The organism is Paenibacillus provencensis, assembly GCF_042678545.1.
GTDB classification, from domain to species: domain Bacteria; phylum Bacillota; class Bacilli; order Paenibacillales; family Paenibacillaceae; genus Paenibacillus; species Paenibacillus provencensis.
The window spans coordinates 1-57,671 of sequence record NZ_JBHTKX010000010.1 but is presented as its reverse complement, the minus strand read 5'-3'; the positions used below and the strand labels follow the sequence as shown (position 1 = coordinate 57,671).

Genomic DNA, 57,671 nt, shown 5'->3' with positions numbered 1-57,671 from the left:
AAATTCTAAAGTTGTCTAACGAGTGTATTGCAGATCGGCTTGTATTGTACAGGACCTATCTTAGACATGATGCGAATAAGCTCAGTCATCATATCTATACACTCGTTCAAAATTGGATGATTCGAAAGAGGTGAGACCCTTGTCGTTTGCGGCACAGACCAAAAAAGAACTAACCATGATCGAAAGTGAGCCCTGCTGTGAAAAAGCGGAACTGTCAGCACTCATCCGTATGCTTGGAGCGGTTCAGCTCTCGAACAAAAAGGTTATTTTGGATGTTTCTACGGAGAATGCCGCGATAGCAAGGCGAATTTATTCTTTGCTCAAAAAACACTTTCAAGTGCATACCGAGCTGTTGGTTCGTAAAAAAATGCGGCTCAAAAAGAATAATGTATATATCGTCCGAATTCCGGCAAGAGTTCAGGAAATTTTGAAGGAGCTTCACATCGTTTCGGAAGGCTTTATGTTCACACCAGGCATAGAGGAAGAGGTTATCCGTAAGAACTGCTGTAAGCGGGCTTACTTGCGGGGTGCCTTCATGGCTGGTGGATCGGTGAACAATCCCGAAGGATCTTCCTATCATCTGGAGATTGCATCCATGTATGAAGAGCATTGCCAGGCCCTCGTTGATCTTGCGAATGAGTTCAATCTGAATGCACGCTGCATCGAAAGAAAAAAAGGCTTTATTTTTTACATCAAAGAAGGCGAAAAGATCATTGAAATGCTGAGCATTATCGGTGCTCATCAGGCGCTGTTCAAATTTGAGGACGTTCGAATTATGCGGGACATGAGGAATTCAGTGAACCGGATTGTGAACTGTGAGACGGCCAACTTGAATAAGACGATTGGTGCGGCAGTCCGCCAGATTGAGAACATCAAGTTCCTGGATAAGGAAGTGGGACTTGATACTCTGCCCGATAAGCTTCGTGAAGTCGCTGAAGTAAGGCTTGCCCATCCGGATATTAATTTGAAGGAAGTTGGGGAATTACTAAAAGGGACAGTGAGCAAATCGGGTGTGAATCATCGCCTGCGCAAAATTGATGAAATGGCCGAAAAAATTAGAACAGAGAAGGGTTTATTTACGAACTCAAAGTTATAAGCAATAACTCTTTTTTTTTCTAGTTTCATTCATGCTATAATGGTATAATGTTTATAATTATGAAGTATTGATTGTTGTATAGATTTTGAAGAGGGGGTAAGTTTCCATGACAAAGCACCCGGTAGTAGTCCGTTTGAAGACGGGTCTTCATGCCAGACCAGCCGCACTATTCGTACAAGAAGCGAATAAGTATTCGTCTGAGATTTTTGTGGAAAAAGATGATAAAAAAGTAAATGCAAAGAGCATCATGGGAATTATGAGCCTTGCAATCAGCACAGGGACTGAAGTAGTCATTAGTGCAGAGGGTGCGGATTCAGAACAGGCTGTAAACGCTTTAGTAAGTCTCGTAAGCAAAGAAGAGCTGGAGAACCAATAATTCACCATCTTTTTTATAACGCCAAAATACAGAGAGAAAGCTCCGAGAAATCGCAATATCATTAAGCTAGAGCCTAGCCTTAATGACATTACGAAAAATCGGGGCTTTTTTGTATTTTGGACATGCTTGTACATATTGAAACTTTTTTTTAAGGGACTGCGTCCAATGGTATAGATTGCAAATTGAAGGAGGTTAGATGAAGTGGGGAACAAGAAATGGATTAAACCTTTCGCTGCCGCAGCCATCGCTGGAGCACTATTAATTGGAGGATGGAGCTGGTCTGCAGGGGGAACAGCATTAGCCCAGGAGGCAGCAGCGATGCAGAACTTCATTTCGGTCACAGGGAAAGGTGAAATAGCAGTTAAGCCGGATATTGCCTATTTGTCGATTGGAGCATCATCAGAAGCGGATACCGCTGCAGCAGCGCAAAAAGCGAACGCAGCCAAAATTCAAAAGATTAATACACTGCTGAAGAATACCTGGAAAGTGGACAGCAAGGATATTCAGACCAATCAATTCTATGTACAGCCCAATTATACTTACAGCGAGAAGGATGGACAGAAAATTAAAGGCTACACTGCTTATCATACGCTCAAAGTGTCTTACCGTAATCTTGAGAAAGTCGGCGAGCTGCTGGATGCTGCAACAAATGCGGGTGCGAATCAGATCGATAATGTTGTGTTCTCGATAGAGGATACCGAAGCGTTTGAAACACAAGTTATTGATAAGGCCATGGCGAATGCGAAGCTTAAAGCTGGAGCGATAGCGAATGCGGCTCAGCGTCAGCTGGGTATCGTGCTCAGCGTCAGCCAGGGAAGTCTGGACGAACCCATTACTTATCACAGAGAGTCGCTGGAATTGCAGTCAACTAGTAAAGCCGAAGACAGTGCAAACACAGCAATTGAGAGTGGAGAAATTAAGTTGTCTACTCAGCTGACAGTACGGTATGAGCTGAAGTAGCAATGTCAGAGCTTTACACAATGGTGTTAAATAAACTGAAAAATGGTATTCAAAAAAACATAAAATCCTCGTCCCTTCAAATCAGGAACGAGGATTTTGGTGTTATTACAGCTTATAGACCTTGCGCAGATGTGGAAGACTCAAGAACTTGGTCAACCAATCCGTATGCCTTCGCTTCTTCAGCGGACATGAAGTTATCGCGGTCTGTGTCGCGTTCAATGCGTTCGAGAGGCTGACCTGTACGTTCAGCTAGGATGTGGTTCAGCTTATCGCGCATTTTGAGAATACGGCGTGCACGAATTTCAATATCAGAGGCTTGGCCTTGCGCTCCACCAAGCGGCTGATGGATCATCACTTCACTGTTAGGGAGAGCAAAACGCTTGCCCTTCGCACCTGCGTTAAGCAGGAAGGCACCCATTGAAGCAGCCATACCCATACAGATCGTGGAAACATCGGGTTTAATAAATTGCATTGTATCATATATTGCCATACCCGCCGTGATGGAACCGCCAGGGCTGTTAATGTATAAATGAATGTCTTTCTCTGGATCTTCCGCAGCTAGAAACAGCATTTGAGCAATGATGGAATTAGCGACGACATCGTTGACATCACTGCCAAGGAAAATGATACGATCTTTCAGCAGTCTGGAATAAATGTCATAAGCGCGTTCACCGCGATTGCTTTGTTCTACGACCATAGGAATATAACTCATGCGAAAAACCTCCTCAAAAAAATTTAGAGTCTTAAGTTCACGAGACACGAGAACAGGAACTTCATCTACATATACTTACTGTTTCCGTATTAACCACATCATAAACAATTTCAAACAAAAAGTCAAAGAAAGTCAAACTAATTTGATAAAAAAAGAAACCTGTTCGGTTTCATCGGTTAAATGTATATGAAGCCACTATATAGTAATGGCGCGCCCGCGAGGAATCGAACCTCGATCTCAGGCTCCGGAGGCCTACGTCATATCCGTTGGACCACGGGCGCACATTCAAGTAACTGTCTATGACAGTAATATTGATTATATCTGAATGCGAAAAAATTTGCAAGAGAGTTCCATGATAGAGTTTGATGTTGAACATATTTGTACAACCTATAGATGAAGGGATGAAAACCGATGGTATCGCTTTTTTAATTGTGATATTTTACACAAGCGAATAAAGGGAAACGGCTTTGTAAAATATACTTTTGGACCCCTTGCATCCCACGTTAGATTTGGTTAAAATAAACGTGGGACTTAAAAAGTTAACCCGGGACATTTTTAGTCCACCTCAGAGACCGGAATGAAGGAGCTTGCGGAAGTGGATAGCATGCGAACGATATTAGAAGTGCAGAAGCAGCTTCTACCTGATCTCATGGACGTAATGAAGAAGAGATATACGATTCTACGCCAGATCATGATTTCGGAATTGATTGGCAGAAGAACACTTGCGAACGCCATGGATATGACGGAGCGTGTACTCAGAGCAGAGACGGATCTGCTGAAATCGCAAGGACTCATTGAGATTGAAACGGTGGGAATGAGAATAAGTCAGGCTGGAGAAGAGCTGCTTGAAATGCTTGAACCTGTAGCCAAGGAATTGTTTGGACTATCAGAGATGGAAGAGCAGATCAGAAGAACTTATGGACTTCAGAAGGTCATTGTCGTTCCAGGGGATTCTGAGCATTCGGAATATGCTAAGCGAGAGCTGGGGCGCGCCGGAGCGAAAGCACTGCTGAGTGTCATGCATGATGAGGATGTGGTAGCTGTAACGGGCGGTTCCACAACAGCAGCGATTGCAGAGCATCTAACCCCATCATCATCCAAGCGAGATGTATGGCTCGTGCCTGCACGAGGTGGTCTTGGAGAGAGCTTGGAGCTTCAGGCGAATACGATTGCTTCCATGATGGCGAAGAAGCTTGGAGCACAATATCGGCTCTTGCATGTACCGGATCTATTAAGCAATCATGCCTATGATTCACTGATACAAGACTCCAACATACAGGAAATTCTGGATATGATCCGTAATGCGCGCATCGTGATTCACGGAATAGGCGGTGCGATGGAAATGGCCAAACGGCGCAAGCTGGCACCACAGACGGTCACTGAAATACGTGATGAGGGTGCCGTGGCAGAATCCTTCGGCTATTATTTCAATAGCGAGGGCGAGATTGTTCATACGATGCTGACCCTGGGTATGCGCTTAGAGGATATCAGACGTACCGAGGTTGTTATCGCTATTGCAGGCGGTAAGAGCAAGGCAGCTTCGATACAGGCGGTGCTTCGCTTCGGACAAGAAGATATTCTAGTCATAGATGAAGCGGCAGCAGCTGAAATTGTTAAAGATTTATAGAGTTATGGATTCGTTGTCTTGATGGGCCTTAACAGGCTTGTCTTGAATATATAAAAATTTAAAGCAAAACTTGGGAGGAACTTACTCATGGTAAAAGTAGGTATTAACGGTTTTGGACGTATTGGACGTAACGTATTCCGCGCAGCGCTGAACAACAGCGATGTAGAAATCGTAGCAATCAATGATTTGACAGACGTGAGCACTTTGGCTCACTTGCTTAAATACGACACAACTCATGGTCGTCTGAACGCAACTGTAGAAGCTAAAGAAGGTGCGCTGATCGTTAACGGCAAAGAAGTTAAAGTATTTGCTGAGCGTAACCCTGAGAACCTGCCTTGGGCAGCTAACGGCGTTGAAATCGTTGTTGAGTCCACAGGTATCTTCACAGCAAAAGAAAAAGCAGAAGCTCACCTTAAAGGCGGAGCTAAAAAAGTAATCATCTCTGCTCCAGCTACAAACGAAGATATTACAGTTGTTATGGGCGTAAACGAAGACAAATACGACCCAGCTAACCATACAGTAATCTCTAACGCTTCTTGTACGACGAACTGCTTGGCACCATTTGCTAAAGTTCTTGACGAGTCCTTTGGTATCGTTAAAGGTATGATGACAACTGTTCACTCTTACACTAACGACCAGCAAGTACTTGACCTGCCGCACAAAGACCTTCGTCGTGCTCGTGCAGCAGCTGAGAACATCATTCCTTCTACAACAGGTGCAGCTAAGGCTGTTAGCCTTGTATTGCCACAGCTGAAAGGTAAACTGAACGGTATGGCAATGCGCGTTCCTACTAAGAACGTATCCGTAACTGACCTGGTTGTTGAGCTTGGCAAAAACGTAACTGTAGACGAAGTAAACGCAGCTCTTAAAGAAGCAGCTAACGGACCACTGAAAGGGATCCTTAACTACTCCGACGAGCCGCTTGTATCCAGCGACTACAACAGCGACCCAGCTTCTTCCACAATTGACGCTCTCTCCACTATGGTAGTAGGCGACAACATGGTTAAAGTTGTTTCTTGGTATGACAACGAGTGGGGCTACTCCAACCGTGTCGTAGACCTCGCTGCTTACATTGCAAGCAAAGGTCTGTAAGACAAACGATAGGAATTCAAAATAAGGTGAAGAGGAGAACAAGGTTTTTGGTCTCCTCTTCACCATGATTTTATCTTTAATGCCAGAGAACCGGGGATACCGGATATAGAAGATTACATTATATAGAGATTATTATTTATATCATGCTGCTGTTTAATAAAAATGAGCTGTCCACCTTAAGGCCGGATGGCAACTGCACACAAGATGCCGGTGATTGGCTGTGGTAGATAGCGCTTAGGAGGAACGTGGAGATGAACAAGAAAAGTGTACGTGATGTAGAAGTAACAGGAAAGCGCGTATTTGTTCGCGTCGATTTTAATGTACCGCTCGAAGATGGAAAGATTACGGATGATACTCGTATTCGTGAAACACTGCCAACAATTAAGTTTCTGATTGAGAATGGTGCAAAAGTGATTCTTGCAAGCCATATGGGTCGTCCAAAAGGTGAGTTCGTTGATTCTCTTCGTTTGACACCTGCTGCAAACCGTTTGTCCGAGCTGCTTGGCAAACCGGTTGCAAAAGCGGACGAGGCTGTTGGCGAAGCAGTTAAAGCAGAAATCGAGAAGTTGAACAACGGTGACGTGCTTGTGCTTGAAAACGTCCGTTTCTATCCTGGAGAAGAGAAAAACGATCCAGAACTGGCAAAACAATTTGCAGAACTGGCTGACCTGTTCGTGAATGATGCATTCGGTGCAGCACACCGTGCTCATGCTTCCACAGAAGGTATCGCGCATCATCTTCCAGCTGTATCCGGCCTATTGATGGAGAAAGAATTGTCTGTACTTGGTAAAGCATTGTCCAACCCAGAGCGTCCTTTCACAGCCATTATCGGCGGATCAAAAGTAAAAGACAAAATTGATGTGATCGACAACCTGTTGAATCTTGCAGACAACGTATTGATCGGCGGAGGTCTCACATACACATTCTTCAAAGCTCAAGGTCATGAAATTGGACTGTCCCTTCTGGATGAATCCAAAATGGACGTTGCTCTAAGCTTCATCGAAAAAGCGAAAAAGCTTGGTAAAAACTTCCTTCTTCCTGAAGATATCGTGATTACGAAAGAATTCAGTGCAGATGCAGAAACGAAGATCGTAAACATCGATGAAATTCCTGCAGATTGGGAAGGTATTGATATCGGGCCGAAGACTCGTGCGAAATATGCTGAAGTGATTAAGAACTCCAAGCTGGTTGTTTGGAACGGACCAATGGGCGTATTCGAGATTGAGCCATTCTCCCATGGTACTCGTCAAGTTGCAGAAGCTTGTGCAGCAACAGAAGGCTACACTGTAATCGGTGGCGGCGATTCTGCAGCAGCAGCAGAGAAATTTAATCTTGCTGACAAAATGGACCACATCTCTACAGGCGGTGGTGCTTCCCTGGAATTCATGGAAGGTAAAGCACTCCCAGGTGTTGTGGCATTGAACGATAAATAAATTTGAATCCCATTTGAGGAGGCGATAAACGGTGAGCAGAACAAAAGTCATCGCAGGTAACTGGAAAATGTTTAAAACTGTACCGGAAGCCACTTCGTTTATCGAAGCGGTAAAAGGCAAAGTCGAAGCAGAAGGCGTGGAGAGCGTGATTTGTGCTCCTTTCACGAACCTGCCGGCTCTGGTAGAAGCAGTTAAAGGCACGAATATCAAAATTGGTGCACAAAACCTTCATTTTGAAGACAATGGCGCATTCACAGGTGAAATCAGCGGTGGGATGCTGAAGGATCTGGGTGTGGATTACGTTGTAATCGGACATTCTGAGCGTCGTCAGTACTTCAATGAAACCGACGAAACCGTGAACAAGAAAGTCCACGCAGCATTCCGTCATGGTCTTACACCGATCGTATGTGTAGGCGAGAAATTGGAAGAGCGTGAAGCAGATCAAACGAAGGATGTTTGCAAAGTGCAAACAGAAGCGGCTTTTGCAGGACTTGCTGCTGACCAAGCAGCTCAAGTCATCGTAGCTTATGAGCCAATCTGGGCGATCGGAACAGGCAAATCTTCAACTGCACAAGATGCGAACGAAGTCATTGCTTACATCCGCAGCATCATTAAAGGTCTGTACAACGAAGATGTAGCGAATGCTGTTGTTATTCAATACGGCGGAAGCGTGAAGCCAGCTAATGTAGCTGAATATCTTGGACAAAGCGATATTGACGGTGCATTGGTAGGCGGAGCAAGCCTGGAGCCTGAATCCTACATCGCGCTCGTTCAGGGGGCGAAGTAAGATGACTGCACCAAAACCTGTAGCTCTGATTATTATGGACGGCTTTGGACTGCGCAACACAGAAGTGGGTAACGCAGTAGCTCAAGCGAAGAAGCCGAATTATGATCGTTATATGGCGAAATATCCGCATACAACACTTACTGCTTGCGGTGAAGCGGTTGGACTGCCGGAAGGACAAATGGGGAACTCTGAAGTAGGTCACTTGAATATTGGCGCAGGCCGTATTGTATATCAGGATCTTACCCGGATCTCCAAGTCAATTCGCGAAGGCGAGTTCTTCGATAACGAAACACTCCTAGGTGCAGTGCGTGCTGCTAAGTCCACGGGTAAAAAGCTTCACCTGTACGGACTATTGTCCGACGGTGGGGTTCACAGCCATATTAATCACCTGTTCGCAATGCTTGACCTTGCCAAAAAAGAAGATATGCACGATGTTTACATCCATGCATTCCTCGATGGGCGCGACGTATCCCCGGACAGCGGTATCAAGTTCCTTGGGGAGCTGAATGCCAAAATTGCTGAAGTGGGCATTGGTAAGATCGCAACTGTTCAAGGACGTTACTACGCGATGGACCGCGACAAACGCTGGGAACGTGTAGAGAAGTCCTACCGTGCAATCGTGTATGGAGACGGACCGGTATATACCGACCCGATGGTGGCGGTCAAAGAATCCTACGAGAAATCCGTATTCGATGAATTCGTTGAACCAACGGTAATCGTTAAGGAAGATGGACAACCTGTTGGACTCGTGGAAAGCGGCGATTCTGTCATATTCCTGAACTTCCGTCCTGACCGTGCAATCCAGCTGTCTCAAGTGTTTACCAACCAGGATTTCCGCGGCTTCGATCGTGGAGATAAATTCCCTGAGGGACTTCACTTTGTATGTCTCACACTCTTTAGTGAAACGGTTGAAGGGTATGTGGCTTACTCGCCGAAGAACCTGGATAATACACTTGGCGAAGTGCTTGTACAGAACAACAAGAAACAGCTTCGTATTGCGGAGACGGAGAAATATCCGCACGTTACTTTCTTCTTCAGCGGCGGCCGCGATGTTGAGCTTCCTGGCGAGACTCGCATTCTCATCAATTCACCGAAGGTGGCAACTTATGACCTGAAGCCTGAGATGAGCGCTTATGAAGTAGCGGATGCTTGTGTGAAGGAGATCGAGGCAGACAAACATGACGCGATCATTCTGAATTTTGCAAACCCGGACATGGTAGGTCACTCCGGTAAGCTTGAGCCGACGATCAAAGCGGTAGAAGCAACCGATGAATGTATGGGCCGTGTGGTAGAGGCTGTTCTTGCAAAAGGCGGCGTTGTACTGATTACAGCGGACCATGGTAATGCGGATATGGTATTTGACGAGAATGGCAAACCGTTCACAGCGCATACAACGAACCCGGTTCCGTTCATCGTGACGTCTGAGAACGTAGAGCTCCGTGATGGCGGAATTCTCGCAGATATCGCTCCAACGATCCTAGATCTGATGGAACTTCCGCAGCCTGCGGAGATGACCGGACATTCTGTTATTTCAGGACGCAAGTAAGCTGTAAAATGAACCGATTTGCAATCCTATGCGCGTATAGGGTTTAATGATAGAAGGTATGCTGGCAAGATAGAATGAACTAAAGAAACGAACAGTTATCTACTGATCTATTCTACAGCAGGACTGATTTAGACTTTAGCTCAATCTATATAGCAAAAAAAGAAACGAAGAATAAAGGAGAGTAATTACTCATGACAATTATTTCTGACGTATACGCACGCGAAGTCCTTGACTCCCGCGGTAATCCTACAGTAGAAGTTGAAGTATATACAGAGTCCGGTGCAATCGGACGCGCAATCGTTCCATCCGGTGCTTCCACTGGTGCACACGAAGCAGTTGAGCTTCGCGATGGTGACAAAGACCGTTACCTTGGTAAAGGTGTTCTGAACGCAGTTAAGAACGTAAACGAAAAAATCGCTCCAGAAATTATCGGTATGGACGCGCTTGATCAGCTTGGTATCGACAAACTGATGATCTCTTTAGATGGTACGCCAAACAAAGGTAAATTCGGTGCGAACGCAATTCTTGCTGTATCTATGGCAGTTGCTCGCGCAGCTGCAGACGCTCTTGATCTTCCACTGTATGTATACCTTGGCGGATTCAACGCGAAACAGCTTCCAGTTCCAATGATGAACATCGTTAACGGCGGTGAGCATGCGGACAACAACGTTGACGTACAAGAGTTCATGATCCTGCCTGTAGGTGCTCCTTCCTTCAAGGAAGCTCTTCGTACAGGTGCTGAAATCTTCCACAGCCTGAAATCCGTTCTGAAAGCAAAAGGACTGAATACAGCTGTTGGTGACGAGGGCGGTTTCGCTCCTAACTTCACTTCCAATGAAGACGCTCTTGGCGCGATCATGGAAGCTATTGAAAAAGCAGGCTACAAACCAGGTGAAGACGTTCTTCTTGGTATGGACGTAGCTTCTACTGAATTCTACAAAGATGGTAAATACACGCTGGCTGGTGAAGGCAAATCCTTTACTTCCGCTGAGTTCGTAGACCTTCTTGCTTCTTGGGTTGATAAATACCCGATCGTTACAATCGAAGATGGCTGCTCCGAGGATGACTGGGAAGGTTGGAAACTCCTTACTGAGAAGCTGGGAGACAAAATCCAACTCGTTGGTGACGACTTGTTCGTTACAAACACGGAGCGTCTGTCTAAAGGTATCGACGAGAAGATCGGTAACTCGATCCTTATCAAAGTTAACCAAATCGGTACACTTACTGAAACATTCGATGCAATCGAAATGGCGAAACGCGCTGGCTACACAGCAGTTATCTCCCACCGTTCCGGTGAATCCGAAGACAGCACTATTGCTGACATTGCGGTTGCAACAAACGCTGGCCAAATCAAAACGGGTGCACCTTCCCGTACGGACCGTATCGCGAAATACAACCAACTTCTTCGCATCGAAGATCAATTGGGTGAACTCGCTCAATACAACGGCCTGACTTCCTTCTACAACTTGAAAAAATAATAAGCGCTAAGCTTATTACAGGAGTCGCCCATCCGGGCGGCTCTTTTTTTGCTTAAACGCAGTGTATGCTGATGATTGCAGTTTAATGTCCATGATGCCGATATAGAGGAGAGAAAGGAGGTGCGTAATGGATATCGCAGCAATGTCTACAGTCATGTCAATGACAGCAGTTAAGCAGGCAGCATCCATTCAGGTGCTGAATATGGCGAAGAGTCAAGCGGAAGTGATGGGTACACAGATGGCACAAATGCTCTCTGAGAGTGCTCCGCATCCGACCTCAGGCCATTCGATTGATGTAAAAGCTTAAGGACTTTCGGATTGTATAAGTGCAGAGCGTATGGTACAATAAAAATATTGTTTACTGCGTGGAGTTACGCACATTTCGTATAGGAGGTGGAAGTTATGGATATCGTTTTGAAATTGCTTCTCGTTATTTTCGCCATCGGTTTAATCGTCGTCGTTCTTCTTCAACAAGGTAAAAGTGCGGGTCTTTCCGGTGCCATCTCCGGCGGTGCGGAACATCTATTTGGCAAAACCAAAGCACGCGGATTGGAACTTGTATTGCAACGGGTTACCGTTGGTCTCGCAGCAGGGTTTATGATCCTTGCGATTCTCGTAGCTGTATTTGAATAATTCAATCTTTGACGCATAGAACCTTCGTTCCTCAGAGGAACGAAGGTTTTCTTTGTAACTAGGGCTATTCGCCTGATTTGAGAGCTTTATCGACGGAAGATCCCTATTTGGATATATACAAAATCCATTCTTGGATTAAATTCGTGTATACTAGGGTAAGATTTTACTAACGATATCAAGGCGTATGTTATGACGGAGAAATAGATCGACCGTCAATAACAATGAATAACAAAGTACATAAAGGCCTACTCTTATGTTTCCTAGAGGTGAACTAAATGATAACTGAACAACAATTACTTGATTTTATGCTGGAAACGGCCTATAAACCGATGACTTATCAAGAGCTGGAGCAGCATTTCGGTATTGAAGATGCCGCTGAATTCAAAGCGTTCTTGAAGCTTCTCAATCAGCTTGAGGATGAGGGAAGGATCGTCCTGACCCGTACGAACCGTTATGGCGTGCCTGGACGCATGCAGATGGTGAAGGGAAGATTGCAGGCTCATGCGAAGGGATTTGCTTTTCTTATCCCCGAGGATCGTGAGCATCCGGATGTCTATATTCATGCAAACGATTTGAAGAGTGCGATGAATGGGGATACGGTGCTGGTTCGTGTAACCTCAAAAGGCCCGGAAGGCGGAAGGCTTGAAGGTGAAGTCATTCGTATCGTCAAGCGTGCCGTAGTACAAGTCGTTGGCGTTTTCCAGAGCCAAGAAGTATACGGATTTGTGATTCCTGATGACAAGCGGATCAACCGCGATATTTTTATCCCGCGTACGAGCTTCAATAACGCGGTAGATGGCCAGAAGGTTGTCGTCAATATTGTAAGCTATCCGGAAGGACGCGCCGCTGCAGAAGGAGAAATCATCGAGATTCTGGGACATAAAGATGACCCGGGTATCGATATTCTGTCTGTTATTCGGAAGCATCAGCTGCCTGAAGCATTCCCGGAGGAAGTAATCGAAGAGGCAGAACAGGCGCCTGACTCCATTACGGAGGATGAAATTATTAAGCAGGGCCGCAGAGATCTGCGCGGACTGAATATTGTGACCATCGACGGTGAAGATGCGAAGGACCTGGATGATGCGGTCAACGTGGAGCGTCTGCCTAACGGTAATTATCGTCTAGGCGTTCATATCGCTGATGTCGGTTACTATGTACGTGAGAATTCCAAGCTAGATCAAGAAGCGTATAACCGGGGCTGCAGTGTGTATTTGGTGGACCGGGTTATCCCGATGCTGCCGCACCGTCTCTCCAACGGCATATGCAGCTTGAATCCCCAAGTGGATCGGCTGACGATGTCCTGTGTGATGGAATTCAATGAACAGATGAAGGTCGTGAACCACGAAGTCTTCACCAGTGTTATCAAAACCAAAGAACGTATGACATATAAGAATGTGTACAAAATTTTGGAGGAAGAAGACCCTGAGCTGATCGAACGGTACAGTGAGCTGGTAGATGACTTCAAGCTGATGAAGGAAATCGCCATGAAGCTGCGTGAGATGCGTATGCGACGGGGCGCGGTGGACTTTGATTTTGAAGAAAGCAAGATTCTCGTGGATGAGGAAGGCAAGCCGGTTGATATCGTCAAGAGAGAGCGCACGGTGGCGGAGCAGATCATTGAGGAATTTATGCTGGCAGCAAATGAAACCGTAGCAGAGCATTTTCACTGGCTGAAGGTGCCGTTCATCTACCGTGTGCATGAGGACCCAGATCAGGAGAAGCTGCAGAACTTCCTGGGCTTCGCTGCAAACTTTGGATTTCACGTCAAGGGGCGCGGGAACTCCATTCATCCAAGAGCGCTTCAATCTCTGCTTGAGGAGATCCAAGGCACGAAGGAACAGACGGTCATCAGCACGATGATGCTTCGTTCCATGAAGCAGGCAAAGTACGATTCGGAGATGTCCGGTCACTTTGGCTTAGCAGCAGAATTCTACAGCCACTTTACGTCACCGATTCGTCGTTATCCTGATCTTGTGATTCACCGTGTCATGCGAGAAGTGTTCGAGAATGGCGGTGCGCTTCCAGAGAATAGACAGGAGTACCTGGCCAGCCGGATGCCTGACATTGCTCAGCAATCCTCGGAGCGGGAACGTGTAGCCGTTGAGGCCGAGCGTGACACAGAGAAGATGAAGAAGGCACAGTACATGATGGATAAGGTTGGAGAAGAGTTTGACGGCATGATCAGCAGTGTTACCAGCTTCGGTATGTTCATTGAGCTTGAGAATACGGTAGAAGGTCTCATTCGCCTCAGCATGCTGACAGATGACTATTATCATTTTGATGATCAGCATATGATCCTTGTTGGCGAGCGGACCTCGAAAATATTCCGTATCGGAGATGAAGTGAAGATCCGTGTTGCACGGGTGAATATGGATGAATACACCATTGATTTTGAAATGGTAGACATGAAGCCCCGGCAGGAGCGCGGTCCTGGTGCCGGCTTCGGTGGTGGCTCCCGACGTGAAGGCCGTGAGGGCCGCGGAGGCAGAGACAACCGAGGCGGTAATCAAGGCGGACGAGACAGCAGGGGCAAGGGCGGCGGTGGAAACCGCGGCAAAAATGGCGGCCGAGGCGGACAGCAGGGAGTATCCGGTACAGAATCACGCGGAGGGCAGAGCTTCGGCTTTGGCTCCGGCAAAGGTGGATACAGCTCGACAGGCGGATCAACTAACGGCTTGGCAGAAGGCGGACGGGATGGACATTCAAGCCAGGGTAAAGGCCGTAAGAAAAAAACATCGAAGAGCGGCGTGTTCATTGGTGAACAAGCAGCTCAGACACCAAGTGGCAGCCCGTCAAAAGGCGGCGAGGGCTCTGGCAAGCGCAAGCGTAAAGGGAATGGCAAAAACGGCGGAAACGGCATGGCCGCATTTGTCCGTAAGAAAAAGAAATAGCATATTTGTATAAGCAACGTCGTTGGATTGCTCTCTATATTAGGAGAGCCTCCGACGGCTTTTGTATGATTAGGTCGACCAGAGCTTCTGGTTGGCCTATTTCTGTAGGTTCGCATCATGCAAGAGCCATTCCTCTCTGCCGGTTATAAACTGCGGTGATGCTTCATATAATCGGCTGGGGCGACGCCATAATGCCGTTTGAACGTCTTGCTGAAATGGGGGTAATCTATATAGCCTGTTCGTTCGCACGCTTCGGATGCGCTGCAGGCTTGCTGCTCAAGCAGTGATCTGGCTTCCTCCATTCGCAGCTTAATGAGATACTGTACATAGCTCACACCCGTTTCCTCCTTAAACAGCCTGCTGAAATAGGTCACGGACATGCCTGCAATATCAGCAGCCTGCTGTACGGAGAGGTCGCTTGCATGAAGATGCTTCCGCGTATGAGCAATGGCTTTTAAAATCTGATTTCGTGAGCTGAAATTGCGATGTTGCTTAACCTGGTCTAAGAGAAGTGTAACGTAATGAAGAAAAGCGGCTTCGGGTTCGGCAGAATTCGGCTGAATCGCCGCTTCTTTGTTTGAATGAGGATAAGATACATCGATTCCCCGCGTCTTAAGCATCTCGTTGAGGTCTGATTTGATCTGATCGATGACCATGTTCGGCGGTGCAGCAGGTGCATCCCGCAGCAAGCCTTGATCTAGAAGGCGGACTGCCGCTTGATGTGCAGTCGTCTCATCAAGTCTCCATATGCTGCTCTCAAGCTCCCTCAGCAGCTCCAGCTGATGAACGACCCATTGCTTCTGGTGAAGGAGCTGCTGCTTGCGGGATTCGATTTTACGAAGGATCGATTCGAGTGCAGCTTTGAATTTGTCGGGGCTTACCGGCTTTACTAGGTAATCTTCCACACCGAGCTGCAGCGCAGTCCGGGCATATTCGAAATCACTGTAACCGGAAATAATCAGGAACACAACATGGGGGTTCGCTGCTCTTGCCTGCTCGATGAACGTAAGTCCATCCATCGCTGGCATGCAGATGTCGGTTACAATAAGATCAGGCTGCTCGGATAACAGCAGGAGTGCTTCCTGTCCATCCTCAGCCTCACCGACAACTTGATAGGGGAGCCCGGAGGACTCCACCTGCTTCGCAAGACTGGCATGAATCATGTACTCATCATCCGCAATAATGACTTTATACATATAGATCCCTCCTCATTTTATGGACGGGCTGGCTGTAGATGGAGTGGAAGCTTAATATCAATCACGGTACCGGCAGGACCGGAGGAATGAATGCTTAATCCGTAATCACATCCAAAGGACAGCCTAAGCCGATCATGAACACTAGTGAGCCCAATTCCGCTGGATTGAATAAGTGGTTCCCATTCTACTCTGGATTCTTCAGCATCACTGAAGAACTGATTCAGCAGTTCCATTCGCTTCTCTTCCATTCCTTTACCATGATCCATAATTCGCAATATATAATTGCCGTCCGTATCCGCTGTCCCGGTCAGACCGATATAGGTAGGCGGCAGACGATGGTGCTGATAGCCGTGGATAAATGCATTCTCAACGAGCGGCTGCAGTGTCAGCCGCACTAGTGGAATCTGATCCATTACAGACTCCTCAATGCAGATATCGACTGTTAATTTTCGGTATCTCGCCTTTTGGATATCCAAATACGCCTTTAAATGCCCGATCTCCTCCCGAAGCGTAACGATTTGATGCGCATTCTTCAGATTGTAGCGGAACAGATCTGCGAGGGAAGTTGTCATCCGGCTGATCACCATTTGGTTGTCGAGGATGGCATGAGCATTAATCACTTCAAGTGTATTGTACAGAAAATGGGGATTGATCTGAGATTGCATCGCGTGAAGTGCCGATTCCTTCTGCTTCAGGCTCAGCTCGCGCTCTTTGAGCTTGACGGATTGAACCTCGTCGATGAGTCGTTTCAGCTCCCCAACCATATGGGAATAGCTGCGGAACAGCCCGCCAATCTCATCCTTGCGTCTGGTCATACGGGTAATAGGGGGAGTAAAATCACCGGATTGTACACGTCTCATGAAATGCTGGAGCAGCGACAGGGCGCGGCTGATCTGTAAGGAGAATCCCCCCATAACAAGTAGCGTCACCAGCATAATGATGACAAACAAATACACGGTTGTTGATCTTAAATTAAGGAGCTCGAACACGACGGCATTCTTAGGCTGCTCCAGTGCCACAGCCCATTTGGAGAGAGTGGCCTCCTCATATAATAAAATATTTTCGGTGTTGCCTTCGTATTCATGTATTAGGCCGGCGGGCTCTGCTGAGAATTTCTTCGCAAGGGACGCAGGTAAGAGATCGCCAATTCGCTCCTTGTCCGGATGATACAGGATACGGTTATTTTGCATATCGGCAATCCACAGATGAAGGTCCTCCCTGGATACATTGCTGCAAATGCCGGCAATCTGGTCCAGATTCAGATCAACCACGAGCAGTCCCTCGTAGAGATAGCTTTTGCTGCTCGAAATTTTTCGGATTAATGTCAGCACTGGCTCTGAACCGAGGTAGCGGATGCCCGTCATATGAAAATCGTCCATCTGGTCCATGTCCGCTAGCAGCAGCTGATTACGCTGCCTGATGCTCCGCATATCGAGCATTTCTTCAGAGCGGCTGTAGTCGCTGACCTGCATACCGTTCTTGGCAAGAACAGACAGCCCGACAAGATCATCACGTCCATAGAGCATTTGGGCGAATAGTCCTTTTTCGATGGCATCAGATAGCTTCAAGTATTCATAAGGGGTCATGCTGGTACGATTGATTAGTGTTTGGATATGCGAATTGGAGAGAAAGGGGTAGGTTGAAGTTTCAAGATTGGATACATATAAATTCAGGTATTCACTGGTCTGAGTAACGATACGTTCGTTGGATGCGATGGCGGACTCTTCAATTGTGCGGGTCGATGCATTGTACCAATAGGAGCCGAGAATGATCACAGGCAGACAGACAAAGATCAGGCTGATTGCAATCAGTTTCTTATTAATAGACAGGCTGGACAAGATATGAACCACCTCTTTTTACGATGAAAATAAGGTGAGTGCAGGAAAAGACAACTAGAGTAGGAATAACCATTCCACCTTTACTTACAATATTTACAATATAGATAGGATTGGAACTAATATAGCGGGGGGCGGTTAAATGGTCAAGCATAAGAAGGTGTCCATACTCGTATGTATGCTGCTTGTGTTCTCTGTATTCGCGGCAGCTTGCAGTGGAGGGGGAACAACGGGAAGCAGTGAGGTAGCTGGAACTGATCCCGAGAACAATGGGGGAGCTGCTCAGGAAGAAGTAGAAATCACTCTCGGATATTACTCCGATGGAAAGAGTGACGCCAAGATGAAGGAGCTGATCGAGAAGTTTACCGCCAAGTTTCCACATATCAAAGTAGATACGCAAAGTGCGCCGTATGGACAGTTCTATCAGAAGCTTGATACACAAATTGCCGCAGGCAAAGCGCCGGATGTTTGGCTCTCAGACGGAGCGCTCGTCATGAAGTATGCGGAGAGAGGCACGCTGAAGGACGTCACGGAGTGGATTGATCGTGATCTGAACAAGGATGACTATTACGGATTGGAATTTAACAAGGATGCAGATGGGCGTTACTGGGGTATTCCGCAAGGCATCCAGATCGGAGTTCTGTATTATAACAAGGACCTATTTGATAAAGCAGGAGTCGAATATCCGACAGAGGCATGGAGCTGGGAAGATCTGAAGACAGCTGCGACGAAGCTCACGGTAGACGGCAGCGGCAAGGTGGCGGCAGAGGAAGGATTCGATACGAATAACGTCAGTCAATTTGGACTTACTTTCTTCAGCATTACAGAAGGCTGGTTTACGGTACTGAAGTCATTTGGTGGCGGCATTCTTGACGAGACGGGTACACAGTCCATTGTGGATTCCGATGGCAATAAGGAAGCGATGAACTGGATCGTGGACGGTATGCAAAAAGGCATCTTCACTGATCCCGTGGATCTGAAGAGCTTCCAGAGTGCCATGGCCGTGTTCCCAAGCGGATCGGCCGCAATGCGGATCGGTATTTACGCCAGGGTGCAGGCTGCGAATGAAGCAGGACTGAATTACGATGTGACCGTGCTGCCGACAGGTCCGGATGGCAAGCGGTTTGCCCCGGTTATAGCAAACTCCTGGGTAATCAGCGCAAAAGCCGATGAAGCCAAAGCAGCTGCAGCGTGGGAATGGATGAAGTTCTGGGCTACCGAGGATGAGGTGCAGAAGGAATGGGCAGCGCTGGGTGAAGCCGTTCCGGTCAAGAAGTCAGTGGCCAACTCCGACGTATTCCTTATGGCAGGGGAGAAGCCTGCGAATCGTCAGGCGTTCCTCGACAGCTTTGAATTTGCCGGGACACTGGATACCAATGCCGTATGGGAAGAGTGGGTATCCAAATTCAATGAGAATGCAGAGCGCGCCTTCCTTGGTGATGCTACGGTGGATGATTCACTAACGAAGGCAAATGGAGAAATCCAGGATGTGCTGGATGCATTTTATGAGAAATAACGAAGCCAAAGGAGCTGCCGCGGATGACACTAAGCAAACCGACTAGGGCCGTGCCCAAGAGAGGGCAGAAGCTCAAGTCCGCGGGCCGCAGCCGATACTTGCGATCTGAAGGAAGATGGGGACTCCTGATGGTGTCCCCGTATCTTGTTCACTTTATCGTGTTCGTCGCCGGCCCGCTACTTGTCTCCCTGTATTTCAGCTTTTCCGATTATGACATGCTGACCCCGCCGCAGTGGATCGGAACAGAGAACTATAACAAGCTGTTTAACGAGCCGCTGTTCTGGAAGTCACTGTGGAACACGATCTATTTTGCCATTCTGTTTGTGCCGCTCCAGACGATTCTCGCTCTGGTCCTGGCTGTGATGCTGAATCAGAAGCTGAAGGGACTCAAGTGGTTTCGGATGGCGCATTTTATACCGGTGATCTCCTCGTGGACCGTTATTCTGTACGTAGCGGATGCGATATTCAATCCCCGGTTCGGGTTCGCGAACTCCCTGCTGGTCAAGTGGGGATTGGAGCCGCAGCAATGGCTGAACAGTGAAAACTGGGTTATTCCCCTGCTTGTGATCATTGCCGTCTGGAAAGGCATTGGGTACATCATGGTGTTGTTCTTGGCGGGTCTGCAAAATGTCCCGAATGAGCTGTACGAGGCAGCGGAGATGGATGGTGCAGGTACGCTTCGTAAGTTCCGGAGCATCACCGTACCGCTCATCTCGCCGACTACATTTCTCGTCATCATTCTCAGCACGATTTCTACGTTTCAGGCGTTTGAGCAGATTTATGTCATGACAGGCGGGGGAGATATTGCTGCTGCAGGAGGTCCGCGCGATTCCAGTCTCGTTCTTATGCTGTATCTGTACCGTGAAGGGTTCTCGTTCCTCCACATGGGCTATGCATCGGCCATTGCCTGGGTGCTGTTCGTGATTTTGTTCAGCCTAACTCTCGTGCAGATGAAGCTGCAAAATCGGTGGGTGCATTATAACTAGAAGGTCTCATTAATGAGAAGAAGTGTCTTCCTAAGGAAGGAGGTCAATCCATGCAATCCTCTCGTAAAAAGTCGGGTGAAATCCTGGCTTATATCGCCATCATTCTCAGCTCGCTCATTATGCTGGTCCCTTTTGCCAAAGCGATTCTGAATTCATTAAAAACGTATGCGGAATACACCGCTGTACCGCCGACCTGGTTCCCTAAAGATTTTCAGTGGTCCAACTATGCGGAGGTCTTGAAGCTCGGTGATTTCGGCACACAGACGATGAACAGCTTCATTGTTGCGATTCTGTCTGTCGTCGGCACACTGCTGTCCTGTTCTCTGGTCGGGTATGCCTTTGCCAGGCTCCGTTTCCCCTTTAAAAATATCCTGTTCATGTTTGTACTCGGCACGATGATGATCCCTCCGGTCGTCATCATCATTCCGCATTTCATTATCTTTAACTCGTTGAACATGCTGGACACCCTCACACCATTGTGGGTGATTGAGTGGCTGGCACAGCCGTTCGGCATCTTCCTGATGCGGCAGGCTTTTCTCAGTATACCGGCAGATTATGAGGAGTCAGCCAAGATGGAAGGAGCCAATCCGCTGCGAATCTACTGGCGCATCTATATGCCGCTCAGTCTGCCGTCTCTCGCCACCCTTTCTATTTTTACGTTCATGACCAAATGGAATGAGATCTTGGCACCGTCGATCTACTTGAGCTCCAGTGAGAAGTTTACCCTTCCGATCGGCATCCTGGGTCTGAAGGGTCAATGGGTTGGCAATGAGCAGCTGATGGTGGCTGCGGCACTGATGAGTTTGCTCCCGATTCTGATCGTATTCTTGTTTGCGGAGAAGTACTTTGTGCAGAACCATACGGCATCAGGTATTAAGTGATAAGGAGGGAGAGTAAGGATGGATCATAATGAGGCAAGCCGAGATGGTCGGGACAAGACAACGTTATCTAATCATTGGCTATCACCGCAGGCTCACTGGCAGTCACGTACTGACGGGCAGGAGGATGGGTTGGAGCCTCACGATCGTTTATTTCCCATCGCGGCTTTCAGTGGGTCCCTGAGCGAGTACAGCCTTCCGGAAGCAATGAGGATTACGGCTGAGCTTGGTTTTGATGGTATTGAGATTGCCTGCCGCGCTCCTCATCTTCCGCTTGATATATCACTTGAGGAAGTGGGGGCGTTGAGAGAGCGGGCACAGGGTCTGGATCTTGCCATTCCGGCATTAGCGGGATATGTCGGGCACTTTTCCAACTTAACTGAGGAGGAGTGTAAGGCTGCTTTAGAAGATGTTCGACAGCTCATTCAGATCGCAAGTGTAATGGGTGTCCCATATGTACGTGTGTTCCCGGGTGGACCGAATGCGTTTAAGGCAGGGGATCATCATTATGAACAGGCAGCCCGGCATTTGCGAGCCTGCGTAGAAGAGGCGTCCGAATCGGGTGTTCAGATCCTTATTGAGATTCATAACCAGACGCTGACAGAGGACGCCGCAAGTGCTATGAAGCTGCTGGAATCAACAGGTGATGACAGGCTGGGATTCATCCATGATGCGGGCAATATGTACATTTCCGATGTCCACTATGGGGCTGAGTCTGTTCAGGAGCTGGGGGCTGCTCTCCGTCATGTTCATGTAAAGGATGAGAAGAGAATAGTCAGTGCAGGCGAAGAGGGATCGTTCGTGAACTTGACACGTCATGGCAATGAGGCATTTATGCAGTGCCGGCTGGGAGAAGGTGAAGTAGATCATGCTCCACTGCTGGCCGCTCTCTATAAGAGCGGATATAGCGGGTGGATTACGCTGGAATGTGCAGCTCCTTATCCTGCAGTCGAACGACTCGCTTATGATTTGAAGGAGATTCAAAGATTGATGGCAGAGGTGAAAGGTAAGTGCAATTGAAGGTAGAGAATGAAGATGAGATGTGGAGTCATTCAAGTAGAGTTAGGAGTATTTGAGCATGACATTTTGCGAAGATCTCTTCATGGAAGGAGCGGGATTGATGTCATCCTTAAGGGGCTTGCGTGGATCGGGAAGGACAGAGAAGTTTGCGGTGATTGGCTGTCAGCATCCGCATATCTCGATTTTTATTGAGGAGATGCTGGAGCTGGGTTATGCGTGTGCGGGCATATTTGAACCAGGCGATCTGGCGCTGGCAGCTCAACTGGCAGAGAGGTACCAGCTGGAGCTTGCAGGCAGCAGCAAGGAACTCCTTGAAGAGGAGCAGGTTCAGATGATTGGGAGCTCTGCCGTCAACAACCAGAAGCTCCAGATCGCGCTGGATTGCGAAAAATACGGCAAGCACTTGATGCTGGATAAGCCAGCAGTTGTTAACTCGAATGGGTATAGCGAGCTTGAGGAGCTAATTAATAGAGGGAATATTCAAATTGGGATGCTGTTAACAGAGCGTTATCGACCTTCGTTATATACGCTGCGGGAATTCGTGCTGGATGGCGAGCTGGGAGAGTTGATTAGTATCACGATGCGGAAGCCGCATCGGCTTCGGCCGGAGACCCGCCCAGCCTGGCATTTCAACAAGCAGGAGTCGGGAGGCATTATTGTCGACTTGCTGGTGCATGACTTTGATCTGCTGCGCTGGCTGACCGGACAAGAGATTCAAAGCGTTCAGGCAACGATGGGAAAAAGAATACTGCCACAATATCCAGATTTCTACGATACAGCAGCGGTCCAAACCGTGCTGGATGGCGGGGTGAGCGCTCAGCTGTATGCGGATTGGCATGCTCCGGAGAAATGCTGGACTTGGGGAGATGGGCGGATCTTCGTGATGGGCACCTTGGGCAGCGCCGAAATTCGGCTGGCAGGTGATCCTGCAGCGAAGCTGGATGGTGAAGAGGAGCTGTTACTCGTGATGACGCATGAGGAGCCTTTGCGGCAAGTACCACTGCGTACGCCTTCGGTTCGCATCGTGGAGGATTTTTTAAACCGGATTGAGGGGAAGCCGCATGAATTTACGCATCAGGATCTCTTGGCAGCTACAGGAGCAACACTGCTGGCAGATGAGCAGGCAGAGCGGGTCCTTGTTTACTCAGGGAAAGAACATATAAGGAGAGGGTGAGCGGTTATGTCAGCAGGAATGATGCCTGTGAGATATGGGATTGTGGGCTGTGGAATTATTGCAGAGGTGCATGCCAGTGAAATCGCAAAGCTACCGGAGGCAGAGCTTGTCGCGATATGTGATGTGAATCCGGATCAGGCCGCGCGATTCGCTGCACAATATGGAGCGGCGGCATACTCGGATCTGGATGAGATATTGGCCAGGCAGGATATTGAAGTGGTATCCATCTGCACACCAAGCGGGCTGCATGAGGAGCAGGTCGTTCGAGCGGCTAGAGCGGGCAAGCACATCCTCGTCGAGAAGCCGATGGCGATCCAGATGGAAGGCGTAGAGCGCATGATTAAAGCCTGTGAGAAGGCGGGCGTTCTGCTTGCCACCGTATTTCCCCGCCGCATGTCTCCGCAAGCGCAATATGCGAAACAGCTCATTGCTTCCGGTGCTCTTGGCAAGCTCAGTCTCTGTTCCGCCTACGTGAAGATCTATCGGAGCCAGGCTTATTATGACAGTGCCGGATGGCGTGGAACGTGGGCAATGGACGGAGGAGGAGCCATGATGAATCAGGGCATACATACCGTGGATATGCTCCAGTGGCTGGCGGGTCCAGTTGCTTCCATCGAGGGCAGAGCGAGAAACGTGCTGCGTGATATCGAGGTGGAGGACACCGTAACCTCCCTGCTCCAATATGAGAGCGGTGCGATGGGTGTGCTGGAGATTACAACCACCGCCTATAAAGGCAAGGGGCAGCGGCTTGAGCTGTATGGTGAGAAAGGAACACTGATTATTGAAGAGGATGATATTGTGATGCTTGAACTGGATGGAGCGGAGAGCAAGCTGCCGGAGTTCGCCCCTTTTGCCGTCATTCCAGATGGGCATCGGGAGCAAATTCGGGATTTGGCATATGCGGTACGTGAAGGTCGTGCGCCCGTTGTTCCGGGAACAGAGGGAAGGCACTCGTTGGAGATTATTCTGGGAACCTATGCTTCCTCGCGTCTGAAGCAGGAGATTAAGCTCAAGGAACATTTTTCGTTGGTGTAGGGGCATCAGCGAATTTGGATCAGGATTATGCTCTTTGAAGAGGAAGGTGGGGACGAAGGTGAGTGAGCTCATGATTACACCGATATTCCAAACGCATGCAGATCAGCTGCAGGTTCGTGTATTTGCAACACGTGAAGAGATGGGTAAGGCGGCTGCCGCAGAGGCAGTTCGCTCTTTACAGCAGCGGCTTCGCATACAGGAACGAGTAAGAGTTATTTTTGCCGCAGCTCCTTCACAAAATGAATTTTTGCATGCGCTTATGGAAGCAGCCGATGTGGAGTGGGATAGAGTAGAGGCTTTTCATATGGATGAGTATATCGGGTTGTCCCGCACGGCAGACCAAAGCTTTGCCAGGTTTGTAGAGGAGCGTGTTATACGTCTAGCAGAGCCTGGGCTAAATGCATGGCACCCACTAAACGGGACGGCAGAACCGGCAGAGGAGTGCCGCAGATATGAAGTGCTCTTGAGGGAGAGACCGATTGACTTTGTATTCATGGGGATTGGTGAGAATGGTCATATTGCCTTTAACGATCCCCCGGTGGCTGATTTTGCAGATAAAGCTTGGGTGAAGCCGGTGGAGCTCGATGAGGCGTGCAGACAGCAGCAGGTGAATGATGGATGCTTTCCGAGCTTCGAGGAAGTACCTACCCATGCGCTTACATTGACGGTGCCCGCACTCATGTCCGGAACAGAGCTGTTCTGCATGGTGCCGGGACCGACAAAGAAGCAGGCGGTATACTGCACTGTGAACGGTAAGATTAGCGAGGCTTGCCCGGCCAGCATTTTGCGTACGCACCAGAGGTGTACTTTGTATGTGGATGTGGAAGCTTGGGGAGAAGTGGCGAGTGAGCATGGCTAGAATAAATGTGTTCGTTCAAACATCCACATAAACCTTTACTGCTAGGCTCAAACAACTGTTTTTCTGACACAAGCGCCGTACAGATACACAATACAGACTTCAAAGAAGCATACCAAAGCCACGGAAGCTGCTACAGTAAAGCATTCATGCATATAACCAAATTAAACACAAACCTCAGTATGCCATTCCCTTAGCATATTTCGTTAACTGCTTTAAGTATCTTACTGATACCCAGCGTCGTTAAGACGCTTTTTTATATGAGAAGGAGGCCTTTACAGATGGATAACGGACGTTATGTGGAAGCTGTGCATTATGCCACGGGGAATCGAATTGAGGTGGAGATGACCGATGACTGTTTCGCGGAGATAGCTGACGTAGCGGGTGGAACGGTCTATTTCGCACCAGGCCTAGTGGACTTGCAAGTTAATGGGTATATGGGGATTGATTTTAACAGCCCGGCGCTTACTGTAGAGCAGGTTCATCAAGTAACTCGACTGTTACAAGCCGTTGGTGTCGTAAAATATTGCCCAACCGTAATTACAAACAGCGAAGAAGCGATGAGCCAGTCGATTAGAACGATTGCTGCCGCTTGTATATTGGATGAGGTGACGCAGAATAGCGTTGCAGGCATTCATTTGGAAGGACCTTTTATTTCGCGAGAGGATGGACCGAGAGGTGCGCATCCTGCAGAATTCGTTACCCCGCCTGATATTGGTTTATTGCAGCGCCTGCAGAGAGCAGGGAATGGATTAATTCGGATCGTAACAATGTCGCCTGAGTGGGATTGCAGTGATGCTTTTATAGAACAGTGTGTGCAAGAAGGAATCATTGTATCCATTGGTCATACAGCGGCGAGCAGTGAGCAGATTGTGGATGCGGTGAGATGTGGGGCTGCTATGTCTACTCACCTTGGCAACGGTGCCCATCTCCTGCTTCCGAGACACCCTAACTACCTGTGGGATCAGCTGGCAGCAGATTCGCTTCATACCTGCTTTATTGCCGATGGGTTTCATTTGCCGGATGCTGTTCAGAAGGTCATTATGCGCGTGAAAAAGGAAAAGGCCATACTCGTCAGCGATGCAGCGCATTTGGCGGGTTTACCGGCAGGAGATTATAAGACACATATCGGTGGAAGAGTAACACTGACGGAATCGGGAAAGCTTCATTTAACCGATCAGTCTGAGCTGCTTGCCGGGTCTGCTCAAATGCTGATTCAAGGGATCAGCCGACTGGTTCGCAAGAGATTGTGCGCAATGGAGGAAGCCTGGAATATGGGATCTATTCATCCTTGGAGACTACTGAATATATACAGTGAGGCTCAGCCGGAGCTTGGGCCGAGTGTTCTTTTTACAATACGAGATGGAGAATTCCAATTGCTTCAAACCGTCGGCAGCGGGGTACAACGCATATAGGGGTTTGTTACCTTGATTTCTCATCACAGTATTTGATACAATGAAGTCCGGAAATGATTATTATTTCCCAATGTCTTATAGACGAAGTAACCGTCAGTGCTTGCTACATTACGATAACGAAGAGGTGAAGAGAACATGGCGAAGAAGAATGACGGCAAGGTATTAGCGCAGAATAAGAAGGCTTCCCATGACTATTTCATCGAGGATACGTATGAAGCAGGAATGGTGCTGACCGGGACTGAGATCAAGTCTCTGCGGAATGGACGTGCGAATATTGGAGATGCGTTTGCGACGATTCGGAACGGCGAGATCCATATTCATAACATGCATATCAGTCCATTTGAGCAAGGGAACCGCAATAACCCGGAAGATCCTACGCGTACACGCAAGCTGCTCTTGCACAAGGCGCAGATTAACAAGCTGCTGGGTCTGTCGAAGCAGGAGGGGTACTCCATCGTACCGCTCAAGATTTATGTCCGCAATGGATATGCGAAGCTGCTGCTCGGACTGGGTAAGGGTAAGAAGCAGTACGACAAGCGTGACACAGCTGCGAAGCGGGATGCACAGCGTGATATCCAGCGTGCATTGCGCGAGAAGCAGAAGATTGCTAGGTAACTTAATTTAGCCTTGCTTCTAACGAGTTGAATGAAATGCATGGGTCTGAGTCAGCTCTGAAGTAGCTGAGAAGGATAGGTTCGGTATGACGCGCTTTCCAACTCTCTCCTTGTTTACCTGCAAGTTATAGGTTGGAGTAAGTCGCATTATATATACTTTTGTGATATACTAAGGAAGTACGAGAGAGAACAAGTGCTCTGGTACAACCAATTGCTTCTAGTTCATCCTTTCACCATGGAGGGGAAGGATGCGGAATAGATCTACTGGTGCTCTAATTGAACCGATCTATCCAGGAGGCCCTTTATAACAAGGGGGCGTTTTTGGATTCGACGGGGATAGTTCGAGCATGAGTAGCGGGTAGTGGGGACGCGTCCGCTTCATCAACGCTAAAGCCTATTAAACGGCAAACAACAAAACAACTACGCTTTCGCAGCTTAATAACCTGTGTGCGTGCTCTCGCTCTGTATCGCCCATGTACCGGGATGAGGGCCCAACTTTAGTGGGATACGCTGTCTAGTCTCCGCCTGCGGCTAGCTGAAGAAGACAAACAGGCTGACCCAACGTAGAGCCGGTTACGGGGCGCTACTCGGGTGACATCAAAACTGTGACTACACCCGTAGAAGCTTATGTGGCGTTATCTTCGGACAGGGGTTCGACTCCCCTCGCCTCCATTTAAGTACTTAAGGCATCAACCAGATCATCTGGTTGGTGGTTTTTTAGTTTGTGATATAATAATTAAAACTCAAACAGAACGGAGGGACTTCAGATGGTTGTTAATCGAGAACAGCTCCAAGAAGTTCTAAAAAAAGCAAATCAACATGCACGAAAGCAAGCCAAAGATTTAGGTGCTTCTATCTACTATATAAAAAATAACAAACGTATACGTGAAGACGCGAAAGGAAATAAGTTTGAAGTTATTTTTGATGAATCCGGACAACGGCAGGAACTTGAATACCATGAATGACATTAAACCGATCATGACGGTTTTCGCTGGAACTAATGGTGCTGGAAAGAGCACGCTAAGTATGCAGATGAGGGATTGGTTGGGGGAACTTGTTGATCCAGATCAGATTGCTCGAGAATTAAACCCGGATGACCCAAGAAGTGCAGATCTGTCTGCGGGTAAAGAAGCTGTTAAAAGAATTCGGGCGTTAAATCAAAGCCATAAGGATTTTGCGATTGAAACTACTTTGTCGGGGACATTTGTATTGAAGCATATGAAAGCCGTAAAAGAAAATGGTTTCGATATTGTGATGTACTATATTGGTCTTCAAGATGTACAGATGCATATTGATCGTGTGGCATCACGTGTCGAGCAGGGTGGACATTGGATCGCTGAAGAGGATATTCGCTATAGATACGGTCAGTCTTTGCAAAATTTAAATCCTGCATTAACAATTGCCGATGAAGTTATCATCATTGATAATACACATGAGCCTAAAATCATTGCCGAGATTCAACAAGGTAAACTTAGAGACTGCGTGAGTCCTGTACCTGCTTGGTCCGAAGGTGTTCTTCTAAAATATATATGACTAATTGAGACTTATCAAAACTGTGACTGCACCCGTAGAAGACTAAGTGGTGATAGTTTCAGACCAGGAATTCGAGTCCCCTCGCCTCCAAGATGGTATTTAATGAAAAGTATCGTGTTGAAGGCTTTTAGGAAACTCCATGAAAGAAAAAGAATTAGACAGTGAGCATTTGAACGACGCTCCGCTTGTCTGATTCTTTTTTTATTGTGATAAAGGGAGCTACTGCATTTGAGGATAGACGTGGAGATCCACACAGAGTTGAGACAGAACAAGAACATGAATTACGTCGTTTGTACTTGGAGGTAGATGTTCTAAAAAAGTGGTTACTATGTCTATCGGAAGCGTAAAGCTAACGAGTTTGATATGGAGTTGAAACTTAAAATCAAAGAAATTTATGAGCGGCGTGACAAGACGGTAGGGTATCGCCGCATACAGGACGAGCCTTTTGTGTGTAGGTGCATTGGAAAAACCACTAGTTGGTTGTACTAAAATATAAGGTTTCCTTATTCATTGCTCAGGATAAGTAGAATGAGATGCTCGTCCGATGTTTATAATAGAACAAATTTAACCAGTTCAACATACATAGTTAATTGGATATAGTGGAGGTTATGAAGTGGAGTACATTAATAAATTCTTTTTCTCATTACTGGTGTCGGTTGTAGTATTAAATATATCAGGAAATGCTTTGGCTCAGACCAGTGATGTATTTACACAAGCAGTAGAGGAAGCAGGCGTTCCTTTTGATATAAATACATACGATGCGACTACAGCACCTGATGTATTAACTATACATGACAAGGATCGATTAAAGTTCCTCGGAATGAAGCTTGTCACTCCTCTATTCCCTCTAAAAGTGGACAAAGAAGAAGCAGTAAAGATTGCTTCTGCTAAAAGTCCGAAGTTTGCTAAAGAAGCGAGCTCAATTAGAGCTGAATATCAGCTTTTCAGCTACCCTTTTATGAATGCATTTACCGAGGAAGGGTTAAACAGTAACAGTCAATTAAAGAAGGATGGGTTTATGCTCAACACACCTGTATACATTGTTACTTTTTTTGGTATAAAAGGTACAGGGCATGCAATGAAAGGTAAAAAAGCTCCAACGTATAGTCAGTTCAATGTAGTCATTGACGCTAATTCTGGTAAATCACTATTATCATTTACTTATAGGTAATGAAAATCCCAACCAGATATCCTGTTGGTAGAGTGAGAAACAAAAAAAGTCCCTATAGATGATCTGAATGGTATAATATGGTTGTGCAACAGACGGATGTAAGGCGGTCGGCTAGTCTCCTGTAAAGGAGGTGATGCCTGTGGAGGTAAACCAAGCATTGGCTTTAATGATGCAATTCGGCTCGCTCATCATAGCGCTGATCGGATTGATCGTCACTATCGTCGTTGCCATAGTTAACCGAGACAAAAAGAAATAGACCGCCCTTTTGGATGAGGCCGCGGTCTATTTCTCGTAGCTAACCCAACTGCCGACCGCTCTTATAGCGGTATGTTGTACAGGGAGTCGTGTTACAGCACGGCTCCTATTTCTATTGTTATGATATCACAGCTGGATTATACAGGCAATTTATGACGATACGAAGGAATGATTATTTTGCATATATTGACCGAACTCTAAAATATCAGGGATCATACTTCCTTTTTCTTGCCTTTATTAAGGCATTTTTTTATATCTGCGATTTCAGATCCACCAGATTCTCCCCAATATACAGTTCCTCACCCACCCATCCTAAAATCCAGTAACCCTTACCTGAAATTTAAAGGATATCTTAATCGCCCGGTCCCTTCTTATAATATATACAAAGGTGTGTCTATATGGTTAATCGTCAGCTTGGAAGGGGGATACTTTGTGGAATTGTGCCAGCTTGAATATTTTATTCAGATTTGCAAATCGGGGAGCTTCACCAAGGCCAAAGAAGAATTGGGTGTGACCCAGCCTACAACTTAGCCAGCAAATTCGGGTGTTGGAAGATGAGTATAATATTCCATTGTTCGATCGGGTAAACAGGGGGGTAGAAGTAACGGAAGCGGGAAAAATCCTCTTGAATAAGGGCAACGCGATTATGGAGCTTCTGGAAGAGGCGCGAAATGAAATACATAACCGAAGACATAAAACGATAGAATCCATTTCGATTGGATGCTGACAAGCCGAGCTCGAATACCTTGCTCCTTACTTTATGAGACTCCACCAGACCCACCCTCACTTCTCCTGCAAGCTGACCGATTAGCGAGATAAGGGCAGGAAGGGCAATGGCAACACCCGTTGTAAATACAATACTCATCAGGATCAGAAAGGCCAAGTTTTGCCAGACTCCCAATAATCCGAGACCGATGGCAGCCATAATCAATCCGAACCACAACACACGTTTAACACCATACTTTGCAACTAGCTTACCGTCGAACGGAGAAACAAGCATTCCAATAATGCCCGCAGCCCGAACCCACAGGATCTCCTCATGGCTCAATTGAAACGACGAGCTCGTTAGGTAACTGCCGAGCGTCGTAAAATATCCAACCAGTGTAGTAAACAGAACAGTAGATATGATGTAGCAAAAAGGAAGTCCTTTTTTATGAAAAATGGTACCGATCCGGGCAAAGGAGGCAGAGATACTGCTTCGCTTCTGACCACTATTGTCGCTCGGAATTCCTAAGGTGATGAATAAGAAAGATATGAAATAGATTCCGAATAAAAAATAGAATACGTACGACCAGCTAAATGTGAATACGATGATACTGCTGTAAATTTGCCCAATAATACTGGCCATAAGAAAGGCTGTGCTAATAAATCCGATGATGGTTACCCTCTTCTTGGCTGGGAACATCTCCATGGCGTAGGCTAGAACAGATGGAGGAAACATAGAAGCCGCCAAGCCTTGAAGACATCTTAGAGCAACAAGCCAAGAAAAGGTTTGTGCAGTTCCGATCAATAGTGTTGTTAAGGTCAGCAGCAGAAGACCGGCGATCATCAACTTTTTACGCCCAAACCGATCAGATAGCACACCGAAGAGTAATCCTCCGCCTGCAATGCAAACGAGAATGCGCTGCCGACCCAAGCGGCTTGAGAGGAAAAGACAGTAAATGTTTCAGCGAATAACGGGATTAGAGGAATCGTAATATTGACAGCGGAGACAACGACCAATGAACACCAGAATAAGATGGGAGTTGCGAATGAGCCAGCGGTGGTTTTGAAACGAATATCCATTTATCCTCCTTATGCGTGCACTTAAACTCATCTTATAAGCTGCCGATCTTGCGGATCAATATGGATCTAACTATACATCGTATAGCTTTTCATTATAGATTGAACGATTGAAATGAGATTGCGCTGATTCCTTTCAGGGTAAAATATATATAGAAAAATGCTATAAATGGTATAGTAAATTGCTAAAATACAATACTTAAAAAAAGCGCTATGATGATGAAGAAGAAGGTCAGTGGTGGCTGAATCACAATACTAAATCGAGAGGAAAGTAATAAATATGCCTAAATTAAATGTGGGAACAGAAAACGGACAACCTATTGAATTGCATTTTGAAGATCTTGGCAAAGGTAAGCCGGTCATTCTCATCCATGGCTGGCCGCTCAGCGGACGTTCTTGGGAGAAGCAGGTTCCAGCGCTCATAGAAGCGGGTTACCGTGTAATCACCTATGATCGCCGCGGGTTCGGACAATCCTCTCAGCCGTATAACGGATACGACTATGATACGTTTGCAGCCGATCTTGATCAGCTGATTGGACATCTGGATCTTAACGATGTAACACTGGTCGGGTTCTCAATGGGCGGTGGTGAGGTTGCCCGGTACGTTGGTACGTATGGAACGAGCCGTGTCAGAAAAGCGGTGCTCGCAGGCGCGGTTCCTCCGTACTTCTATAAATCCGCCGAGCATCCGGAAGGTGGTCTGGACGAAGAGACGATTCAAGAATTTCAAGCTGGTCTGAAAGAAGACAGAATTGCTTTTCTCGATGGCTTCACACATAACTTCTTCAAAGCTGGAGATCGAACGGACCTGGTCAGCGAGCCCTTCCGTTTGTACAACCTTGCGATCGCTTCCGCCGCTTCTCCAAAAGGCACACTCGATTGTGTTGCTGCCTTCGGCCGAACCGACTTCCGTGGAGACTTGGACAAATTCGATATCCCGCTGCTCGTGATCCATGGTGATTCCGATGCGGTCGTTCCGCTTGAAGTCAGTGGTCAGCTCTCTCATGAAGCAGTTAAAGGAAGTGAGCTCGTTGTCATCGAAGGCGGACCACATGGATTGAATGCAACTCATCCTGAACAATTTAATAAAGCTTTAATTGAATTCCTGAATAACTAAATGATAAATAAATGAATAACAAAACACCGCGAGTTTCCTGCCGAGAGCGCTGTCTCCCGAGCTGCGCGGTGTTTTTTTATGATTTGGGTCTAAATCAAAAGAATCAGACAGTACGAGCGGATTTCTGTAGTGGAGTTGATTTGCTCCCTGATTTGCTGGGCCTTACACTTCCCCGAAAGAGATCAGAAGCTGTAAAGCTCACAGACTTTTAATGGTAGTTGTTGGATTCACTTTCGGTATATTTGCCGTTATGGTCGTGCTGCGACTGCTTCCGTCGATCATTGCGAGCCTGCTGTTTCTGCTGGGCATCGAGGCTGTTCACAGGTGTGGACTCCAGATCCTTCACTTCATTAATAAGGTTCTTGTCCGGTTGGTTAGTGCTCAATTGATAATTCCTCCTTATTTAACTGAAATAGCTTTGTGAAGTTTATTATGTGCCGGGTTATATGCGGCTATTCCGAGGAGCCAAACCATATCAAAAGGACCCAGCGATCGCTGGGTCCTTCATGTAAGCTGCAGTCACGCACGTATTAGATTCGATCCTTTGGAGCCAGCTCAATGGCGGAGCGGATAGCGGCCAGCATGCTCTTGTCTTCAGCAATGTTTTTGCCTGCAATATCAAACGCCGTGCCATGGTCGACAGAGGTGCGAATAATACCGCCCTTCAGCCCAACCGTAATGTTGACGCCTTCTTCAATACCCATGACCTTGATTGGCGCATGTCCTTGGTCGTGGTAGCAAGCAACGACAATGTCAAAATCGCCTCTGCCTGCTCTAAAGAACAGGGTGTCTGCAGGAAGAGGTCCCACTACATTAATGCCTTCCTTCTGGGCACGCTCGATGCCGGGTTGAAGTTTTTCCTCTTCCTCACCGTTGCCGAAGAGTCCATTCTCACCCGCATGCGGGTTAATTCCACAGACAGCGACTCTTGGGTTGTCGAAGCCGGCTTTCTTCAGTGTATCGTGAGCCAGCTTAACGACAGTATACGTTCTTTCCGGGTCAATGCTTTGGATCGCTTCGATAAGCCCCATATGGGTTGTCAAGTGAATTACCCGCAGGTTGGGGGTCGTCAGCATCATCGAGAAATCTTTTGTATCCGTGAGATCCGCTAAAATTTCAGTGTGTCCTGGATATAAATGTCCGCCCTGATGCAGAGCTTCCTTATTCAACGGTGCCGTACAGATGGAGTGGATCTTATGCTGCTTCGCAAGCTCAATGGCTCTTGCCAGGAACTGAAATGCTGCATCTCCAGCTACAGCGGACACTTCACCGAATTTTAGATCTGCCGGGACGAGATCCAGATCGATCACGTCCACGGTACCAAATTCATATTTTGCCTCAGATGGCTCTTGAATGGAACGCACCTTTAGATCTGAGCCGATGATCGGCAGAACCCGTTCTAATATTTTGGCATCCCCAATCACAAGAGGATTGCAATTATCGTACATTTCTTGATGGGCTAGTGCCTTCATAATGATCTCGGGTCCAATGCCTGCCGCATCACCCATTGTAATTCCAACTGTTGGTTTCATACTCTATGACCTCCTCTTAACTTTTGAATCGCATGGACAAATACGTCCGGCTTGCCGAATCCGCCTGCTTTGGTAATAACATGCAGATCATTCACGCCAATAAATTTGGAGATCGGCACGCCAATTTCCAGCTCGTCCAATAGCTCAAAGCCGCTGATATTCCACTTCATGCAGATTTGCTTAGCTGTATCTCCGCCTGTCATGGATACTCCCTTGAAATAACCCTTCTCAAGCAGTCTTGCACAAACCTCTCCAATCGCTCGCACAATCTCGTTACTTACCTCGGTATGGTTAAGTCCTCTGGACTCGCCTGTGGTACGTGCTTGTTCGATATCGGTCTGTTCCGCCGTGGAGTAAATCACAATATCCTTGCCCTCTAATGCTCTTGACTTCACTTCTTCATATACACGGTCCATTTCAGCATCGCGCTCCGATTGATCGGATACAGCCTTGTAAGATTTAAATTGTACCGGGTAAACATCCGTTTGTTCAAGCAGCTGTCTAAGCTGTGCGCGGGAGTTCTTGTTAACGCTGCCGACGACGGTAAGAATCGGACCTTGATTTTCAGCGATCGTAAGCTCTACCTGAGTGCTTGAAATGCCGTAATGTTCGGGCAGATAGTTAGCAATACCCGCTGAACCAGCCCATGCAAACGTATAGCTCAGCTGCTTCGTTATTTGCAATATCAGTTCCAAATGAAGCTCTTTGGTGGAGTCCACAAGCACATACGGAATGGAATTCTTTTTAAAGTTGTTCAGTTTATTTTCAACATGGTCTTTCCCTGCCTCCAGATCGCTTACAGATATTTCACCGACTTCATACTTCGTTTGAAGCTTAAGCAAGTCTGGAAGGTAAGAGAGCGTAACCGGTGTCTTGGGATCATTCGCAATCTCTGTTTCACCAAGCGGTACACCATTTAAATAGTGGACAGCGTTCAAGATGGTGCGATTATTTTTAGGATAACCAGGTGCAATCATCATAAAGTCAGGCTTTACGACATCATAAAGTGCATCAATTTCAGCACCGATATTTCCACGCATTGTCGAATCCATTTTTTTAAAAATCGTCTCGAATCCGGCCTTTGTTAAGAATTTCGCTGCCCCGCTTACCCGCTGATAGGCCTCTTCCTGGGTAATGGAGCGGCTGTCTGTATCAAAGACGACGGCATCGTAATGACGAATGTTGTCCTCGTCCATATCAAATAATACGCTAGTTTTAAGGCCATGACGTGCGAGTTGGACCCCACTGTCATTGGCGCCAGTCAAATCATCTGCAATGATGGCTAGTTTCATGCAGTTACCTCCTCCTTGAGAAAAATGAGTGCAAATTGAGGGGCTAATTATAACCTCTATGCAGCTGGATTGTTATATTTTTCGACTCCGCCGGATTTCTCCAATCGCTTGGATAAGAAGCCAATGAAGATCGGCAATAATATAGCCGTTGTTACGACACTTGCCGCGATTTGTACCGTAGCGATTTCAGCAATCGGGCCAAAGGAAGCATTCGCTGCGACGATCGCAGCCGGTGTACCTACTGCATTACCAGCTGTTGATCCTTCCGATGCACCTACAATTGGGTTCCAGCCAATGGCTTTGAAGAGCAGGAAACCGAGACCGCCTGTGAGCAGCACGGTCAGTACGCCGAGTAGGATACCACCAAGACCCCCTTGGATGATGGATGAGAAATTGATGCCCATACCCAGAGAGAAGGCGAAGAAAGGAACCAGCTTGTCACTGCCTTTGTGCAGCCATTCTGCCATATTGCGGTCCAGGTTACCAATGATAACACCGACGAGAAGTGGAAGCAGTACGGCTACGAAGGACATTGGCGAGAACATGCCATCGGCAAAGCCCATCGCGCCAAAGATCGAGAGCGCTACCATGGTAAGAAACGGTCCGTCACTAAGTGCAAGGAATGGGTAAGCTGCTTTGTCATCTTCTTTACCATATTGTCCGGCTAATGCAATGTAGAGTCCGCCGTTCGAGTTTGTCATAGCGGCAATAATGGCGAGAGGGGCTAGACCCAGGAATAGTCCAGTCGATGAATCGGCAAACAGAATGGCAATCAGACCGATAATTGCGCCGATCGCCCATTTGACCACCAGCAGTGTGACGCCTTTAGCAACCGATGACCCCGCTGATTTGAACGTGATTTGCGTGCCTGCAATTAATAGGAACAATGCAATGAGTGTGCTCGAGCTATTGACGAACAAGGCTTCGGTAAAGCCGCCTATCCGCAAAGCGTTGGGAGCAAATGTATTGATACATGCCCCGATGAGAAGAGGGACAACCATCATGCCGCCAGGGATACGATCTAACGTCGTTTTAATATTCATATTGTTTAGCTCCTTGTGTAATCGTTTTAATAAAGCGTTTGCAGGAACAATACTATATCATACTGATGATTTTAGCAACATTAAATTTTTATAAATGTGTCTAAAATGTAAATATGTTTAATTATGCAACAATTCAGACCATAAAAAAAGCGTAAACTTAATCATTCTTAAGTTTACGCCACAGCGTGGCTCGATTAATCCCTAATCGCTCCGCTGCCCTGGATTGATTATTATTTTCTTCTTTCAACACATATGAAATAACTTCATTTTCGATTTCTTTTAAGGTACCCGTCAGGTCTATGGAATGTGAAGCTTTCGAGGAAGAGTATCCGTCCAACAATCGGGAGAGGGTTTCTGCTGAAAGCACATACTCTGTTTCATTCATGGCGGCTTGTTTAATCAGCTGCTTTAACTGGCTTATAGACATATGGGCCGCTTTTTGCTGTATCAGCTGCAATGCATCTTCCTTAATTTTTACAGCAGTCGTTCCATATTTCTGATAATAATCGGATAGAAAATGCTGAATCAGTGATGGCAGATCATCCAGTCTGTCCAAGAGAGTCGGCATGATGATGGTATTCAGCTTAATGTGCTGAGGCCAATGTTCGTCCAGTGTCTGTTCGCTGATAATGAATACTCCAACCTGCTGATTCAGGCAGGACTCCATAAATGCGATCAGTTCTGGATCCTCTATGCGGAGTTCCACATGGTTCAATTCTACATTTCTTACTTTGGCCAGCGGAATGTCGCTTAATATACCCGGGGGAACCTGCTTCAGATCGATCTGGAGCAGCAGACCTCCATTGCCATACCTTTGATGGATGTACTTCACCAAGTAGGACTTTCCTGTATCCTCCTCACCCAACACATGAATGGGCTCATGATTCTTATAGAGCATCTTGATATTGGTTAACGTTGTCCGCATCGCGGAGGATTCAGCTACAATGGGTTCTACGGATGTCTCATAATGGGCTTTGATGCCAAGATGAGCAAAAGCGTAGGGCTGTCCCTTTTCCAAGGAATAGACCTTGTAACTGATATTGTTTAATGTCGTTTCATAAGCGCTGACGGTGAGCTGATAATCATCCACCACAAAGACATTTTGAACTTTCGATTGATGAAAGTCGATATTTGTGTTGGTCACATATATATGGTTCTCTGTCAAAGGGTTATGGTCGAAATCGTTCAGCTGCTCAAATACGACTTCATTTTGATCATTCAAAATGATGAGGTTCGGGTGCTCATTCATCACAAGTTCATTCAAAATAATCGATATGGTGTTGTTCTTGCTCAAGTAGCGATTAATAAGCTGAGCATCATCCAGAGCTCTCAATATGGATTCTTTGCCGGATTGAATAAGAAGCCCCTTCATGCCATATGCATTCGCTGTATTTACGGTAATAACGTCTCCAACAATTTGGCGGTAACCTGCCGCTTTTAGTTCAAGCAGCAGCCTTGCCACATCCTCGGAGCTGTGTATGGTATAGACCTTCAGAGGCAAATCCATCAGATCAATAATCGATTGTGCGCCAGATGTAATATTGGAAAAACCAACGATGGCCGTTTGGCCATTAAACTGACTGGCTAGTGTCAGCGAACGAATCATATCGTATCCTGAAAGATGGACGTCGATGACGGGAATCGTCACGGCTTCTTTAATTAATTGAGCCGTCCCGCCGCGGCTAATAATAACCTCTGCCCCGTTTTTCTCTGCATTCGCTGCGAGCTCGGCTCCTCTGCCAAGATCACCAACCGCATATTGAATGTCTAGGTGGGGAAACAGAGGAATGCACTCTTGTATAATAGGTATCATTGCTTCATAAGGAGCAATAATGTAGACGTGTGTATACATATGTATCCTGCCTTTATATATTACAGACTTTAGTAACCCTAACCTGCTCATCTTATTATAACCAACTCAAGGAGGAAGCGCACCAGAGAGCAATCATGTCAAATGGCATTAATCCTTCTCGTTCTGGGCCGATTTCTTCAGCTTTGCTATATTTTGAATCAAATCGCGGATTGTAGATTCTACAACGGGATCGCCACGTAGCTGTACGTTGTAATCTGCCTCAGTTTCTCTAATGATCTTAAGTATATATTCTTCTTGTGGCTCAGGATTATACTCGTATTTCTGCTCTCTGCCATTCAACCAATCGATAGAAACCTCATATAGATCAGCGATTCTCTGCAGCATGTCCAAGTCAGGCTCTCTTATTCCATACTCCCAGTTCGCATAAGTGCTGCTACGTTTTAGTCCTAACTTTTTGGATACGAAGACCTGAGACCATCCTCTGTGTTCTCTTTGTTGTTTCAGACGATCTCCCAAGACAGACATTATGAAATCCCTCCTAAAAAGTTAGTTTAGCATGGTTACACAGAATAAAGTTTTATTTACACAATAAGTGTTTATATACACGGAATGTGTAGACAAAAATGAGGAAATTTATACACTATACGTGTAAAAAATCTAAAAAATGTAGTTGCAAAATGTGGAAAAAGTAGTAAAATAGGACGAAAAGCTAGGTTTTAATTATTTTCACGATCATTTTCATTTGCTATAATAATTGGTATATATAGATGGAGTTTTCTTAATTTTGTCTATATATAGTCCTCGAGCTGAACTTATGGTTGAGTGGTTGTGAAATTGCGGTTCATTAGTAAGAGTATTCTTAAGTCAGGATTAGATTCCACAGTATTACACACTAATGCTGACTCATTTTGTGTAAGTACAAACATACTAAGGAGGAATCTATGTTGGGGAAGACTTCGATTTACTCGCTTATCGAGAAGAAGAGACATGAACTCAATATTCTGGCCGATTGGTATGGTTATAACTCTGAAATTGTACTTGCAAAATCCAGAGAAGTAGATGACGATATTAACAAATACTACAGTCTGGTCAAACAGAAGAGTGCTCATGATCATCAGTAATTTGTATTCAAGGAAGCGATCATTCGCTGCGATGTTAATTATAATGCTGTGAAAGACCCATCTTATCGGATGGGTCTTTCTGTGTTCATTCTGAGCCAGGCTTATGAGGAGGCACCTATGAAAAGGAAGGAGCAAATGTGATCTGTATCTTTCAAATCGCTTTAGGAATCTGTTACTATGGAATGGTGAGGTAAACGTATACAACATAAACTGTAAACGCCTACACCATTCGTTTTTTGCGTACTCTTTCACTAAAATAGCAATCAATACATTGATCTAGACAATCTCTAGTATTTAGAAGAGACATTTCAGGAGGGAATCATTTGAGCTCACAACTTATCGGTGTTCCATTAGAAGGATTTGCAGAATTCAGCAGAAAGGTCGCGGCAGAAGGTGCAGTACTGCTCAAGAACGAGGGTCAGGTGTTGCCTATACAACAATCCGAAAACGTTTCAGTTTTTGGACGTACTCAGGTAAATTACTATCGGAGCGGCACAGGATCAGGCGGCAGTGTCAATGTGGTGTACACAACCAATCTGCTGGATGGCCTGCGTGCAAAGTCTCAAATTAAGGTCAATGAAGAGCTTGCTGCTACATATGAGAAATGGATTGAGCAGAATCCATTTGATAACGGCGGAGGCGGATGGGCAGCAGAACCTTGGCATCAGAAAGAAATGCCATTGACAGATGAATTGGTATCTGCGGCTCGAGGCAATTCTGCAAAGGCAATTATAGTGATCGGGCGTACAGCCGGTGAAGATCAGGATAATGCGAACGAGCAGGGCAGCTATCAGCTGACCGATGATGAAAAAGCGATGCTCACCATGGTTACGAAGTATTTTGAACAAACGGTTGTCGTACTTAATGTCTCGAACATCATCGATATGAGCTGGCTTGACGATGTAAGTCATGTTCACCCCATTTCAGCTGTTATCTATTCGTGGCAGGGCGGAATGGAAGGCGGAAATGCGATCGCCGATGTGCTGGTGGGGGATGTACCGCCGAGTGGTAAGCTGACAGATACGATTGCATATTCCATCGATGATTATCCTTCGACCCGCAATTACGGCAACGAGTTTAAAAACCTGTACGAAGAAGACATCTACGTAGGCTACCGTTATTTTGAAACCTTTTGTCCGGATAAGGTGCAGTTTGCATTTGGATATGGATTGTCCTACACCACTTTCTCTATTGTTCAGTCAGAGGGAGCGACGAAGGGAACTGAAGGCGGAGCCGAGTTCATTGAATTGAAGGTCACTGTAACAAACATAGGCAGCACTTATGCGGGCAAAGAAACCGTTCAAGTCTACTACGAAGCACCTCAAGGGAAGCTGGGGCAGCCTGTCAGAGCCCTTGCGGCTTTTGCTAAGACAAAGCTTCTTGAACCCGGTGAATCGGAGGAATTGACACTTCGCTTATCCGTTGATTCCATGGCTTCCTACGATGACAGCGGCATAACGGGATACCCATCGGCTTACGTATTGGAGGAAGGGGTCTATCGGTTCTATGTCGGCAGCAGTGTTAAACAACTGGAAGCTGTAACTGTAGATGGTGAGGATGGTTATGTCATTGAACAGCTCGTTGTAGTTGAGCAGCTCCAGGAGGCAATGGCGCCAACCGAAGGCTTCAAGCGGATGAAGCCAGGTGCACGTGGGGCGGATGGCACATATGAGCTGACCGCAGCGGACGTTCCAACACGGAAGATCTCTCTCGGAGAGCGAATTGAGAAGAATCTTCCGCAGACCCTTGCGCAGACGGGAGACCAGGGGTACAAGCTGAGAGATGTGCAAGAACGCAAAGTCAGCATGGAGCAATTTATTGCTCAGCTGAGCGACCAGGATCTGGCGGCTATCGTTCGGGGCGAGGGTATGAGCAGTCCGCTCGTTACGCCAGGGACGGCTTCGGCTTTTGGAGGAGTCAGCGACAGTCTGCTTGGCTTTGGCATTCCGGTAGGATGTACCGCAGATGGACCTTCCGGCATCCGGATGGACAGCGGGCAGCAGGCAACACAGGTTGCGATCGGAACACTACTCGCAGCGACATGGAATATTGATCTGGTAGAAGAACTCTATGTTATGGAAGGTAGAGAGTTGGTCCGCAACGAAATCGACACCCTGCTTGGGCCGGGCCTTAATATTCGCCGCAGCCCACTGAATGGTCGGAACTTTGAGTATTTCTCAGAAGATCCACTGGTAACCGGTTTGTTTGCAGCAGCTTGTACACGTGGAATCCGCAAGGGCGGCTCATTTGCTACACTGAAGCACTTTGCCTGCAATAATCAGGAGAAGTATCGTACCAAAGTCGATGCTGTCGTATCGGAGCGTGCCCTGCGTGAGATTTATCTAAAGGGCTTTGAAATGGCAGTAAAACAAGGTGGAGCGAACTCCATCATGACGTCATATAATCCGATTAACGGCCATTGGGCTGCATCCAATTATGATCTGAATACGACAATTCTGCGCGGGGAATGGGGTTATAAAGGTATCGTAATGACCGACTGGTGGGCTGTGATGAACGATTCGGCGAGCGGCGGCCCGGCCGATCGCAAGAACACCAACTTCATGGTTCGTGCACAAAATGATCTGTATATGGTCGTCAGTAACTATGGAGCGGAAACGAATGCGTATGGCGATAATACGATAGAGTCTCTGGAGAACGGTACCCTGACGCGTGGGGAATTGCAGCGTAATGCCATCAATATTTGTGAGTGGCTGATGCAGGCTCCGGTGTTCTCAAGAGATACGTTTATTAAGGAGAACGTTGAACAATTCAAGGCAAGTGCATCCCTGCATCCAGAACAGGTGCAGACGGTAGCTGAGGAAGGTCAAGTGAAGATCGTTCCAGACGGTTCAACCGTGATTAAAGTCGAATCGCCGGGAGTGTACCGCATTTTTGCGAATCTGATGTCTCCAGATGGCGAGCTTGCACAGAGTGCATGCAACCTGTTGCTGAACGGCCAAGTGGTCACCACGGTCCAGACGAACGGAACGGAAGGCAAATGGGTGAAGCTGAAGCAGATCAAGGTGGAGCTCGAAGCAGGTCTGTATGAAATGACGTTTGAACATATCAAGCCAGGCATGCATATTGATCAAATCGAATTCAAGCTAGTGTAATAAGTTAATAAGTATTCAGTGGGAAGCCTCCGTAATTGCGGAGGCTTTTTGCTCTCGCGGGTTGTAGTCTTTTTAGTACAAGCCGCAGTTTTGAAGCAGGCAGATTTTGTGTTGATTAGGATCTGCGGCAAGATTGCAACAGAATAATTCACCTAAATCACAAGGATCTGTTACGGAATTCCAACAAACGGACAAGTTCCATTGACCTTATCATTAGACCCGTTGTAAGATGTCCCTGAATGCTGAAGTGAGACGAGCTGATCGTGAGTCTGACCACAGCACATAGCAGGAGAGGATAGGTGTATCAATGACCAAATCGAGCAAGAACGCCATGCGTTTTTTCAGTGTCGTCGGAATGATCGAGGGGATTTCCTTCATTTTATTGCTTGCCATAGCCATGCCTTTGAAATATGCATTTGATATTCCAGCAGCAGTGACCATTGTCGGGGGAGCTCATGGATTTTTGTTTGTTCTCTATATCATTGCCATCGCAATCGCAGCGTTCCTCAACCGCTGGTCGATCAAGATGGTGCTCGCTGCACTCGTCGCCTCCATCATACCTTTCGGACCTTTTATTATCGATCGTAGAATCCGCAGAGGTGCAGCAACGGTCTAATCAGATATATTTAGTAGCACCGAATAGATAAGATAATGCTCAAACATAAGAAGTAAAACAGGATGATAAGGTAGCCGTTAAGCCGTCGAGGAAAACTCAACGGTTTTTTTCTGTGATTTTTGAAGGAAGGTGTATGTGCTCCATGTTAGTCAACCCTAATGATGATTTGGGTTAAGGTACAAGCTCAGTTTATATATAAATAGTTACATATTTGACTGCGCTAAACATGACTAACACGATTCTTGTCATTATTTCTCGGGAAATATGCTTTGTAGCTCGCCACCCATCTATTAATGGAGTAGAAAAATCACAGAATATGCAATAACATAGGAATAATTGATAGATAATTGGATGCATCATGAAGATGAGCTTATTACGAATACAGCATGTTCAAAAAACATCAGGCCCCTTGTTCTTATTCCCCATATTGATCTGGAAAAGTCGCTGCAAAATGACCGGGAGGGAATTACAATGAGTTTCAAGCGATCATTCAAAAGGAATGGAAAGATTCTCTGCGCAATCCGCAAATATTGCTGATGACTTACATTGCAGATAATGTTTGCTTCTTATTCAGCCGAATGGGAACAGAAGAATGTGCCGAAGAACAGAGCATGCTGCTTCTCAGCTTTCCAATCCTTATGTTGTCACCTGCTAGCACATCCGAGATTTTGATAGGGAAAAGCTTCCTGACCGCCGTGTTAATGCTGGTTGCCGTAGCCGCTTCTATTGCTTTATCTGAAGTGCGGAAATAAATTGGCTTGTGCTCATCATTCTAGTGGTGATTAACATGATTATGATCATTTCAATCGAAAACAGATCTGTTATACTATCTCTTCCAATATCACAGCGATTAGAATTAAGGCTAGTCCTATGTAAAATAAAATGGAGTGCAGCTTGTCTTTATTGGAGAAAAGTAAAGCTAATGATAACAGTAACAAGAAAATTCCGAACATTTCTAAACTTTCAGACAACAATAACAATGATGTTCACCTCTGCAAGTATTAGCTATAGAATTATAGATAATGACATGGATATTTTCATTAGGTAAATATAGGATATAGTAGAGAGCAGGCAAGGATTATAGCATATGGAGGCTTATCAGATGGATAAAAAGGTGCTGTTAACAGGATTCGATCCTTTTGGGGGAGAACAGATCAATCCTGCTCTAGAAGCTGTGAAGCGGCTAAATTGCAAGAAGACGAGCAACGTGAAATTGGTTGCCTATGAAATCCCGACCGTTTTTGCCAAGTCCATTCAGCATGTCATTTCTGCTATTGAACAAGAGCAACCCGATGTTGTCATCTGTATTGGACAGGCTGGCGGGCGGACACAGATTACGCCGGAGCGCATCGCCATTAATTTAGATGATGCTCGTATACCAGATAATGACCAGCAGCAGCCAATTGACGAGCCGGTCGTACAAAGTGGGCCGGCTGCGTATTTTTCTACGTTACCGATCAAAAAGATGGTGGAAGCGATGAGAGTAGCCGGCATTCCTTCAGCCGTGTCCAATACAGCAGGCACTTTTGTATGCAACCATTTGTTTTATGGATTAATGCATTATTTGCATTACCATTCACCACATGTTCGCGGAGGGTTCATCCATATCCCGTATCTTCCTGAGCAAACACTGAACTCCACAGCCCCGAGCTTAAGTCTTGATCTCATTGTAAAAGGTCTTGAAATTGCTGCGATCACGGCTGCAAATGCAGAAGTGGACATCAAGGCAGGTGGAGGAGAGCTTCATTAAATGAATGGAGCTGTTTCAATATAGACCGGAATCGTGCATACAAAAGCACGGTTCTTTTTCTTTTTATAGATCGGAATTAATGACATCATACCTTTCATTGTTTTAATGAGTTATGAAATTGATTCACAGAAAACTTTTTATCCTGATCCCAGGGTATTATATATGACTCACATACAGCAATCCGGTTATGAGTATCCTTTTGAAGTCATGTTCCTGCCGATTAAGGACGAGAATGGTGAAGTGCGCAAGCTGTCGGTTGATATCAAAGAGGCGACGGTATCCATTGAAACTTCCCTGGACAGTGTCCAGCAATCCATTAAAAGATGGAAGAAGAGATTGGAGGGGAATTAGACAAGATAAAAGCACCATGGCTATAATGAGAGCACGATTTATGGGATTGGGAGGTAACATATCATGCAGGATACTGTACTGATGCTGCTGCAGTTATTAGAGCGGGCTGCACTGCTGCTGATGTGCTTGTTCGTGCTAATCCGGGTTCCCCGGTTCAGGATCTTTTTTCAGAACGGGGACAAGACATGGAAGGAGCTTGCCATTGCCAGCCTGATCTTCAGCGGGTTTGCCTTGTTCGGCACATACAGCGGTATTAATGTCGAGGGCTCGCTCGTCAATGTGCGGATTATTGCTATTATGTCCGGCGGGATATTATTCGGTCCTTGGGTAGGACTCATTACTGGTGTCATCTCGGGTATACACCGTTTCTTGATCGATATCGGCGGTGTTACCTCTGTCCCTTGCTTGATTACAAGCATAACGGCAGGGGTCGTGTCAGGGTATATTTACAGGCTAAAGTCAGCAGAGCAGAGATGGAAAGCAGGTATCATCGCCGGTATGGCCTGCGAAGCTCTGACCATGATCCTCATACTAGTGATGGCCGAGCCAGCCTCTTTAGGTATAGAGATTGTTTCCCGAATTGCTTTTCCGATGATTCTAAGCCAGGTTAGTGTCGGTCTCATTGTGTTGCTGGTTCAAAGCGTAGAGGGGGAGAAGGAAGTCGTCGCGGCCAAACAGGCCAAGCTCTCACTTGATATTGCCAACAAGACGCTCCCCTATTTCCGGAGCATTAACCAGGAATCGCCGCATACGATCTGCCGGATTATTAAGGATGACATTGGTGCGGATGCGGTGGCGATTACGGATACGAAGCTGATTCTAGCCTATGTCGGAGTGGGTGAAGAGCATTACTTAGAACGCCATGAGATTATCAGTGAAGAGACGAAGAAGACAATCTCCAGCGGTCAAATTACGATTCGAAATAACGATACGGCTCATACCTATCCATACATCAAGTCGCTGATGATTATTCCACTTCAGGAAAAGGGAGAAGTGACAGGTGCGCTGAAAATATATTATGCCAAGGCTCATAAAATTACGGATTCGCTGCAAGCCCTTGCCATCGGTTTGTCGCAAATGATCTCGACCTTGATGGAGGTGTCCAGGGTGGAGGGAATGAAAGAGATGGCGAACAAGGCCGAGCTGAAGGCGCTGCAGACGAAGATCAATCCTCATTTTTTGTTCAATGCGCTGAACGCAATTGCTTCGTCTATACGAATCAATCCTGATAAGGCGAGAGAGCTGATCGTGAATTTGTCAGGATATATGCGCTATAATCTGGAGCTCACCGATAAAATGATTGATATTCACGCTGAGCTGCAGCAGGTTCAGCATTATATAGAGATTGAAAAAGCCCGCTTTGGTCACCGCCTGAACGTGGAGTACGATATCGATGAGGTACAAGTACGGATTCCAAGTCTAATCATTCAGCCGCTGGTTGAGAATGCAATTAATCATGGGATACTGAAAACAAAAGGACCCGGTACGGTAACGATTGCAGTGAAAGAGCACGAAGGAAGGGTGCGGATTACCATTGCGGATACAGGAGCAGGCATTCCGGAGGAGATCATTGAGAAGGTGCAGGAAGGCAATATGCCTGAGCATAACATCGGTCTGTATAACGTACATCAGCGTGTAAAGCTTATTTATGGAGAAGGTCTGCATATCCGGCGTTTGGTCCAGGGCACCGAAATATTTTTTGATGTAAAAAAGGAGAAACAGGCATGAAAGCAATCATTGTAGAAGATGAAGTTCTTGCCCGTCAGGAGCTGGCCTATCTGATTCGAACGCACAGCAGCATCGAGATTGAAGAGGAATTCGAGGATGGCCTTGATGCACTCAAATATTTGCAGAGCCATAAGGTGGATGTTCTGTTTCTAGATATTAATGTGCCTTCCATCGACGGTGTGCTGCTTGCCCAGAACATAAGCAAGTTCCAGGTGAAGCCTTATATCGTCTTCACTACGGCGTATAAAGAGCATGCGGCTGAGGCTTTTGAAATAGAAGCCTTTGATTATATTTTGAAGCCTTATAGTGAATCCCGCATATCCTCAATGCTGGCGAAGCTTGAAGGTGCCTACGGGCAGAGGCATATGCCTGTACAAGAAGTGCCGAAGCCGGCTATTCGTAAGGTTAATCTGTGGAAGAATGAAAAAATCATCGTTGTCGACAGTGACGATATTTACTATGCCTCTGCCCAGGAGAAAACTACGGAAGTGATGACCAGAGCAGAGACATACACCATGAGTGTCAGCATCAGCGAATTCCATTCCCGGCTGCCTGGGGAGTCTTTTTATCGCTGTCACCGCTCGTATATAGTAAATCTGTCTAAAATACGTGAAATCATCCCTTGGTTTAATCATACGTATCTGCTGAAATTAGCGGATCTTGATGTGGAGATTCCGGTCTGCCGCAGCAAAGTGAAGGAGTTCAAGCAGCTCATGCGCATATAAATGCAGTTTATTCTCCATTTGTGCTATCTCGTTCCTGAACACGTTAGAACTCACTGTGAAAGCGTTACAATAAAGTAGCGTAAGGGGCACTGCATCGTACGCTCAGAACAGAGAGAGAGAAAGAAGGAACGAGATATGAATTCAAAGAATAGCAACCGCTTTCTTATTGTGCTCGGTACCATTATTATGCAAATGGGTCTTGGGACCATCTATACATGGAGCTTGTTTAACGCTCCGCTTGTGACTAAATTCGGATGGGAGCTTAGCTCCGTATCGATTACCTTTTCCATTACAAGCTTTGCGCTTGCCTTCGCCACACTGTTTGCGGGTAAGATTCAAGAAAAAATGGGACTTAGAAAACTGACGGCAGTGTCCGGTATATTGCTCGGTATTGGGCTTATGCTCAGTTCTCAGGCAAGCTCACTTGCGGCCTTGTATGTGCTGGCAGGCGTTATTGTCGGCTTTGCCGACGGGACGGCATACATTACGTCTCTATCCAATTTGATCAAATGGTTCCCGAACCGGAAAGGTCTCATATCCGGGATTTCGGTCGGAGCATACGGTACAGGGAGCCTCGTGTTTAAATACATTAACGGCGGCTTGATTGAATCCGTTGGTGTGTCTCAGGCTTTTCTGTATTGGGGATTGATCGTCATGGCGATGATCCTAACCGGTTCACTGCTTGTCAGAGAAGCAAGCATCGTTCCTTCCTCCTCTGAGAGCGGCGAGAGAGAAGCGAAGCAGGCTGGAGGAGCTCTTCAAGGAGCGAAAGATTATACAACAGGTGAAATGCTGCGCACGAAACAAGCTTATCTATTGTTCATTGTATTCTTTACAGCGTGTATGAGCGGACTTTATCTGATCGGGATCGTCAAGGATATTGGTATGCAGCTGGCGCATTTGGATGCCGCAACGGCAGCCAATGCGGTTGCCATGATCGCCATATTCAACACGGCAGGACGACTGATTCTAGGTGCTCTGTCGGACAAAGTGAGCCGGATCAAGCTGGTAGGATGTACGCTTGCTGTTACGGCAGCCGCTGCGCTCGTGCTAAGTGCCGTGCCGCTGAACTACGGTTTGTTCTTTGCCTGCGTGGCTGCCATTGCTTTCTGCTTCGGAGGTAACATCACTGTATTTCCGGCCATTGTGAGCGACTTCTTCGGACTGAAGAATCATACGAAGAATTACGGTATTGTCTACCAGGGCTTTGGTATCGGGGCATTGTCCGGTTCGTTCATTGCTGCCATGCTCGGAGGCTTCAAGCCAACCTTTATCGTCATCGGTGCGCTATGTGTTGTAGCTGTGCTTATTGCATTGACGATTAAACCACCGTTCGCGGGAATAAAGGAAAAGGATGTTGCATTCAAAGCATACAAACGTACAGCCTAATCGTAATACAAAGCCTGAAGAACCTTTAGTTAAAAGGAACTTCAGGCTTTTTTTGTTTGTAGCGTCTGGCAGTAATCCAATTGACCGCTATGACGACAATATAACAAATTAGGGAAATTAGACAATATTCAAAGATAAGAGAGAGGTCTGTCAATTTCAGGTTGAATGTGAAACCGTGAATTGAGCTAAAAAATAACAGTAGAAGAAGAATACTCACCTGTTCTACCGTATAAAGCAAGGCAAGCAATGCTAAACCGCCAAGCCAAAAAATAGAGGTTAAAATAATGAAATCCCCGCTGCGGCGTCTCATGAATAGAGCATAGAGCATCCAGGTGGTCAGATAGAGCAGGGAGACAGCTGTAGACAAAATACTATGATCTTCATATATAGCCCAGAACAAGTTCATGGTACCGAAGAACAGGTTGATCATAAACATGATGAGCAGATGCATAGGGTACATTGCCCATTTTTCTGCTATTCGAATATGGCTCACTCCCTTGTATAAGTTCTTATTCTTATAGACACCTATTGACCGGTAAAGGTTACGTGGCAAATAAAAAAGGAGATCCTCACGCAGCGTCACGCTTGCAGGGTCTCCTTTTTTATATATGGATTATAGTCTTGTACCCGACCACTTTTTGTCGCCGGATAAATATTTCTCCGTCAGGATGGACAACAGCTGAATGCCAACTTCGTTATGCCCGCCTTCCGGAATGATGATATCGGCGTATCTCTTGGACGGTTCAATAAATGCTTCATGCATCGGCTTCACTGTAGCCAAGTACTGCTGGTTAATGGATTGGATCGTACGTCCACGTTCCTCGATATCACGAACGACACGGCGCAGAATACGCACATCGGGATCGGAATCGACAAATACTTTAATATCCAGCATTTCGCGGAGCTTCTCATCAGACAAGACATGCAATCCCTCAATCATCACGATGTTGTTAGAATGCAGCTCTACCGTCTCGGAAGAGGATCTGGCATGAATCGTAAAATCGTAGACTGGCGCATGGACCGTTTGTCCATCACGAAGTGCTGCGAGGTGCTCGATCAACAGCTCGTTGTCAAATGCGAAGGGATGATCGTAATTCGTCAGCTCCCGTTCGGACAGACTAAGGTGAGCCTGATCTTTATAGTAGTTGTCTTGAGATATAAAAGTCACTTTGCTCGACCCCAGCCGTTCAATAACGGAGCGAGCTACCGTAGTTTTACCTGAGCCGGTTCCTCCGGCAATACCAATAATGAGCATGTCGAATATATAAACCTCCCTAGAATAATTGCAGGAGCAACCTTAGTATTTTAGCACAGCATTCTTGATTTATCTATGACAAGGGAGAAGGGAAGAATTGTGAATAGAACGGTGTATCTCTAGACTTTGTATTATTGGAATTAAATATGAGCATCTGGGCCCTTTGAAAAAAATGCATCTAAATATTCGTAAACCGATCAATTCGCATTTGAATCTGTGAAAAAAATAACGCTGATGCGAGGGCAGCCCTCTTGCATCAGCGTTATTATGTTCTAGTCATTATTCAGACTCTTACCCTTGTATGACCGATTCCCATTATCGGTTGGATGACCTGCCAGACTGAGTTCACGTGCGTGTTCCGCTGTATATGTGCTGTACTGAAGACTGATCGAGCACGTATCCGTTGCCGCCTTGCAGTTCATCCTCCTTGCTGTAGCCGGTGCCTGATTTCGGTTTGCTGATAAATACGAGTCCAAAATCGGCTTCATCCGGTTGATCCGTGTTTTTATTTTTGAGCATGACGATTGATTTCAGCTGGGCTTTTATAGCCTTCACGCATATATTCAGCATTGCCTACAATTTCGGAGCTTACTTGTGGATCTAGGTAAGGATTCTCAAATAGATCCAGACGGAATATGTTCTTCAGCAGTCAGGTTTCTCTAAAAAGAACGAAGCCCCTCTTCAAGGATCGAGAGAGGAGCTTCAAGCAATGGTATAAGCTATTCTTCAATAAAATGCTTATAGATGACCTGTGTTCCCTTTTCATCGTAACCCAGCTTAGACAACTGCTCATACACGGATTCGGCAAGAGTAAGGCCTGGCGTCTTTAGACCCATCTCCTTCGCGGATTCAAGCGCAATACGCATGTCCTTAATAAAATGCTTCACGTAAAATCCAGGCTCGAAATTGCCTCCGATCATGCGAGGACCGAGGTTGCTTAGAGACCAGCTGCCGGCTGCACCGGTTTCAATGCTCTTCAGTACAGTCTCCGGATCAAGTCCTGAAGTCTTGGCGTAAGCCAGCGCTTCCGCTACCCCGATCATATTCGAAGCAATGGCGATCTGATTACACATCTTGGTGTGTTGTCCTGCACCGGCTGTGCCTTGGTGAACGATGTTGGTTCCCATCAGCTGAAACAGCGGGGTCATCGTCTCGAAATCAGCGGCATGTCCACCTACCATAATGGACAGCTTGGCATCTCTTGCGCCGATATCACCGCCCGATACGGGAGCATCCAGGGCATGAAGTCCTTTTGCAGCTGCCTCTTCATAAATCTTCTCGGCCAGTTGGGGACTGGATGTCGTCATATCAATCAGATAGGTTCCTGCAGCACTGTTCGCGATTATTCCATCCTCGCCAAGGTAAATTTCCTCCACATCTTGCGGGTAGCCTACCATCGTAATGATAACCTGACAGGCTGCGGCCAGACTTGCCGGAGTTTCGTGCCAGACGGCTCCTTGCTCCACGAGCTGCTGTGCTTTTTCCGCTGTCCGGGTGTACACATGAAGCTTGTAACCAGCCTGCTGAATATGTCCCGCCATACTCTTGCCCATTACGCCTGTACCAATGAATCCTACAGCTGTTTGTTCTGATGAAATCGTCATATGAAATGCTGCCTCCTTTGTATATTCTATTACCAAGTATACCAGCTTACTGAGATGGGAGCAGAAGTGATTAGCCAATCGTCGTTGATGGCGTTATATCATTAAAGCATATAATCCACCCTTTGCGGATAAGCCGGTACCACAAGATGTACTGTATACGGTGCTTGAGGCCGCACGCTGGGCGCCATCCTCAAACCATTTACAGCCATGGCGTTTCCATATTGCTCAGACAGAAGTAGAGCGCGAGCTGTTTAAGGAATTTTTCTCCCTGGCAGCCCCGGGACGAACAGGCCCCATCCTCTATTCATTCGGTACAAGCTTTATTCTCTAAGCATTTAAAGTATGGTTTGTTTTTCATATGAATGTATTTCTGTTATGCAAACGGTTGCATTTATAATAAATTAAATTTATATTGAAGATGATCATTTTGAATGGATTTGGGAAATACCTATTAGTTGAATCAATTTCATAATCACCGATTAATGAGTTATTAAATTGATTCAGTTGTTTGACAGCAGTCCAATTTTCAATTAGTCAGGTCGCTTTTTGGTTAATTTAATTTAGCAGCAAGATTATATAATGAACCGGAGGCTCAAGTTATGATCAAGGAAAATCAGTTGAACGTACATAAGACTAAGCTTTCCAAAGCTTCAGACACTCAAGTAGATTGGAAGCAATTCGATGAGCAGTATGCATACAGCGGTGATGACTTAGGTGCTCATTACCATAATGGTTCTGTAACGCTGAAACTATGGGCTCCCCTTGCCTCTGAAGTTAAGGTGAAACTATTCGATCCTGAAGATGATACGAAGATGGTCGGTCAATTCCTGCTCGTCCAGGGAGAACGCGGCATTTGGAGCCTGGTTCTAGGGCCGGATGATCTATCCGCAGATGACCTTCATGGCTATTTCTATCAATATGAAGTCACACACCAAGGTGTCACCAAAAAAGTGCTTGATCCCTATGCCAAATCCATGGCTCCATCACGGGTGGATACCAAAGGAGTTGCGGGTGAGGACGGCGATCTGATTGGCAAGGCGGCCATCGTAGATTTGGAACGAACCCGTGTCGTCAATTTGAGCTTTGCTTCTATTAAAGAGTACAACAAAAGAGAAGACGCCATCATATGGGAAATTCATGTACGGGATTTCACCTCCGACCCGGCAATCGAAGGAGAACTGACAGCAAGATGGGGGACTTATAAAGCCTTTGAGGACAAACTGGCGTATATTAAATCACTTGGAGTAACCCATGTTCAGCTGCTGCCTGTTATGGCCTGGTATTTAGGGAATGAGCTGCGGATGGGAGAAAGAGAGCTTCACTATTCTGCGCGGGGCAATGAATATAACTGGGGGTATGACCCGCATAATTATTTCTCGCCGGATGGGGCGTATTCCGAGAACCCTGCGGACCCCGAGCTTCGCATTAAGGAGCTGAAGTCGCTCATCCATGCCATTCATGAGGCCGGAATGGGTGTTATTCTCGATGTCGTATACACACATATGGCGCTCCCGGAGTTCCTCAATGATATTGTACCGGGTTATTATGCCTGGCAGAATGCCGAGGGAGAATTTATCGGAGGCTTTGGCAACAATCTGGCGACGGATCGGAAGATGGCAGAGAAGCTAATGGTGGATTCGGTCAAATACTGGTTCAGTGAATATAAAATCGACGGTCTGCGCTGGGACATGATGGGGGATGCAACGTATCCTGCCGTGCAAAAGGCATATGATGAAGCAGCAAAAATCAACCCTCAAGCGCTATTTATCGGCGAAGGTTGGCGTACCTTTGCTGGGGACGAATCCGATGCGGACTTGAAGGGGCTTGCTGCAGATCAGGACTGGATGGACAAGACAGACGATGTCGGTGTTTTCTCAGATGAAATCCGCAATGAGCTGAAGTCAGGCTTTGGCAACGAGGGAGAACCCCGCTTTCTGACGGGCGGGCCAAGAGACATCGAGCTTATTTTTAGAAACATTAAAGCACAACCCTCTAATATTCCGGCAGACAGTCCTGGGGATGTTGTTCAATATATTGAAGCCCATGACAATTTAACGCTTTATGATGTGATTGCGATCTCAACAGATAAGGATCCTGAGGTTCCTGAGGACGATCTGGAGATTCATCAGCGGATTCGTCTGGGACATGTGCTTGTGCTCACATCTCAGGGAACGGTATTCCTGCATGCAGGACAGGAGTATGGAAGAACGAAGCAGTGGAAGACCGATGGCGTACCCGAGCATAAATTTCACGAGTTTGCGTCAACCGGGGATAAGATCCACTATTATGTCAACGACTCTCATGACTCTACGGATGCGGTCAATATGTTCGAATGGGCAAAAGTCACAGACGAAGAGCAATACCCTGTGAATATCGAGACCCGCAAGCATCTTCAAGGGCTAATAGAACTTAGAAAAGCTTCGGATGCATTCCGGTTAGACAGCATGGAGCTGATTGATCGTAATGTGACAAGAATAAATACACCAGATATCCAAAAAACAGATCTTGTCATTGCATACAGCTGTTTATCAAGTGATGAGAGCGAATGCTATCATGTGTTTGTGAATGCCGACAAGAAAGCAAGGAAACTAAGATTGCAACAGGACTTTACTCCATGTGAGGTTATTGTAGACCAAACACGTGCAGGAATTAGCCGGTTGGACCAACCGACAGGATTGAAGCTCACTGCGGATGCGATTATTTTAGAGCCGCTGACGGCTATTGTCTTGAAGGAGACGAAGAGACAGCCATAGATGAAGATAAATAGATGAATGGACAAATAGAGATATAGAGGAATATTCGAGAGGATCTCGTAATACTAACCCATACATTCTTTTAAAAAGGGGATTATTACGTTGGATGATCCTACGTCTGAATCAGTCCGCTTGAACTTTGGGAAATACGAGATTCCGGCTGATCTGAAACTGCTTCTATCTATAGAAGAAGATTTCCGTTCACTTCATTCATTCACAAAGCTTGGATAAGGCTCCTATCATCTGCATCAGCCCTATGGATTTTGGAGACACCAATATCTGCACAGTAAGGGATATGAAGATGAAGCACTCGGAGTGAAAGTCGCTATTCAGGACTATGAACCAACGGACAGTTCATTATGGACCTATTTAATAATAGGTTCGATGAAGTGTGAAGACTAAGGGAATGTAAGAATCAATATCTAATGGATCCGAGCAGGTTAAGAACCTGGCTCGGTTTTTTATTGGTATTAAGGTTGTTACTTATACAAAGTGCTCTAAAACAAAAAGTTGGCTTTTATATGGAATTAAATAGTTGACAACAATATAACCATCGGTTACATTATAACCAGAGGTTACAAACCAGTGGTTACCAACGGGAGGAGCGTTTGATGGCGGGGAATAAGCAGGAGATTCGTTCTGAAGAAACGAAGAGGGCAATTTTGACGATGGCAGCAGAACTTTTTTCGAAACGTGGCTTTGATATGGTGTCCATGAGAGAGATTGCAAGAGCAGCAGGCTGCTCCCATACAACAATCTATATTTATTTCAAAGATAAAGAAGCGCTGCTTCATGAATTATCCGTACCTCCTCTGGAGCGTTTGAAGTCGAGTATGCGTCAGGCGCTTGAAGATACAGGCATGGGCTCCACAGATAGGCTTATCGAGGTAAGCTGGCGCTTTATTTTATTCTGTTTGCAGCACCGCAATATGCACACGATATTTTTTGGGGCCAATACAGAGAGAGTAGATATAGAGCCGGAGCTTCCGCTCAATAAACTGCGTAATGAACTTTTTAATCTGTTTAAGAGAGGTCTTGGAGATATTTACGAGTTAGAAGAAGAGAGTGAGACATTATTGTCCTTCTCCCGCATCTACTTTTACATGCTGCACGGAATTGTAGGAACATATCATCTATCCAGCGAAACAGCTGAGGAGTTATCAGCGAGACTATTACCTACATTTAAGGAATCATTTGAAGTAGTATTGCTGGGTTTTACCGAGAAGTTAAAATCAAGGAGGTAATTCAATGAAAATAGAGCGGGTATCCGAGCATATCTGGGCGTTGAAGACGTGGATGCTGATTCCGGTGCGTGTATGGATTGTAGCAGAAGAGGATGGTGTTACCCTCGTGGACGCTGGAGTGGGATCGATGGCAAAAGGAATAATGAAGTTCATAGAGCAGCTGGAAGCAGGACCGATTAAACAGATTGTACTAACCCATGGGCATTCCGATCATGTTGGCTCGGTGACTTCGATTTTGAAACAGTATAAGGTTCCAGTTTATGTGCATCCCATTGAGATTCCTTATATGGAAGGAGACAGGGCTTACCCTCGTCGTAAAAAAGCAGCGGCCTCGCTGCCTAAGCAAATCGTAACTCCTCTTGCAGTGAATCAGGACGGCAGGATTGAGAGTTTAGGATCGTTGAGTTGTTACTTTACACCCGGACATTCTCCAGGACACGTCGCTTATTATCATGAGAAGGATGGAGTTCTGCTGGCAGGCGACCTATTTACATCTAAGAACGGCAGGCTTAATCGTCCGATGCCGATGTTTACAGCAGATATGCAGGAAGCCGTACGAAGCAGTCGTATCATCCAAGAGTTGAAGCCACGCAGAGTAGAGGTATGTCACGGCAAACCCGTCTATGATGCGGCAGATCATCTGGATGAGTATGTAAGGATGATGGGCTCCTCGTAAATATATTAGTATGCATGCTAAAAAGTGGCCTGTCGTGATCGACAGGTTTTTGTTTATCTACAGATGATTATCAAGTTCATAAACGTTTAATGGAGTAAAGAAAGTTTTATATATTTTTTTCAAAAAAAGTGTTGCATAATTTTTATGAGCATGGTATATTCTAATTCCGGCCAAGAAATAAGCCGTTCAAACAAGAACACAGCAAGTAAGCTTCGATCAGAAGTTAAAAAAACTTTTAAAAAAAGCTTGCATTTCGAAACCGGACATGATATGATATAAAAGTTGCTGACGACGAGAGTTGAAAAGCAACGAAGTTGATCTTTGAAAACTGAACAACGAGTGAGTAAAGAATTTCGATTCTTCGAAATTCTAAACGCGAGGTTATGGTGCATGTCGTCAGACTGTATGATAACCGAGCAAAATAAAGAGAACATAATGTTCTCGTCAGTTTTTCTAAATGAGCATATCGCTCTTTTCAATATTCGTTAAGAATCATCCGCTCTTACGAGATGGACCGAATCTTAACGGGTCGATGTTGCTGGACAACATCTTTATTGGAGAGTTTGATCCTGGCTCAGGACGAACGCTGGCGGCGTGCCTAATACATGCAAGTCGAGCGGAGTCGATGAGGAGCTTGCTTCTCTGAGACTTA

The 57,671-nt window shown here is 46.3% G+C and carries 54 protein-coding genes, 1 tRNA gene, 1 rRNA gene, 1 other RNA gene and 3 pseudogenes (1 of these 60 running past the window's edge); 44 read left to right on the top strand and 16 right to left on the bottom strand.

All coding sequences use genetic code 11. From position 1 onward, the window contains the following. The 4 genes from ACFQ3J_RS25480 to ACFQ3J_RS25465 all read left to right on the top strand — a co-directional run. Positions 1–134, top strand: partial view of a gluconeogenesis factor YvcK family protein gene (locus tag ACFQ3J_RS25480; protein WP_251584666.1) — the 3' portion only. Its footprint begins 853 nt before the window's first position; the window shows 134 of its 987 coding nt (coding positions 854–987); the start codon falls outside the window, past its left edge; its stop codon occupies positions 132–134. Positions 135–139: 5 nt separating this feature from the next. Next, positions 140–1,096, top strand: a complete 957-nt coding sequence (whiA, locus tag ACFQ3J_RS25475; RefSeq protein WP_091161673.1) for a DNA-binding protein WhiA — start codon at positions 140–142, stop codon at positions 1,094–1,096. Between the two features lie 106 nt (positions 1,097–1,202). Next, positions 1,203–1,472, top strand: a complete 270-nt coding sequence (locus tag ACFQ3J_RS25470; RefSeq protein ID WP_047913898.1) for an HPr family phosphocarrier protein — start codon at positions 1,203–1,205, stop codon at positions 1,470–1,472. A gap of 201 nt (positions 1,473–1,673) precedes the next feature. Further along, positions 1,674–2,432 carry an SIMPL domain-containing protein gene (locus ACFQ3J_RS25465; RefSeq protein WP_251584668.1) on the top strand — a complete coding sequence of 253 codons (759 nt, stop codon included), beginning with the start codon at positions 1,674–1,676 and terminating at the stop codon, positions 2,430–2,432. A 112-nt stretch (positions 2,433–2,544) separates the two neighbouring features. Here the strand turns inward: ACFQ3J_RS25465 and clpP are convergent, their stop codons facing one another. Further along, entirely contained in the window at positions 2,545–3,144 is a 600-nt protein-coding gene (gene clpP, locus ACFQ3J_RS25460; protein ID WP_091161670.1) for an ATP-dependent Clp endopeptidase proteolytic subunit ClpP, read from the bottom strand. Positions 3,145–3,350: 206 nt separating this feature from the next. Then, positions 3,351–3,425 (bottom strand) — tRNA-Arg (locus ACFQ3J_RS25455). A gap of 323 nt (positions 3,426–3,748) precedes the next feature. Here ACFQ3J_RS25455 and ACFQ3J_RS25450 point away from each other — a divergent pair. The 9 genes from ACFQ3J_RS25450 to rnr all read left to right on the top strand — a co-directional run bounded on the left by ACFQ3J_RS25450 (position 3,749) and on the right by rnr (position 14,631). Further along, positions 3,749–4,771, top strand: coding sequence for a sugar-binding transcriptional regulator (locus tag ACFQ3J_RS25450; protein WP_091161711.1), 1,023 nt, complete (start codon positions 3,749–3,751; stop codon positions 4,769–4,771). 87 nt (positions 4,772–4,858) lie between these two features. After that, entirely contained in the window at positions 4,859–5,863 is a 1,005-nt protein-coding gene (gene gap, locus ACFQ3J_RS25445) for a type I glyceraldehyde-3-phosphate dehydrogenase (protein ID WP_091161669.1), read from the top strand. Positions 5,864–6,114: 251 nt separating this feature from the next. After that, complete coding sequence (locus ACFQ3J_RS25440) at positions 6,115–7,296, top strand: phosphoglycerate kinase (protein ID WP_091161667.1); 1,182 nt, start codon at positions 6,115–6,117, stop codon at positions 7,294–7,296. A gap of 31 nt (positions 7,297–7,327) precedes the next feature. Next, on the top strand, positions 7,328–8,083 hold the full coding sequence (tpiA, locus tag ACFQ3J_RS25435) for a triose-phosphate isomerase (RefSeq protein WP_091161665.1): 756 nt from the start codon (positions 7,328–7,330) through the stop codon (positions 8,081–8,083). Between the two features lies 1 nt (position 8,084). Continuing rightward, on the top strand, positions 8,085–9,629 hold the full coding sequence (gene gpmI / locus ACFQ3J_RS25430) for a 2,3-bisphosphoglycerate-independent phosphoglycerate mutase (protein ID WP_091161664.1): 1,545 nt from the start codon (positions 8,085–8,087) through the stop codon (positions 9,627–9,629). A gap of 191 nt (positions 9,630–9,820) precedes the next feature. Continuing rightward, positions 9,821–11,107 carry a phosphopyruvate hydratase gene (gene eno / locus ACFQ3J_RS25425; protein WP_091161662.1) on the top strand — a complete coding sequence of 429 codons (1,287 nt, stop codon included), beginning with the start codon at positions 9,821–9,823 and terminating at the stop codon, positions 11,105–11,107. A gap of 127 nt (positions 11,108–11,234) precedes the next feature. Continuing rightward, entirely contained in the window at positions 11,235–11,414 is a 180-nt protein-coding gene (locus ACFQ3J_RS25420) for a YjfB family protein (RefSeq protein ID WP_091161661.1), read from the top strand. Between the two features lie 95 nt (positions 11,415–11,509). Next, positions 11,510–11,740, top strand: a complete 231-nt coding sequence (secG, locus tag ACFQ3J_RS25415) for a preprotein translocase subunit SecG (RefSeq protein ID WP_091161659.1) — start codon at positions 11,510–11,512, stop codon at positions 11,738–11,740. Positions 11,741–12,015: 275 nt separating this feature from the next. Further along, on the top strand, positions 12,016–14,631 hold the full coding sequence (gene rnr, locus ACFQ3J_RS25410; RefSeq protein ID WP_251584670.1) for a ribonuclease R: 2,616 nt from the start codon (positions 12,016–12,018) through the stop codon (positions 14,629–14,631). Positions 14,632–14,774: 143 nt separating this feature from the next. Here the strand turns inward: rnr and ACFQ3J_RS25405 are convergent, their stop codons facing one another. Both ACFQ3J_RS25405 and ACFQ3J_RS25400 read right to left on the bottom strand, forming a co-directional pair. After that, complete coding sequence (locus ACFQ3J_RS25405; RefSeq protein ID WP_251584672.1) at positions 14,775–15,827, bottom strand: response regulator; 1,053 nt, start codon at positions 15,825–15,827, stop codon at positions 14,775–14,777. Positions 15,828–15,844: 17 nt separating this feature from the next. Continuing rightward, positions 15,845–17,665: a cache domain-containing sensor histidine kinase gene (locus ACFQ3J_RS25400; RefSeq protein WP_251584674.1), complete on the bottom strand. Its 1,821-nt coding sequence runs from the start codon at positions 17,663–17,665 to the stop codon at positions 15,845–15,847. A gap of 139 nt (positions 17,666–17,804) precedes the next feature. Here ACFQ3J_RS25400 and ACFQ3J_RS25395 point away from each other — a divergent pair, with 139 nt between their 5' ends. The 16 genes from ACFQ3J_RS25395 to ACFQ3J_RS25320 all read left to right on the top strand — a co-directional run bounded on the left by ACFQ3J_RS25395 (position 17,805) and on the right by ACFQ3J_RS25320 (position 30,842). Next, entirely contained in the window at positions 17,805–19,178 is a 1,374-nt protein-coding gene (locus ACFQ3J_RS25395; RefSeq protein ID WP_244533699.1) for an ABC transporter substrate-binding protein, read from the top strand. Between the two features lie 23 nt (positions 19,179–19,201). Further along, on the top strand, positions 19,202–20,164 hold the full coding sequence (locus ACFQ3J_RS25390; RefSeq protein ID WP_251584676.1) for a carbohydrate ABC transporter permease: 963 nt from the start codon (positions 19,202–19,204) through the stop codon (positions 20,162–20,164). Positions 20,165–20,214: 50 nt separating this feature from the next. Then, positions 20,215–21,045 carry a carbohydrate ABC transporter permease gene (locus tag ACFQ3J_RS25385; RefSeq protein ID WP_251584678.1) on the top strand — a complete coding sequence of 277 codons (831 nt, stop codon included), beginning with the start codon at positions 20,215–20,217 and terminating at the stop codon, positions 21,043–21,045. Positions 21,046–21,063: 18 nt separating this feature from the next. Beyond that, entirely contained in the window at positions 21,064–22,062 is a 999-nt protein-coding gene (locus tag ACFQ3J_RS25380) for a sugar phosphate isomerase/epimerase family protein (RefSeq protein ID WP_251584680.1), read from the top strand. Positions 22,063–22,120: 58 nt separating this feature from the next. After that, on the top strand, positions 22,121–23,236 hold the full coding sequence (locus tag ACFQ3J_RS25375; RefSeq protein ID WP_251584682.1) for a Gfo/Idh/MocA family protein: 1,116 nt from the start codon (positions 22,121–22,123) through the stop codon (positions 23,234–23,236). A 6-nt stretch (positions 23,237–23,242) separates the two neighbouring features. Then, positions 23,243–24,271, top strand: coding sequence for a Gfo/Idh/MocA family protein (locus tag ACFQ3J_RS25370; RefSeq protein ID WP_251584684.1), 1,029 nt, complete (start codon positions 23,243–23,245; stop codon positions 24,269–24,271). Between the two features lie 58 nt (positions 24,272–24,329). Next, positions 24,330–25,130 carry a glucosamine-6-phosphate deaminase gene (locus ACFQ3J_RS25365; RefSeq protein ID WP_251584686.1) on the top strand — a complete coding sequence of 267 codons (801 nt, stop codon included), beginning with the start codon at positions 24,330–24,332 and terminating at the stop codon, positions 25,128–25,130. 278 nt (positions 25,131–25,408) lie between these two features. Further along, positions 25,409–26,542, top strand: a complete 1,134-nt coding sequence (locus tag ACFQ3J_RS25360) for an N-acetylglucosamine-6-phosphate deacetylase (RefSeq protein ID WP_251584688.1) — start codon at positions 25,409–25,411, stop codon at positions 26,540–26,542. Between the two features lie 135 nt (positions 26,543–26,677). Beyond that, complete coding sequence (smpB, locus tag ACFQ3J_RS25355; RefSeq protein WP_091161645.1) at positions 26,678–27,157, top strand: SsrA-binding protein SmpB; 480 nt, start codon at positions 26,678–26,680, stop codon at positions 27,155–27,157. Between the two features lie 310 nt (positions 27,158–27,467). Beyond that, positions 27,468–27,831: a transfer-messenger RNA gene (gene ssrA / locus ACFQ3J_RS25350) on the top strand. A gap of 92 nt (positions 27,832–27,923) precedes the next feature. Further along, positions 27,924–28,121, top strand: coding sequence for a hypothetical protein (locus ACFQ3J_RS25345; RefSeq protein ID WP_251584690.1), 198 nt, complete (start codon positions 27,924–27,926; stop codon positions 28,119–28,121). Next, a complete protein-coding gene (locus tag ACFQ3J_RS25340; protein ID WP_251584692.1) occupies positions 28,114–28,689 on the top strand; it encodes a zeta toxin family protein in 576 nt (191 codons plus the stop codon). The genes ACFQ3J_RS25345 and ACFQ3J_RS25340 overlap by 8 nt, the downstream gene beginning before the upstream one ends. A gap of 613 nt (positions 28,690–29,302) precedes the next feature. After that, positions 29,303–29,860 (top strand): hypothetical protein, encoded by a 558-nt coding sequence (locus ACFQ3J_RS25335; protein ID WP_251584694.1) that lies wholly within the window; start codon positions 29,303–29,305, stop codon positions 29,858–29,860. Positions 29,861–29,999: 139 nt separating this feature from the next. Further along, positions 30,000–30,116, top strand: coding sequence for a putative holin-like toxin (locus ACFQ3J_RS25330; RefSeq protein WP_251584696.1), 117 nt, complete (start codon positions 30,000–30,002; stop codon positions 30,114–30,116). 389 nt (positions 30,117–30,505) lie between these two features. Next, positions 30,506–30,646, top strand: a complete 141-nt coding sequence (locus tag ACFQ3J_RS25325; RefSeq protein WP_379294287.1) for a helix-turn-helix domain-containing protein — start codon at positions 30,506–30,508, stop codon at positions 30,644–30,646. A gap of 13 nt (positions 30,647–30,659) precedes the next feature. After that, positions 30,660–30,842: a hypothetical protein gene (locus tag ACFQ3J_RS25320; RefSeq protein WP_251584726.1), complete on the top strand. Its 183-nt coding sequence runs from the start codon at positions 30,660–30,662 to the stop codon at positions 30,840–30,842. 108 nt (positions 30,843–30,950) lie between these two features. Here ACFQ3J_RS25320 and ACFQ3J_RS25315 read toward each other — a convergent pair. Together ACFQ3J_RS25315 and ACFQ3J_RS25310 are read right to left on the bottom strand one after the other, a co-directional pair. Further along, a pseudogene (locus ACFQ3J_RS25315) lies at positions 30,951–31,697 on the bottom strand (MFS transporter); the annotation flags it as partial. Beyond that, positions 31,664–31,900 carry a hypothetical protein gene (locus ACFQ3J_RS25310; protein WP_251584698.1) on the bottom strand — a complete coding sequence of 79 codons (237 nt, stop codon included), beginning with the start codon at positions 31,898–31,900 and terminating at the stop codon, positions 31,664–31,666. The pseudogene ACFQ3J_RS25315 and the gene ACFQ3J_RS25310, both read right to left, overlap by 34 nt. Before the next feature lie 277 nt (positions 31,901–32,177). Here ACFQ3J_RS25310 and ACFQ3J_RS25305 point away from each other — a divergent pair, with 277 nt between their 5' ends. Next, positions 32,178–33,014 (top strand): alpha/beta fold hydrolase, encoded by an 837-nt coding sequence (locus ACFQ3J_RS25305; RefSeq protein ID WP_091161878.1) that lies wholly within the window; start codon positions 32,178–32,180, stop codon positions 33,012–33,014. Positions 33,015–33,222: 208 nt separating this feature from the next. On the opposite strand, the gene ACFQ3J_RS25300 is transcribed toward ACFQ3J_RS25305, so the two are convergent. From ACFQ3J_RS25300 to ACFQ3J_RS25275, 6 genes are all read right to left on the bottom strand, one after another. Then, positions 33,223–33,399, bottom strand: a complete 177-nt coding sequence (locus ACFQ3J_RS25300) for a hypothetical protein (protein WP_170862601.1) — start codon at positions 33,397–33,399, stop codon at positions 33,223–33,225. 145 nt (positions 33,400–33,544) lie between these two features. Further along, positions 33,545–34,546 carry a 4-hydroxythreonine-4-phosphate dehydrogenase PdxA gene (pdxA, locus tag ACFQ3J_RS25295; RefSeq protein WP_251584700.1) on the bottom strand — a complete coding sequence of 334 codons (1,002 nt, stop codon included), beginning with the start codon at positions 34,544–34,546 and terminating at the stop codon, positions 33,545–33,547. Further along, positions 34,543–35,838, bottom strand: coding sequence for a four-carbon acid sugar kinase family protein (locus ACFQ3J_RS25290; RefSeq protein WP_251584702.1), 1,296 nt, complete (start codon positions 35,836–35,838; stop codon positions 34,543–34,545). The genes pdxA and ACFQ3J_RS25290 overlap by 4 nt, the downstream gene beginning before the upstream one ends. Before the next feature lie 56 nt (positions 35,839–35,894). Beyond that, the gene (locus ACFQ3J_RS25285; RefSeq protein WP_251584704.1) at positions 35,895–36,881 is read right to left on the bottom strand and encodes a 2-keto-3-deoxygluconate permease; all 987 of its coding nucleotides are present in this window, start codon (positions 36,879–36,881) and stop codon (positions 35,895–35,897) included. Positions 36,882–37,038: 157 nt separating this feature from the next. Beyond that, positions 37,039–38,733 (bottom strand): sigma-54-dependent Fis family transcriptional regulator, encoded by a 1,695-nt coding sequence (locus ACFQ3J_RS25280; RefSeq protein WP_251584707.1) that lies wholly within the window; start codon positions 38,731–38,733, stop codon positions 37,039–37,041. A 108-nt stretch (positions 38,734–38,841) separates the two neighbouring features. Then, on the bottom strand, positions 38,842–39,219 hold the full coding sequence (locus tag ACFQ3J_RS25275) for a helix-turn-helix domain-containing protein (protein ID WP_091161871.1): 378 nt from the start codon (positions 39,217–39,219) through the stop codon (positions 38,842–38,844). Positions 39,220–39,635: 416 nt separating this feature from the next. On the opposite strand from ACFQ3J_RS25275, the gene ACFQ3J_RS25270 reads away from it, so the two are divergent. The 8 genes from ACFQ3J_RS25270 (at position 39,636) to ACFQ3J_RS25235 (ending at position 49,487) form a co-directional block, all read left to right on the top strand. Continuing rightward, positions 39,636–39,815, top strand: a complete 180-nt coding sequence (locus ACFQ3J_RS25270) for an aspartyl-phosphate phosphatase Spo0E family protein (RefSeq protein WP_091161869.1) — start codon at positions 39,636–39,638, stop codon at positions 39,813–39,815. Positions 39,816–40,138: 323 nt separating this feature from the next. Beyond that, on the top strand, positions 40,139–42,928 hold the full coding sequence (locus tag ACFQ3J_RS25265; RefSeq protein ID WP_251584708.1) for a glycoside hydrolase family 3 C-terminal domain-containing protein: 2,790 nt from the start codon (positions 40,139–40,141) through the stop codon (positions 42,926–42,928). 307 nt (positions 42,929–43,235) lie between these two features. Beyond that, positions 43,236–43,544, top strand: coding sequence for a DUF3817 domain-containing protein (locus tag ACFQ3J_RS25260; RefSeq protein WP_091161866.1), 309 nt, complete (start codon positions 43,236–43,238; stop codon positions 43,542–43,544). 1,102 nt (positions 43,545–44,646) lie between these two features. Further along, entirely contained in the window at positions 44,647–45,294 is a 648-nt protein-coding gene (gene pcp, locus ACFQ3J_RS25255) for a pyroglutamyl-peptidase I (protein ID WP_251584710.1), read from the top strand. A 162-nt stretch (positions 45,295–45,456) separates the two neighbouring features. Beyond that, positions 45,457–45,645: a hypothetical protein gene (locus ACFQ3J_RS25250; protein WP_251584712.1), complete on the top strand. Its 189-nt coding sequence runs from the start codon at positions 45,457–45,459 to the stop codon at positions 45,643–45,645. Positions 45,646–45,708: 63 nt separating this feature from the next. Then, positions 45,709–47,373, top strand: coding sequence for a sensor histidine kinase (locus tag ACFQ3J_RS25245; RefSeq protein ID WP_251584714.1), 1,665 nt, complete (start codon positions 45,709–45,711; stop codon positions 47,371–47,373). Further along, complete coding sequence (locus ACFQ3J_RS25240; RefSeq protein ID WP_251584716.1) at positions 47,370–48,098, top strand: LytR/AlgR family response regulator transcription factor; 729 nt, start codon at positions 47,370–47,372, stop codon at positions 48,096–48,098. The genes ACFQ3J_RS25245 and ACFQ3J_RS25240 overlap by 4 nt, the downstream gene beginning before the upstream one ends. A 135-nt stretch (positions 48,099–48,233) precedes the next feature. After that, positions 48,234–49,487 (top strand): L-lactate MFS transporter, encoded by a 1,254-nt coding sequence (locus ACFQ3J_RS25235; RefSeq protein ID WP_251584718.1) that lies wholly within the window; start codon positions 48,234–48,236, stop codon positions 49,485–49,487. 25 nt (positions 49,488–49,512) lie between these two features. On the opposite strand, the gene ACFQ3J_RS25230 is transcribed toward ACFQ3J_RS25235, so the two are convergent. From ACFQ3J_RS25230 to ACFQ3J_RS25215, 4 genes and pseudogenes are all read right to left on the bottom strand, one after another. Continuing rightward, a complete protein-coding gene (locus ACFQ3J_RS25230; RefSeq protein ID WP_251584720.1) occupies positions 49,513–50,070 on the bottom strand; it encodes a hypothetical protein in 558 nt (185 codons plus the stop codon). A 30-nt stretch (positions 50,071–50,100) separates the two neighbouring features. Beyond that, positions 50,101–50,742, bottom strand: coding sequence for a uridine kinase (gene udk / locus ACFQ3J_RS25225; RefSeq protein WP_091161859.1), 642 nt, complete (start codon positions 50,740–50,742; stop codon positions 50,101–50,103). Positions 50,743–51,026: 284 nt separating this feature from the next. Then, positions 51,027–51,391, bottom strand: a pseudogene (locus ACFQ3J_RS25220) (beta-glucosidase); the annotation flags it as partial. 70 nt (positions 51,392–51,461) lie between these two features. After that, positions 51,462–52,346 carry an NAD(P)-dependent oxidoreductase gene (locus tag ACFQ3J_RS25215; protein WP_091161858.1) on the bottom strand — a complete coding sequence of 295 codons (885 nt, stop codon included), beginning with the start codon at positions 52,344–52,346 and terminating at the stop codon, positions 51,462–51,464. Positions 52,347–52,443: 97 nt separating this feature from the next. On the opposite strand from ACFQ3J_RS25215, the gene ACFQ3J_RS25210 reads away from it, so the two are divergent. The 6 genes and pseudogenes from ACFQ3J_RS25210 to ACFQ3J_RS25185 form a co-directional block, all read left to right on the top strand. Then, positions 52,444–52,677 (top strand): nitroreductase family protein, encoded by a 234-nt coding sequence (locus tag ACFQ3J_RS25210; RefSeq protein WP_379294308.1) that lies wholly within the window; start codon positions 52,444–52,446, stop codon positions 52,675–52,677. 259 nt (positions 52,678–52,936) lie between these two features. Beyond that, positions 52,937–55,099, top strand: a pseudogene (locus ACFQ3J_RS25205) (alpha-amylase family glycosyl hydrolase); the annotation flags it as partial. A 102-nt stretch (positions 55,100–55,201) separates the two neighbouring features. Beyond that, a complete protein-coding gene (locus ACFQ3J_RS25200) occupies positions 55,202–55,330 on the top strand; it encodes a hypothetical protein (RefSeq protein ID WP_379294278.1) in 129 nt (42 codons plus the stop codon). Positions 55,331–55,710: 380 nt separating this feature from the next. Further along, on the top strand, positions 55,711–56,343 hold the full coding sequence (locus ACFQ3J_RS25195) for a TetR/AcrR family transcriptional regulator (RefSeq protein ID WP_091161855.1): 633 nt from the start codon (positions 55,711–55,713) through the stop codon (positions 56,341–56,343). A gap of 4 nt (positions 56,344–56,347) precedes the next feature. Beyond that, complete coding sequence (locus ACFQ3J_RS25190; RefSeq protein ID WP_091161854.1) at positions 56,348–57,019, top strand: MBL fold metallo-hydrolase; 672 nt, start codon at positions 56,348–56,350, stop codon at positions 57,017–57,019. Between the two features lie 551 nt (positions 57,020–57,570). Then, positions 57,571–57,671: ribosomal RNA gene (locus ACFQ3J_RS25185) — 16S ribosomal RNA — on the top strand; the annotation flags it as partial.

Bases quoted from the DNA above. Each gene is read 5' to 3' on its own strand.
- ACFQ3J_RS25235 (WP_251584718.1), top strand. From the start codon at position 48,234: ATGAATTCAAAGAATAGCAACCGCTTTCTTATTGTGCTCGGTACCATT.
- ACFQ3J_RS25380 (WP_251584680.1), top strand. From the start codon at position 21,064: ATGGATCATAATGAGGCAAGCCGAGATGGTCGGGACAAGACAACGTTA.
- gpmI (WP_091161664.1), top strand. From the start codon at position 8,085: ATGACTGCACCAAAACCTGTAGCTCTGATTATTATGGACGGCTTTGGA.
- ACFQ3J_RS25370 (WP_251584684.1), top strand. From the start codon at position 23,243: ATGTCAGCAGGAATGATGCCTGTGAGATATGGGATTGTGGGCTGTGGA.
- ACFQ3J_RS25250 (WP_251584712.1), top strand. From the start codon at position 45,457: ATGACTCACATACAGCAATCCGGTTATGAGTATCCTTTTGAAGTCATG.
- ACFQ3J_RS25340 (WP_251584692.1), top strand. From the start codon at position 28,114: ATGAATGACATTAAACCGATCATGACGGTTTTCGCTGGAACTAATGGT.
- ACFQ3J_RS25390 (WP_251584676.1), top strand. From the start codon at position 19,202: ATGACACTAAGCAAACCGACTAGGGCCGTGCCCAAGAGAGGGCAGAAG.
- smpB (WP_091161645.1), top strand. From the start codon at position 26,678: ATGGCGAAGAAGAATGACGGCAAGGTATTAGCGCAGAATAAGAAGGCT.
- ACFQ3J_RS25405 (WP_251584672.1), bottom strand. From the start codon at position 15,827: ATGTATAAAGTCATTATTGCGGATGATGAGTACATGATTCATGCCAGT.
- pdxA (WP_251584700.1), bottom strand. From the start codon at position 34,546: ATGAAACCAACAGTTGGAATTACAATGGGTGATGCGGCAGGCATTGGA.
- secG (WP_091161659.1), top strand. From the start codon at position 11,510: ATGGATATCGTTTTGAAATTGCTTCTCGTTATTTTCGCCATCGGTTTA.
- ACFQ3J_RS25260 (WP_091161866.1), top strand. From the start codon at position 43,236: ATGACCAAATCGAGCAAGAACGCCATGCGTTTTTTCAGTGTCGTCGGA.
- ACFQ3J_RS25375 (WP_251584682.1), top strand. From the start codon at position 22,121: ATGACATTTTGCGAAGATCTCTTCATGGAAGGAGCGGGATTGATGTCA.
- ACFQ3J_RS25345 (WP_251584690.1), top strand. From the start codon at position 27,924: ATGGTTGTTAATCGAGAACAGCTCCAAGAAGTTCTAAAAAAAGCAAAT.
- ACFQ3J_RS25280 (WP_251584707.1), bottom strand. From the start codon at position 38,733: ATGTATACACACGTCTACATTATTGCTCCTTATGAAGCAATGATACCT.
- ACFQ3J_RS25450 (WP_091161711.1), top strand. From the start codon at position 3,749: ATGCGAACGATATTAGAAGTGCAGAAGCAGCTTCTACCTGATCTCATG.
- ACFQ3J_RS25420 (WP_091161661.1), top strand. From the start codon at position 11,235: ATGGATATCGCAGCAATGTCTACAGTCATGTCAATGACAGCAGTTAAG.
- gap (WP_091161669.1), top strand. From the start codon at position 4,859: ATGGTAAAAGTAGGTATTAACGGTTTTGGACGTATTGGACGTAACGTA.
- ACFQ3J_RS25245 (WP_251584714.1), top strand. From the start codon at position 45,709: ATGCAGGATACTGTACTGATGCTGCTGCAGTTATTAGAGCGGGCTGCA.
- ACFQ3J_RS25270 (WP_091161869.1), top strand. From the start codon at position 39,636: ATGTTGGGGAAGACTTCGATTTACTCGCTTATCGAGAAGAAGAGACAT.
- ACFQ3J_RS25195 (WP_091161855.1), top strand. From the start codon at position 55,711: ATGGCGGGGAATAAGCAGGAGATTCGTTCTGAAGAAACGAAGAGGGCA.
- ACFQ3J_RS25275 (WP_091161871.1), bottom strand. From the start codon at position 39,219: ATGTCTGTCTTGGGAGATCGTCTGAAACAACAAAGAGAACACAGAGGA.
- ACFQ3J_RS25360 (WP_251584688.1), top strand. From the start codon at position 25,409: ATGGATAACGGACGTTATGTGGAAGCTGTGCATTATGCCACGGGGAAT.
- ACFQ3J_RS25395 (WP_244533699.1), top strand. From the start codon at position 17,805: ATGGTCAAGCATAAGAAGGTGTCCATACTCGTATGTATGCTGCTTGTG.
- ACFQ3J_RS25290 (WP_251584702.1), bottom strand. From the start codon at position 35,838: ATGAAACTAGCCATCATTGCAGATGATTTGACTGGCGCCAATGACAGT.
- udk (WP_091161859.1), bottom strand. From the start codon at position 50,742: ATGCTCATTATTGGTATTGCCGGAGGAACCGGCTCAGGTAAAACTACG.
- ACFQ3J_RS25310 (WP_251584698.1), bottom strand. From the start codon at position 31,900: ATGGATATTCGTTTCAAAACCACCGCTGGCTCATTCGCAACTCCCATC.
- ACFQ3J_RS25305 (WP_091161878.1), top strand. From the start codon at position 32,178: ATGCCTAAATTAAATGTGGGAACAGAAAACGGACAACCTATTGAATTG.
- ACFQ3J_RS25385 (WP_251584678.1), top strand. From the start codon at position 20,215: ATGCAATCCTCTCGTAAAAAGTCGGGTGAAATCCTGGCTTATATCGCC.
- ACFQ3J_RS25190 (WP_091161854.1), top strand. From the start codon at position 56,348: ATGAAAATAGAGCGGGTATCCGAGCATATCTGGGCGTTGAAGACGTGG.
- ACFQ3J_RS25470 (WP_047913898.1), top strand. From the start codon at position 1,203: ATGACAAAGCACCCGGTAGTAGTCCGTTTGAAGACGGGTCTTCATGCC.
- pcp (WP_251584710.1), top strand. From the start codon at position 44,647: ATGGATAAAAAGGTGCTGTTAACAGGATTCGATCCTTTTGGGGGAGAA.
- ACFQ3J_RS25240 (WP_251584716.1), top strand. From the start codon at position 47,370: ATGAAAGCAATCATTGTAGAAGATGAAGTTCTTGCCCGTCAGGAGCTG.
- ACFQ3J_RS25215 (WP_091161858.1), bottom strand. From the start codon at position 52,346: ATGACGATTTCATCAGAACAAACAGCTGTAGGATTCATTGGTACAGGC.
- eno (WP_091161662.1), top strand. From the start codon at position 9,821: ATGACAATTATTTCTGACGTATACGCACGCGAAGTCCTTGACTCCCGC.
- rnr (WP_251584670.1), top strand. From the start codon at position 12,016: ATGATAACTGAACAACAATTACTTGATTTTATGCTGGAAACGGCCTAT.
- ACFQ3J_RS25440 (WP_091161667.1), top strand. From the start codon at position 6,115: ATGAACAAGAAAAGTGTACGTGATGTAGAAGTAACAGGAAAGCGCGTA.
- ACFQ3J_RS25285 (WP_251584704.1), bottom strand. From the start codon at position 36,881: ATGAATATTAAAACGACGTTAGATCGTATCCCTGGCGGCATGATGGTT.
- clpP (WP_091161670.1), bottom strand. From the start codon at position 3,144: ATGAGTTATATTCCTATGGTCGTAGAACAAAGCAATCGCGGTGAACGC.